The 56,868-nt window shown below is 73.0% G+C and carries 51 protein-coding genes (2 of these 51 running past the window's edge); 30 read left to right on the top strand and 21 right to left on the bottom strand.

Annotation, left to right across the window (positions count from 1 at the left end; all coding sequences use genetic code 11):
* The 5 genes from DMB42_RS28000 to DMB42_RS28020 form a co-directional block, all read left to right on the top strand.
* On the top strand, window positions 1-861 hold the 3' portion of the coding sequence (locus DMB42_RS28000) for a hypothetical protein (RefSeq protein ID WP_221762371.1). It extends 138 nt beyond the left edge of the window; the window shows 861 of its 999 coding nt (coding positions 139-999); its start codon lies off the left edge, out of view; its stop codon occupies window positions 859-861.
* 131 nt (window positions 862-992) lie between these two features.
* A complete protein-coding gene (locus DMB42_RS28005; RefSeq protein ID WP_125638007.1) occupies window positions 993-2,447 on the top strand; it encodes a serine/threonine-protein kinase in 1,455 nt (484 codons plus the stop codon).
* A 72-nt stretch (window positions 2,448-2,519) separates the two neighbouring features.
* Window positions 2,520-3,917, top strand: a complete 1,398-nt coding sequence (locus tag DMB42_RS28010) for an aldehyde dehydrogenase family protein (protein ID WP_221762372.1) — start codon at window positions 2,520-2,522, stop codon at window positions 3,915-3,917.
* Between the two features lie 3 nt (window positions 3,918-3,920).
* The gene (locus tag DMB42_RS28015) at window positions 3,921-4,364 is read left to right on the top strand and encodes a DUF3598 domain-containing protein (RefSeq protein ID WP_125638008.1); all 444 of its coding nucleotides are present in this window, start codon (window positions 3,921-3,923) and stop codon (window positions 4,362-4,364) included.
* 1 nt (window position 4,365) lies between these two features.
* The gene (locus tag DMB42_RS28020) at window positions 4,366-5,358 is read left to right on the top strand and encodes a nitrilase-related carbon-nitrogen hydrolase (RefSeq protein ID WP_125638009.1); all 993 of its coding nucleotides are present in this window, start codon (window positions 4,366-4,368) and stop codon (window positions 5,356-5,358) included.
* Window positions 5,359-5,362: 4 nt separating this feature from the next.
* Here DMB42_RS28020 and DMB42_RS28025 read toward each other — a convergent pair whose 3' ends face one another.
* Genes DMB42_RS28025 through DMB42_RS28035 form a run of 3 tightly spaced genes read right to left on the bottom strand, consistent with a single transcriptional unit; the run spans window position 5,363 to window position 7,889 of the window.
* Window positions 5,363-6,151, bottom strand: a complete 789-nt coding sequence (locus DMB42_RS28025; protein WP_260477998.1) for an ABC transporter permease — start codon at window positions 6,149-6,151, stop codon at window positions 5,363-5,365.
* A complete protein-coding gene (locus DMB42_RS28030) occupies window positions 6,148-6,924 on the bottom strand; it encodes an ABC transporter permease (protein ID WP_125638010.1) in 777 nt (258 codons plus the stop codon). Before DMB42_RS28030 ends, DMB42_RS28025 begins: the two co-directional genes overlap by 4 nt.
* The gene (locus DMB42_RS28035) at window positions 6,921-7,889 is read right to left on the bottom strand and encodes an ABC transporter substrate-binding protein (RefSeq protein WP_185844896.1); all 969 of its coding nucleotides are present in this window, start codon (window positions 7,887-7,889) and stop codon (window positions 6,921-6,923) included. The genes DMB42_RS28030 and DMB42_RS28035 overlap by 4 nt, the downstream gene beginning before the upstream one ends.
* Window positions 7,890-8,235: 346 nt before the next feature.
* Here DMB42_RS28035 and DMB42_RS28040 point away from each other — a divergent pair, with 346 nt between their 5' ends.
* A complete protein-coding gene (locus tag DMB42_RS28040; RefSeq protein WP_125638012.1) occupies window positions 8,236-9,636 on the top strand; it encodes a HAMP domain-containing sensor histidine kinase in 1,401 nt (466 codons plus the stop codon).
* Between the two features lie 51 nt (window positions 9,637-9,687).
* Here DMB42_RS28040 and DMB42_RS28045 read toward each other — a convergent pair whose 3' ends face one another.
* On the bottom strand, window positions 9,688-10,446 hold the full coding sequence (locus DMB42_RS28045; RefSeq protein ID WP_125638013.1) for a glycerophosphodiester phosphodiesterase family protein: 759 nt from the start codon (window positions 10,444-10,446) through the stop codon (window positions 9,688-9,690).
* Window positions 10,447-10,806: 360 nt separating this feature from the next.
* Between DMB42_RS28045 and DMB42_RS28050 the strand changes: the two genes are divergently transcribed.
* A complete protein-coding gene (locus tag DMB42_RS28050; protein WP_125638014.1) occupies window positions 10,807-16,302 on the top strand; it encodes a carboxyl transferase domain-containing protein in 5,496 nt (1,831 codons plus the stop codon).
* A gap of 145 nt (window positions 16,303-16,447) precedes the next feature.
* Window positions 16,448-16,906: a hypothetical protein gene (locus DMB42_RS53435; protein ID WP_185844897.1), complete on the top strand. Its 459-nt coding sequence runs from the start codon at window positions 16,448-16,450 to the stop codon at window positions 16,904-16,906.
* 37 nt (window positions 16,907-16,943) lie between these two features.
* Here the strand turns inward: DMB42_RS53435 and DMB42_RS28060 are convergent, their stop codons facing one another.
* The gene (locus tag DMB42_RS28060) at window positions 16,944-18,404 is read right to left on the bottom strand and encodes a hypothetical protein (protein ID WP_125638015.1); all 1,461 of its coding nucleotides are present in this window, start codon (window positions 18,402-18,404) and stop codon (window positions 16,944-16,946) included.
* 269 nt (window positions 18,405-18,673) lie between these two features.
* On the opposite strand from DMB42_RS28060, the gene DMB42_RS28065 reads away from it, so the two are divergent.
* From DMB42_RS28065 to DMB42_RS28085, 5 genes are all read left to right on the top strand, one after another.
* Window positions 18,674-20,641, top strand: a complete 1,968-nt coding sequence (locus DMB42_RS28065; protein ID WP_125638016.1) for a glycosyl hydrolase family 8 — start codon at window positions 18,674-18,676, stop codon at window positions 20,639-20,641.
* 74 nt (window positions 20,642-20,715) lie between these two features.
* The gene (locus tag DMB42_RS28070) at window positions 20,716-21,768 is read left to right on the top strand and encodes a right-handed parallel beta-helix repeat-containing protein (RefSeq protein WP_125638017.1); all 1,053 of its coding nucleotides are present in this window, start codon (window positions 20,716-20,718) and stop codon (window positions 21,766-21,768) included.
* Between the two features lie 242 nt (window positions 21,769-22,010).
* The gene (locus tag DMB42_RS28075; protein ID WP_125638018.1) at window positions 22,011-23,339 is read left to right on the top strand and encodes a discoidin domain-containing protein; all 1,329 of its coding nucleotides are present in this window, start codon (window positions 22,011-22,013) and stop codon (window positions 23,337-23,339) included.
* On the top strand, window positions 23,340-24,512 hold the full coding sequence (locus DMB42_RS28080; protein ID WP_125638019.1) for an MFS transporter: 1,173 nt from the start codon (window positions 23,340-23,342) through the stop codon (window positions 24,510-24,512).
* A 25-nt stretch (window positions 24,513-24,537) separates the two neighbouring features.
* Window positions 24,538-25,473, top strand: a complete 936-nt coding sequence (locus DMB42_RS28085) for a hypothetical protein (protein WP_125638020.1) — start codon at window positions 24,538-24,540, stop codon at window positions 25,471-25,473.
* A 36-nt stretch (window positions 25,474-25,509) separates the two neighbouring features.
* Here DMB42_RS28085 and DMB42_RS28090 read toward each other — a convergent pair whose 3' ends face one another.
* Both DMB42_RS28090 and DMB42_RS28095 read right to left on the bottom strand, forming a co-directional pair.
* Complete coding sequence (locus DMB42_RS28090) at window positions 25,510-26,133, bottom strand: response regulator transcription factor (RefSeq protein ID WP_125638021.1); 624 nt, start codon at window positions 26,131-26,133, stop codon at window positions 25,510-25,512.
* Window positions 26,130-27,341, bottom strand: coding sequence for a sensor histidine kinase (locus DMB42_RS28095; RefSeq protein ID WP_125638022.1), 1,212 nt, complete (start codon window positions 27,339-27,341; stop codon window positions 26,130-26,132). Before DMB42_RS28095 ends, DMB42_RS28090 begins: the two co-directional genes overlap by 4 nt.
* 200 nt (window positions 27,342-27,541) lie before the next feature.
* On the opposite strand from DMB42_RS28095, the gene DMB42_RS28100 reads away from it, so the two are divergent.
* Window positions 27,542-28,087 carry a heme-binding protein gene (locus DMB42_RS28100; RefSeq protein WP_125638023.1) on the top strand — a complete coding sequence of 182 codons (546 nt, stop codon included), beginning with the start codon at window positions 27,542-27,544 and terminating at the stop codon, window positions 28,085-28,087.
* Between the two features lie 136 nt (window positions 28,088-28,223).
* On the top strand, window positions 28,224-28,817 hold the full coding sequence (locus DMB42_RS28105) for an ankyrin repeat domain-containing protein (protein ID WP_260477999.1): 594 nt from the start codon (window positions 28,224-28,226) through the stop codon (window positions 28,815-28,817).
* 52 nt (window positions 28,818-28,869) lie between these two features.
* On the opposite strand, the gene DMB42_RS28110 is transcribed toward DMB42_RS28105, so the two are convergent.
* Entirely contained in the window at window positions 28,870-29,259 is a 390-nt protein-coding gene (locus DMB42_RS28110; RefSeq protein ID WP_185844898.1) for a TetR/AcrR family transcriptional regulator, read from the bottom strand.
* A 294-nt stretch (window positions 29,260-29,553) separates the two neighbouring features.
* Here DMB42_RS28110 and DMB42_RS28115 point away from each other — a divergent pair, with 294 nt between their 5' ends.
* From DMB42_RS28115 to DMB42_RS28135, 5 genes are all read left to right on the top strand, one after another.
* Window positions 29,554-31,179: an ABC-F family ATP-binding cassette domain-containing protein gene (locus DMB42_RS28115; protein ID WP_125638025.1), complete on the top strand. Its 1,626-nt coding sequence runs from the start codon at window positions 29,554-29,556 to the stop codon at window positions 31,177-31,179.
* Window positions 31,180-31,262: 83 nt separating this feature from the next.
* Entirely contained in the window at window positions 31,263-31,694 is a 432-nt protein-coding gene (locus tag DMB42_RS28120; protein ID WP_125638026.1) for a Fur family transcriptional regulator, read from the top strand.
* 40 nt (window positions 31,695-31,734) lie between these two features.
* Window positions 31,735-33,969, top strand: coding sequence for a catalase/peroxidase HPI (katG, locus tag DMB42_RS28125; RefSeq protein ID WP_125638027.1), 2,235 nt, complete (start codon window positions 31,735-31,737; stop codon window positions 33,967-33,969).
* 188 nt (window positions 33,970-34,157) lie between these two features.
* Window positions 34,158-35,243: an LLM class flavin-dependent oxidoreductase gene (locus DMB42_RS28130; RefSeq protein ID WP_125638028.1), complete on the top strand. Its 1,086-nt coding sequence runs from the start codon at window positions 34,158-34,160 to the stop codon at window positions 35,241-35,243.
* 107 nt (window positions 35,244-35,350) lie between these two features.
* A complete protein-coding gene (locus tag DMB42_RS28135; RefSeq protein WP_125638029.1) occupies window positions 35,351-36,538 on the top strand; it encodes an MFS transporter in 1,188 nt (395 codons plus the stop codon).
* A gap of 19 nt (window positions 36,539-36,557) precedes the next feature.
* On the opposite strand, the gene DMB42_RS28140 is transcribed toward DMB42_RS28135, so the two are convergent.
* From DMB42_RS28140 to DMB42_RS28155, 4 genes are all read right to left on the bottom strand, one after another.
* Window positions 36,558-36,890 carry a helix-turn-helix transcriptional regulator gene (locus tag DMB42_RS28140; RefSeq protein ID WP_125638030.1) on the bottom strand — a complete coding sequence of 111 codons (333 nt, stop codon included), beginning with the start codon at window positions 36,888-36,890 and terminating at the stop codon, window positions 36,558-36,560.
* Window positions 36,877-37,308 carry an SRPBCC domain-containing protein gene (locus DMB42_RS28145; RefSeq protein WP_125638031.1) on the bottom strand — a complete coding sequence of 144 codons (432 nt, stop codon included), beginning with the start codon at window positions 37,306-37,308 and terminating at the stop codon, window positions 36,877-36,879. Before DMB42_RS28145 ends, DMB42_RS28140 begins: the two co-directional genes overlap by 14 nt.
* A 60-nt stretch (window positions 37,309-37,368) precedes the next feature.
* Window positions 37,369-38,748: an MFS transporter gene (locus tag DMB42_RS28150; protein WP_260478000.1), complete on the bottom strand. Its 1,380-nt coding sequence runs from the start codon at window positions 38,746-38,748 to the stop codon at window positions 37,369-37,371.
* A gap of 155 nt (window positions 38,749-38,903) precedes the next feature.
* Window positions 38,904-39,428, bottom strand: a complete 525-nt coding sequence (locus DMB42_RS28155) for a hypothetical protein (RefSeq protein ID WP_125638032.1) — start codon at window positions 39,426-39,428, stop codon at window positions 38,904-38,906.
* 103 nt (window positions 39,429-39,531) lie between these two features.
* Here DMB42_RS28155 and DMB42_RS28160 point away from each other — a divergent pair, with 103 nt between their 5' ends.
* The 6 genes from DMB42_RS28160 (at window position 39,532) to DMB42_RS53440 (ending at window position 47,393) form a co-directional block, all read left to right on the top strand.
* Complete coding sequence (locus DMB42_RS28160; RefSeq protein ID WP_125638033.1) at window positions 39,532-40,224, top strand: TetR/AcrR family transcriptional regulator; 693 nt, start codon at window positions 39,532-39,534, stop codon at window positions 40,222-40,224.
* Between the two features lie 61 nt (window positions 40,225-40,285).
* Window positions 40,286-41,056, top strand: a complete 771-nt coding sequence (locus DMB42_RS28165; RefSeq protein ID WP_125638034.1) for an IclR family transcriptional regulator — start codon at window positions 40,286-40,288, stop codon at window positions 41,054-41,056.
* 24 nt (window positions 41,057-41,080) lie between these two features.
* Window positions 41,081-41,929, top strand: coding sequence for a fumarylacetoacetate hydrolase family protein (locus DMB42_RS28170; RefSeq protein ID WP_125638035.1), 849 nt, complete (start codon window positions 41,081-41,083; stop codon window positions 41,927-41,929).
* The gene (locus DMB42_RS28175; protein ID WP_125638036.1) at window positions 41,929-42,942 is read left to right on the top strand and encodes a zinc-binding dehydrogenase; all 1,014 of its coding nucleotides are present in this window, start codon (window positions 41,929-41,931) and stop codon (window positions 42,940-42,942) included. Before DMB42_RS28170 ends, DMB42_RS28175 begins: the two co-directional genes overlap by 1 nt.
* A gap of 22 nt (window positions 42,943-42,964) precedes the next feature.
* The gene (locus DMB42_RS28180) at window positions 42,965-45,754 is read left to right on the top strand and encodes an FAD-binding and (Fe-S)-binding domain-containing protein (protein ID WP_125638037.1); all 2,790 of its coding nucleotides are present in this window, start codon (window positions 42,965-42,967) and stop codon (window positions 45,752-45,754) included.
* Window positions 45,755-45,824: 70 nt separating this feature from the next.
* Entirely contained in the window at window positions 45,825-47,393 is a 1,569-nt protein-coding gene (locus DMB42_RS53440; RefSeq protein ID WP_185844899.1) for a serine/threonine-protein kinase, read from the top strand.
* A gap of 21 nt (window positions 47,394-47,414) precedes the next feature.
* Here the strand turns inward: DMB42_RS53440 and DMB42_RS28190 are convergent, their stop codons facing one another.
* The 7 genes from DMB42_RS28190 to DMB42_RS55205 all read right to left on the bottom strand — a co-directional run bounded on the left by DMB42_RS28190 (window position 47,415) and on the right by DMB42_RS55205 (window position 52,922).
* Complete coding sequence (locus tag DMB42_RS28190; RefSeq protein ID WP_185844900.1) at window positions 47,415-47,948, bottom strand: DUF2690 domain-containing protein; 534 nt, start codon at window positions 47,946-47,948, stop codon at window positions 47,415-47,417.
* Window positions 47,949-48,046: 98 nt separating this feature from the next.
* Complete coding sequence (locus tag DMB42_RS28195; protein WP_125638039.1) at window positions 48,047-49,249, bottom strand: sensor histidine kinase; 1,203 nt, start codon at window positions 49,247-49,249, stop codon at window positions 48,047-48,049.
* Complete coding sequence (locus DMB42_RS28200; RefSeq protein ID WP_125638040.1) at window positions 49,246-49,935, bottom strand: response regulator transcription factor; 690 nt, start codon at window positions 49,933-49,935, stop codon at window positions 49,246-49,248. Before DMB42_RS28200 ends, DMB42_RS28195 begins: the two co-directional genes overlap by 4 nt.
* A gap of 71 nt (window positions 49,936-50,006) precedes the next feature.
* Window positions 50,007-50,984, bottom strand: coding sequence for a prolyl aminopeptidase (pip, locus tag DMB42_RS28205; protein WP_125638041.1), 978 nt, complete (start codon window positions 50,982-50,984; stop codon window positions 50,007-50,009).
* A 42-nt stretch (window positions 50,985-51,026) separates the two neighbouring features.
* Complete coding sequence (locus DMB42_RS28210; RefSeq protein WP_125638042.1) at window positions 51,027-52,034, bottom strand: xanthine dehydrogenase family protein subunit M; 1,008 nt, start codon at window positions 52,032-52,034, stop codon at window positions 51,027-51,029.
* Complete coding sequence (locus DMB42_RS28215) at window positions 52,031-52,546, bottom strand: 2Fe-2S iron-sulfur cluster-binding protein (RefSeq protein WP_125638043.1); 516 nt, start codon at window positions 52,544-52,546, stop codon at window positions 52,031-52,033. Before DMB42_RS28215 ends, DMB42_RS28210 begins: the two co-directional genes overlap by 4 nt.
* 163 nt (window positions 52,547-52,709) lie before the next feature.
* Window positions 52,710-52,922, bottom strand: a complete 213-nt coding sequence (locus DMB42_RS55205; RefSeq protein WP_260478007.1) for a hypothetical protein — start codon at window positions 52,920-52,922, stop codon at window positions 52,710-52,712.
* Between the two features lie 3 nt (window positions 52,923-52,925).
* Between DMB42_RS55205 and DMB42_RS28220 the strand changes: the two genes are divergently transcribed.
* On the top strand, window positions 52,926-53,366 hold the full coding sequence (locus DMB42_RS28220; RefSeq protein WP_229824498.1) for a DUF4396 domain-containing protein: 441 nt from the start codon (window positions 52,926-52,928) through the stop codon (window positions 53,364-53,366).
* Window positions 53,367-53,386: 20 nt separating this feature from the next.
* Here the strand turns inward: DMB42_RS28220 and DMB42_RS28225 are convergent, their stop codons facing one another.
* On the bottom strand, window positions 53,387-53,659 hold the full coding sequence (locus DMB42_RS28225; protein ID WP_125638045.1) for a hypothetical protein: 273 nt from the start codon (window positions 53,657-53,659) through the stop codon (window positions 53,387-53,389).
* A 283-nt stretch (window positions 53,660-53,942) separates the two neighbouring features.
* Between DMB42_RS28225 and DMB42_RS28230 the strand changes: the two genes are divergently transcribed.
* The 3 genes from DMB42_RS28230 to atpB are packed head-to-tail and all read left to right on the top strand — an operon-like array spanning window position 53,943 to window position 56,504.
* Complete coding sequence (locus DMB42_RS28230; protein ID WP_125638046.1) at window positions 53,943-55,097, top strand: sensor histidine kinase; 1,155 nt, start codon at window positions 53,943-53,945, stop codon at window positions 55,095-55,097.
* Entirely contained in the window at window positions 55,094-55,687 is a 594-nt protein-coding gene (locus DMB42_RS28235; RefSeq protein WP_125638047.1) for a response regulator transcription factor, read from the top strand. The genes DMB42_RS28230 and DMB42_RS28235 overlap by 4 nt, the downstream gene beginning before the upstream one ends.
* A 40-nt stretch (window positions 55,688-55,727) precedes the next feature.
* Window positions 55,728-56,504, top strand: a complete 777-nt coding sequence (gene atpB / locus DMB42_RS28240) for a F0F1 ATP synthase subunit A (protein WP_125638048.1) — start codon at window positions 55,728-55,730, stop codon at window positions 56,502-56,504.
* Window positions 56,505-56,508: 4 nt separating this feature from the next.
* On the opposite strand, the gene DMB42_RS55210 is transcribed toward atpB, so the two are convergent.
* Window positions 56,509-56,868, bottom strand: the 3' end of a protein-coding gene (locus tag DMB42_RS55210) for a diacylglycerol kinase family protein (RefSeq protein WP_125638049.1). It continues 516 nt past the right edge of the window; only the last 360 of its 876 coding nucleotides appear in the window; its start codon lies beyond the right edge, outside the window — the gene reads right to left on this strand; it ends in the stop codon at window positions 56,509-56,511.

Genomic DNA, 56,868 nt, shown 5'->3' on the forward strand with positions numbered 1-56,868 from the left:
CCCGCGCTGGCCCGCCTGGCCGAGGCCGGGCTGCTGCGCCGCACCGCGCCCGGCCGGTACGAGGCCGTGCCGCCGGAGGTGGCGATCGAATGGCTGGTGGACCGCCGCCGCCTGGAGGCCGAGGCCCGGCTCGCCGCGGTCAGGACGGTCGTGTCGGACTTCGCCCAGCTCTACCACTCCGGCCGGATGGGGTCCGGGCCCGCGGGCGTTGTGGAGGTCCTGGCCGGGGAGGAGGCCGTCAAGCGGGTGATCACCGAACTCCAGCGGACGGTCAGCGTGGAACTGCTCGGCTTCGACCGCCCGCCGTACGTGGGCCGCCCCGACGACTCCCAGGACACCAACGAGTCGGAGCTGGCCGGCACCAGGCAGCTGCTGGCACGCGGCGTGGACATCCGCGTGGTCTACTGCGCCGAGTCCCTGGACCGGCCCGGCCGCCTGGAGACCCTGATCCGGCTGGCCGAGGAGGGCGAGCGGTCCAGGTTCGTCGGCCGCCTGCCGTTCAAGCTGCGCATCGCCGACCGCCGGATCGGCCTGTTCCCGCTGGTGGACGGCGTCTACGACAACATCGCGCTGCTGCACCCCTCCCGCCTGCTGGACGCGCTGGTGGAGCTGTTCGACGTCTACTGGGAACGCGGCCGGCCGCTGGCGGGGCTGCCCAGGGCGGCCCAGGAACGCCCGGCAGAGGCGGACCTGCTCGTCCTGCGCCTGCTCAACGCCGGTCTCAAGGACGAGGCCATCGGCCGGCACCTGGGCGTCAGCGCCAGGACGGCCACCCGCAAGATCGCCGCCGTGGTGGAGAGCCTCGGCGTGACCTCCCGCTTCCAGGCGGGCGCGGAGGCCGCCGCCCGCGGCTGGCTCTAGAACCCCGGCCCGGCGCACATCGGCCGATCTTCGCTTACTGTGCAAATCGGGGGTTGCGCTGCGGGAGAATGTCCTCGCCGGGGCGCACCGGTGCACGGCGTACGGGGGAATCACGGAGGATGACGTCGAGGATGAGTGCTCAGACGCAGGAGCATCTCGGCCCTTATCGGGTGATCAGGAAGATCGGCGAGGGCGGCATGGGAGTCGCCCATCTCGGTGTCGACGGGGCGGGGCGCCAGGTCGCGATCAAGGTGCTGCATCCGCACGTCGCCGCCGATCTCAAGGCGCGCGACCGGCTCGTCCGCGAGGTGGAGACCATGCGCCGGGTGCGCAGCCGGTACGTCGCCGAGGTCATCGACGCCGAACTGGTGGCCGACCGCCCGTACGTCGTGACCCGCTTCGCCGACGGCCGCACGCTGGAGCAGACCGTCCTGACCGACGGCCCGCTGCCGGCCCATGAGGTCGTCAGGCTCGCGCGGGGCCTGTGCCAGGCGCTGGTCGACATCCACGCGGCGGGCGTGATCCACCGCGACCTCAAGCCGGCCAACGTCATGATGGTCGGCGGCGAGCCGCTGGTCATCGACTTCGGCATCGCCCACGTGATCGACGCGGCCCGGCTGACGCAGTCGGGCATGTTCGTCGGCACGCCGGGCTACCTGGCCCCGGAGATCATCCGGGCCTCGCAGATCACCCCGGCGGCCGACGTGCACGCGCTGGCCTCCACCGTGTTCTTCGCCGCCACGGGGACGCCGCCGTTCGGCACGGGGTCGTTCGAGGCCGTCTGCTTCAACACCATGGAGGGCCGGGCGCGGATCGACGAGGCGCCCGTCTGGCTGCGCGACTGGCTGAGCCGGGCGCTGCGGGTCGATCCCGCGGCCCGCCCCGTCGCGCGGGAGCTGCTGCGGCTGGCCATGGCGCTCGACCCCGGCGGCCGCCTCCCGGCCTCCGAGCACCCCGCCGCCAGCACGCTGACCATGGACGTCGTCTCCGACCTGCTCCCGCCGGTCCAGTACGCGCCGCGCGGCCTCCAGGAGCACCAGCCGTCCCCCGGGCCCACGGTGTACGCCGGTCACCCGGAGGAGCGGCCGCGGCCTGCGGCCGAGCCCGTGGAGCCCGCCGAGCCGTTCGACCTGCGGCGGTTCGTGACCAGCAGCGGATTCGTCGGGGTGCTGGCGCTGGTCACGCTGTCGGCCACGACCGTCGTCACGCCGGTCGTCGGCGGCCTGCTGGCGGTGGTGATCTCCCTGGCCCTGCGCGCCGGCGAGTACTTCCTCGCCGAGGACCGGCCGGAGATCTCCCGCACTGCGCTCGTCACCGTGGGCAACCTGCTCCTGGCACTGGCGTGCGGCCTGGGCGCCGCCGGTCTGCTGGAGGCCGCCGGCCTGCGTACCAGCCACGCGGAGTCGCTGGCCGCGGGCGTGTTCACGCTGGGGCTGTTCGTGTTGCCGGGCTCGGGGCCGGTGCGGCGCAGGGCCTCGCGGTTGCTGGCCCGCCTGCTGCCCGGCCGCAGCGCGACCGTGGTGACGGTGGCCGTCATGGGGCCGATCGCGCTGCTGGCCACGATCGCGGCCCTCCTCCAGGGCTGACCGCCCGGCCCCGGCGCGGGGCCGGGTCGCGGACTGGACACCCTGCCGGTCGACGTGACCACAATGGGCCTCGTGATCCCTTCGACCGGGCACGTCGTCAGGAATCCGCTCAATGGGCGGATCGAGCGGCCGCTCGCGCCCGTCGGTCCCGACCGGCTGACGGAGCTCGCGGCCGGACTGCGCGCGATGGCCCCCGCCTGGCGGGCCGCCGACCGGGGAAAGGCGCTGGCCGCGTTCGGCGGGGCGCTGGCCGCCGACGACGAGCTGCTGGCCGCGCTGGTGGCCGACACCGGCCGCGAGGCCGAGTCCAGGCTTGAGCGGCAGCTCACCGCCGCGCTCGTCGACCGATGGGTACGCCAGGCCCCCGCGCTGCTCGCGCCCCCGCCCGAACGCCCGGCCGCGCTGCCGGGGATCGCGGTGGGCGGCGACGCGGTGCCGTACGAGCTGGCCGGGGTGATCAGCCCGTGGAACTTCCCCCTGCTGCTCGGCCTGATCGACGCGGTGCCCGCGCTGGCGGCCGGCTGCGCGGTGCTGGTCAAGCCGAGCGAGGTGACGCCGCGCTTCATCGAGCCGCTGATGCGGCTGGTCCCCGACGAGCTGCCGCTGCGGCTGGTCGAGGGCGCGGCGGAGACCGGGGAACGGCTCGTGGGCCTGGTCGACACCGTCGTGTTCACCGGCAGCGTCCCGACCGGCCGCCGGGTGGCCGAGGCGGCGGCGCGCGCGTTCGTCCCCGCCCATCTGGAGCTGGGCGGCAAGGACCCGGCGATCGTCCTCGCGGGCGCCGACCTGGAACGCGCGGCCGAGGCCGTCCTGTGGGGCGGCACCGCCAACGCCGGGCAGTCCTGCCAGTCCGTCGAACGCGTCTACGTCGAGCACGGCGCGTACGACGCCTTCCTCGGCCTGCTGGCCGACCGGGCCGGAGGCACCCGGCTGACCTGCGAGGGCGGCCCGATCGGGCCGATCATCGACGCCGCGCAGGCCGACGTGATCGCCGCCCACCTGGCCGACGCCGCCGCCAAGGGCGCGCTGACCCACACGGGCGGGTCGATCGAGCGGCACGGCGGCGGGCTCTGGTGCCGTCCCACGGTGTTGTCGCGGGTGGGGCACGACATGCTGGTCATGACGGAGGAGACGTTCGGGCCGGTGTTGCCGGTCATGGCCGTCTCCGGCGCGGAGGAGGCGGTCGCGCTGGCCAACGACAGCGCGTACGGGTTGTCGGCCGCCGTGTTCGCCGCCACCGAGCGGCAGGCGCTGGACGTCGCCGCCCGGCTGCGCGCCGGCGCGGTCAGCGTCAACGACGCCGCGCTGACCGCGCTCGTCCACGAGGGCGAGAAGAACTCCTTCGGCCTGTCGGGGCTGGGCGGCTCACGCATGGGAGCCGCCTCGATCGGCCGTTTCCTGCGCCGCAGGGCGTTCCTGATCAACCGGTCCGGGGCCGCCGACCCGTGGTGGCACCCGAAGGAGGGATAGAGCATGGGACTGCGCGCCGAGATGCCGCTGCTGGCCCGCCACGAGGGCGAATGGGCCGGCCGGTACGTGCACGTCGACAAGGACGGCGCGGTGATCGACCGCCACCACGTCGAGATGACCTGCGCGATCCTCGACGACGCGGTCTACCACCAGACCAACCGCTACCGCTGGGACGACGGCCGGACCGAGGTGCACGAGTTCCCCGGCACGTACCTGGGCGGCGGCCGGTGCGGATTCGACACCGAGCGGCTGACCGGCCAGTTCTGGGAGCTCGACGCCGACACCATCTACCTGACCTGGCGCTTCAAGGCCGAGGGCGACGACCTGCGGCTGTTCGAGCTGATCGTGCTGAGCAAGGACGGTGGCTCGCGCAGCCGTACCTGGCAGTGGATCAGGAACGGCGAGTGCGTCCGGCGCACCCTGATCGACGAGCGCCGGACGGCCTGACATGACCGCCTACACCGCCCTGGCCCTCCAGATCGAGGCCAGGGCCGTCACGGACCGGGCCGACCTGGCCGCGGCCGTCGGCCGCGTCGGCGCGCGCGTCGGCGGCAGCAAGGCGTGGCTCGGCCCCGCCCTGCGGCTGGTGGTGCTGCCGGAGTACGTCCTGACCGGCTTCCCCGCCCGCGAGAGCCCCGCCGAGTGGCGCGAGAAGGCCGCCCTCGACGTGGACGGGCCCGAGTACCGGGAGCTGGGCGAGATCGCCGCGGCGAACGACGTGTTCCTGTGCGTGAACGCCTACGAGCGCGACGAGCACTTCCCCGGCCTGTACTTCCAGGCGTGCGTGATCCTCTCCCCGGCGGGCGGGGCGGTGCTGCGCTACCGGCGGCTGCACTCGATGTTCACGCCCACGCCGTACGACGTGTGGGAACGCTACCTCGACCGCTACGGTCTCGACGGCGTCCTGCCGGTCGCGCGGACCGAGATCGGCAACCTGGCGGTCCTCGCCTCGGAGGAGATCCTGGTGCCCGAACTGGCCAGGGCGCTGGCCCTGCGGGGCGCGGAGGTGTTGTGCAACCCGACCTCCGAGGCGTACTCGCCGGCCCTGACCCCCAAGGCGGTCGCCCGGCGCGCCCGCGCCCTGGAGAACCTGGCCTTCGTCGTCTCGGCCAACACCGCGGGGCTGTCCGGCATCGCGATCCCGGGCGACTCGGTCAACGGCGGCTCGGAGCTGATCGACCACGAGGGCCGCGCGCTGGCCCAGGCGGGGCCGGGGGAGTCGCTGGTCGCCGCGGCCGAGCTGGACCTGGCCGCCCTGCGCCGCGCCCGCCGCAGGCCCGGCATGGCGAACCTGCCCAGCCGGGTCAAGACGCGACTATGGGCGCAGGTCTACGCCGGCCACGACGTCGAACGGCCCGGCGCGCTCACCGAGGCCCCGGACCGCGCCTTCTACACCGCCCGGCAACACGAGATCATCGAACGCCTGCACGATCAGGGCTGAGCCGTCAGGCGCGCGCGACGGCGTGCCGGCGCAGCAGCCCCCGCTCGGCCGCCAGGAAGATCGAGTTGAGCGCCACGCCCAGCACGCCCAGCAGCACGATGCCCGCCCACATGGCCGGGATGTCGAACTCGCTCTGCGCCTCCAGCAGGCGGTGGCCGATGCCCTCGCTGCTGCCGTAGAGCTCGGAGATGACCATCATGATCAGCGCCAGCGAGACGCTGAGCCGCAGGCCCGCCAGGATCTTCGGCGCGGCGGCGGGCAGGATGACGTGGAACAGGCGGGTGGGCGCGGACAGCCGGAAGACCCGGCCGGTGTCGAGGTAGCCGCGGTCGACGTGACGGCCGCCGTCCATGGAGTTGATCAGTACGGGCCACACCACCCCGTACACGATGGAGGCGAGCTGCATCGGGGTGCCGATCTTGAACAGCAGCAGGAACACCGGCAGCAGCGCGGAGGGCGGGACCGAGCGGCCGAAGTGCAGCAGCGGCTCGGCCAGCGCCGCCAGCCACTCCAGGCGGCCCAGGGCCAGGCCGAGCGCGACCCCGGCCAGCGCCGCCAGTGCCCAGCCCGCCATCAGCCGCCCCAGGCTGGGCAGCAGGTCGGCGACCGCCTCGTCGGTGAGGAACAGCCGGCCGGGCGGCCCGGAGAACCACATCTCGCGCAGCCGGACCAGGATCGTGCTGGGCGGCGGGAAGTAGACGGCCCCCGCCTGCCGGGCGGCCAGCTCCCACACCACGGCCACCACGGGCAGCAGCCAGTGGCGCCACAGCCGGCCCGTCCTGGACGCGGTCACACCGCCACCTCCGTACGGGCGTGGTGCCAGCGGAACAGGCGCCGCTCGGCCGAGGTGACCAGCATGTTCGCGGCCAGCCCGAGCAGGCCCGCCCACAGTGTGCCGGCCAGCACCCGGTCGACGCGGTTGGCGCCGCCCGCCTGGAGCAGGAACGTGCCGATGCCGTGGCCGCCCGCGATGAGCTCCACGCTGACGGCGACGATGAGCGTGACCCCGACCGAGATGCGCACGCCGGTCGCGACGAACGGCGCGGCGCTCGGCAGGCTGACCCGCAGCACGACCGCCAGCGGGCCGAAGCCGAAGCTGCGCAGCGTCTCCTTGGCCAGCGGATCGACCTCGGTCAGGCCGTACATGGTGTTGATGAGCAGCGGCCAGCAGCAGGTGTAGACGATCAGTGAGGTCTTGGCGTCGGCGCTGTCCGGGAACAGGAACATGGCCAGCGGGATCAGCGACACCGACGGGATCGGCCGCAGGAACTCCACCACCGGCCGCACCGAGCGTTCCACCACCGGCACCGTGCCGAGCAGCAGCCCGGCCGGCACCGCCATCGCGATCGCGATCAGCAGGCCGGCCGCGCACGCGCCGAGCGTGGCCAGCACCTGCGCCTGGAACCCGCCGTCGGCCGCCAGCCCGGCCGCGGCGGCCAGGACGGCCGAGGTGTACGGCAACACGCCCGGGTCGATGAGCCCGGCCCGCCCCGCCGCCTCGGCCGCGAGGAGCACCCCGGCGACCCCCGCCGCCCCGAGGAGCAGCCGCCCGCCCCGCGTGATCATCCCAGTCCGGTCGCGATCTGCTGCTCGACGACCGGCTTGCTCTTGAGGTAGCCGTAGCCGACGAGCAGGTCGGCCAGCTTCTGGAAGCCCTGCCTGGGCGGCTCCATCGAGAAGACGCCCAGCTTCATGGCGGCCGCGCCCGCCGCGTCGATCTGCGTGTACGTGGGGATGACCTCGTTGATCGCGCCACGGTCGGTGGCGGCGACCGCCAGCGCCGCGGCCAGGGCGCGGTGGAAGGCGGCGGCGGTGCGCGGGTTCTTGGCCAGCCAGTCCTCCGACACGCCCCAGCCGTCGATCGGGATGCCCGCGGTCGGGCCCGACATGGTGTCGATCACCTCGGTGCCGCCCGCCCTCTTGGCCGCGGTCAGGAACGGCTCGACCAGCCAGGCGGCGTCGACCTTGCCCGAGGACAACGCGCCGACCTGCTCGTTGAACGGCATCGCCACGTACTTGACGTCGCCGGGCGCGAGGCCGGCCTGCTGGAGGTGGGAGTTGGTGACCGTCTGGCCCAGCGCCTTGAGCACGTTGACCGCGACCGTCCTGCCCTTGAGGTCGGCGGCCGTCTTGACCGGCGATCCCTTGGGGACGACGACGCCCGCGATGCCGGGGGCCGCCTCCTGGCTGTGCTGGAACAACTTGAGCTTGGCCGCGCCGGAATCGTTGATGGACAACAATGAGACATATGAGGTGAGGAAGACGTCCATGCTGCCGTTGAGGATTTTCGGCATGACCGCCTGAGGGGCCTGAATGATCTCGGTCTTGACCGTCAGGCCCTCGGCCTTGAGGAATCCGCGTTTCTGCGCGATGAACAGCGGCGCCGCCGAGGGCACCGGCACCACGCCGACCAGCAGCTCGGTCTTCTCCAGGCCGCCGGAGCCGCCCGTTGCGGTGGGGGCCGCGCCGCCGCCGCAGGCCGCGAGCCCCGTGACGAGGGCGAGCGCGGCGGCGGCGGGTGCGATCTTCACGATGCTCTCTCCTGACTGCCGGCGCATTTCCTGACCGGACAATGGGGAGAATCGCGGCGCGCTCCGGAAACGAGGCCCGAATTGCACGAGCCCTCCGAAGCATTCGGCACCACCGGAACCCCCGCTGCCACGAACGGCGATCTTACAACAGGGAATGCGACCGCCGCCATGAAGCAAACAAGGCATTTCTCTGAATACCCTTTACGGTCAGTATATGTCTCCGTAAATCGGTGATATGTGCATATTTATGGCCATCGCGGGATCGATGGCCGGAGCGTGGCGCCCGGGACCTCCACGGAGTCATTGCCGGTCCTTGGACGTCCGATGAGACCCCGGTTGAGAGCATGTGGGCGGGAAGGACCCGGGCGAGACCGGTGAGGGGGTGGGGTCCCTGCGGCCGCTTCCGCTCTCGGTCCAGGCGCGGCTCACCCTGGCCACCGCCGTGTTGTCGCTCATCGTCTGCACGGCGATCGGCATCGCCCTCGACCTGCTGATCCGCGACAGGCTGCGGCAGAACGTCTTCGCGGACACGCAGCGGGCCACCACCGAATGGATCGGCTCGATGACCGCGACCCCGAGCCCCCCGGTGACCACCTCGGAGGTCGACCTCCTCCAGCTCGTGGACGCCCGCGGCCACGTGGTCGTGGCCAGCCGCGCCGCGTCCGGGCGGCCGCCCATCAGCACGCTCCGGCCCGCCTCCGACGACCGCATCCAGCATGGCGTCGCCTGCGCGGACGGCGAGTGCGTGATGTTCACCGCCACCAGGCCCTCCCCGCAGGAGGAACGGTTGTTGTGGGGCGGCGCGGCCCACGTCGTCTACGCCGGGCTGGTGGAGCCGCCCCTCCTCGGCACCCGCCGCCTGGAGCTGCTGCTCGCCTCCGGGGTGCTGGCCGTCAGCGCGTTGCTGACCTGGATCGCCGCGTTCCTGATCGGGCGTACGCTGCGGCCGGTCGAGGCGATGCGGGCCAGGATGGCCGAGATCACGGTCACCGACCTGAGCAAGCGGGTGCCGGAGCCGCCCGGCGACGACGCGGTCGCGCAGCTCGCCCGTACCGCCAACAAGACCCTGGGCCGCCTGGAGGAGGCCGTCGAGCAGCAGCGCAACTTCTCCTCCATGGTCTCCCACGAGCTGCGTACGCCGCTGACCGGCCTGCGGGTCCGGCTGGAGGAGGCGCTGACCTACCCCGACGCCGACCCCCACGCCGCCCTGCGCGACGCGCTGTCCACCGCCGACCGGTTCCAGGCGATCATCGAGGAGATGTTGTCGCTGGCCCGCGTCCGTACGGCCGCCCCGGGCCACCGGGAACCGGTGCGGCTGGGCACGCTGGTCCGCGAGGAGGTCGCGAGCCGCCGGGCCGGGCCGCTGATCCGCGTGGACGCCGAGGAGGATGTCGAGGTGCTCGGCAACCGCGTCCAGGTCGGGGAGGTGCTGACGAACCTGCTGGTCAACGCGCAGCGGCACGCCCGTACCCTCGTCGAGGTGCGGGTGGAGCGGCGCGACGGCCAGGCGGTGGTCTCGGTCCGCGACGACGGTGCCGGCGTCGCGCCCGCGGACCGCGAGCGGGTGTTCGAGCCGTTCGTACGCCTGACCGAGGGACGGCGGCGCGACCCCGAGGGCAGCGGACTCGGCCTGGCCATCTCCCGTGCCATCGCCCGCGCCCACCAGGGGGACCTGGGCATCGAGGACTCCCCGCAGGGCCCCCGCTTCGTGCTCCGCCTCCCCCTGCCACCCGGCCCGCCCACCTGACCGGCCCGCCGGGACGGGCGGCCGGGGGGCGCACGCGTCGTCAGGAGGCGGCTACTGGCACTTGCCCTTCAGCCAGGCGCTGAACTCCGGCGTGTAGTCGCTGGCCACCCGCTTGGCGCCGCTCTGGAGCGCCGACTTCCACGCGTTCTCGTTCAGCCGCCAGGAGGGCGGCGGTTCCTCCCACTTGGTCACCTCCGGCCAGATGGGCCCGCCGCTCAGCACCTGCGTCAGGCCCGCGGCGGTCACCCGCTGCTTCAGCTCGGCGGCGATCGCGCTGTCGTGGGAGTACAGGATGATCTCCTGCGACCGGATGCTCTCCTTGACCGGGTCGAGCACCTCGCGCCACCCCTGGGCCTTGACGGTGGCGTTGGAGCTGAGCAGCGACTGCCGGGCCTCGGGCTTGATCTCGACCAGCCCGACCATGCCGGCGGACCTCATCGCGCCCAGCCACTCGCGGAAGGTGTAGACGGTCTCACCCTTGAACAGGCCGCGGTTGATGGTCCGGCCCTTGAGCGCGGTGTCGCCCGCCGCCCACCAGATCTCGGTGATGTTCTTCTTCGTGCCCGTGAGACCCCAGGTCGAGGTGTTGTGCCACATGACGGCCTTGGTGCCGTCCTTGGTGAGCTGGAGGTCGGCCTCGACGCCGGAGGCGCCCCAGCCCTTGTAGCGGTTCACGGCCGTGGGGTTGTTGGGCTGGCGCACCTGGTCCCGTTCCCAGGCGTTCGCCCCGGTGGGATAGCCGCCGTGCCCGAAGATCTGCGGGCAGGCCGGCAGCGCGGCGGACGGAGAGGTGAGTAATGAGGTCAGCATCAACGCGGCGACGGAGACTGCCAAGACACGCACCTTTCGATCTTGTGGTTCATGGCACTTTGCCACATCCGGGGGACTTCCGTGCGGGCCGCGTGGGTGGAAGGACTACCGGGAGGACGGAAGGAACGCAGGTCGCCGGTACAGTGACGGCTTGTGGCAGGGTGCCACGGGAACCGGCGCTCGAACCCTGTGGCGGGGGCACTTTTTGTGGGAATCGCACAAAGCAGGGGCCCCGGCATGCACTAGACCGACATTGGTGCATCAGGCGTTGATCGAGCACGGTAGAGACAGTGACGTGCGAGGCTCCGGGAACCGTCCCGGACTTCGCCTTCTGTACGGGGTACGTGGGAGGCTCAACCGGTGTTCAATCGTGTCGCCATCGTCAACCGCGGAGAGGCCGCGATGCGGCTCATCCACGCCGTCCGGGATCTCTCGGCGGAGACCGGCAAGCGGATCGAGACGATCGCGCTCTACACCGACGCCGACCGCGAGGCGACCTTCGTCCGCGAGGCCGACGTCGCCTACCCGCTGGGCCCCGCGTCGGCCCGGCCCTACCTCGACCACGCCGTGCTGGAGCGGGCGCTGATCGAGACCGGGGCCGACGCCGCGTGGGTCGGGTGGGGCTTCGTCGCCGAAGACCCGTCCTTCGCCGAGCTGTGCGAGAAGATCGGCGTCACCTTCGTCGGGCCGAGCGCGGAGGCGATGCGCCGGCTCGGCGACAAGATCGGCGCCAAGCTCATCGCCGAGGAGGTCGGCGTCCCGGTCGCGCCGTGGAGCCGCGGCGAGGTGGCCACGCTGGAGGACGCGCTGCGCGCCGGCGGCGAGATCGGCTACCCCCTGATGCTCAAGGCCACCGCGGGCGGCGGCGGGCGCGGCATCCGCATGGTCGCCTCGGCCGAGGATCTGACCGACGCCTACGAGCGCACCAGCCAGGAGGCCGAGCGCGCGTTCGGCTCGGGCGTGGTCTTCCTGGAGCGCCTGGTCACCGGCGCCCGCCACGTCGAGGTGCAGGTCATCGCCGACGGGCAGGGCACGGCGTGGGCGCTGGGCGTGCGCGACTGCTCGGTGCAGCGGCGCAACCAGAAGATCATCGAGGAGTCCGCCTCCCCGGTCCTGGCCGACGACCAGGCCCAGCAGCTGAAGGCGTCGGCCGAGGCCGCCGCCGTGGCCGTCGGCTACCGCGGCGCCTGCACCGTCGAGTTCCTGTACCACCCCGGCGACAAGATGTTCGCCTTCCTGGAGGTCAACACCCGGCTCCAGGTCGAGCACCCGATCACCGAGCTGACCACCGACACCGACCTGGTCCGGCTCCAGCTCCACGTCGCCGCCGGCGGGCGCCTGGAGGGCCCCCAGCCGCGCGAGAGCGGCCACGCCGTCGAGGCCCGGCTCAACGCCGAGGACCCCGACCGCGACTTCGCGCCCGCGCCCGGCCGCATCGCGCGCCTGGTGCTGCCCGCCGGGCCCGGCATCCGCGTCGACACCGGCGTCAGCGAGGGCGACACCATCCCGGCCGACTTCGACTCGATGATCGCCAAGATCATCGCCTACGGCCGCGACCGCGAGCAGGCCCTTGCCCGGCTGCGCCGCGCGATGGCCGCGACCACCGTGATCGTCGAGGGCGGCGCGACCAACAAGAGTTTCGTGCTCGACCTGCTCGACCAGCCCGAGGTCATCGACGCCAGCGCCGACACCGGCTGGATCGACCGCGTACGCGCCGAAGGCCGCCTGGTCAGCCACCGCCACTCCGCGGTCGCCCTGGCCGCCGCCGCGATCGAGGCGTACCAGGACGAGGAGGAGATCAGCCGCGGCCGGCTGCTGACCACCGCCCACGGCGGGCGTCCGCAGGTGCAGCACGAGAGCGGCCGTCCGCTGACGCTCAAGCTGCGCGGCGCCGCCTACCGGCTGCGGGTGGCCAGGGCCGGGCAGAGGCGCTTCCGCGTCGTCATCTCCGACGGCGAGCGTTCCCAGCCGGTCGACGTCGAGATCGACCGGTTCGACGAGCACAGCGGCCGGATCATGGTGAACGGCCGCCGCTTCCGCCTGATGTCGGCCACCCACGGGCCGATCCACCTGGTCGAGGTCGACGGCGTCACCCACCGCATCAGCCGCGACGAGGGCGGTGTCGTCCGTTCGCCGGCGCCCGCGCTGGTCGTGGCGACGCCCCTGTCGGCCGGTGACGAGGTCGAGGCCGGCGCGCCGCTCCTGGTGCTCGAAAGCATGAAGATGGAGACGGTGCTGCGCGCGCCGTTCCGCGCCCGGGTCCGCGAGTGCGCCGTCTCGGTCGGCAGCCAGGTCGAGGCCGGCGCGCCGCTGATGCGCCTGGAGCCCCTGGCCGGCGCCGAGGCCGAGCAGGCCGCCGCCGCCACAGCCGCCGCCGAGATCGACCTGCCCGCCGCCCCGCCGCGGGCCTCGGCCGCCGAACGGGCCGAGCGCGGCCTGGCGGACCTGCGCGGCGTGCTGCTCGGCTTCGACGCCGACCCCCATGACCGCGCGCGGATGTTGTCGGACTACCTGGCCGCGCGGGCCGAGCTCGACGACCGGGTGATCGAGGGCGAGCTCGACCTGCTCACCGTCTTCGCCGACCTGTCCGAGCTGAGCCGCAACAAGCCCGGCGGCGAGCTCGACGTCGAGCCCGGCAGCCCGGTGCACAGCCCGCGCGAGTACTTCCACAGCTACCTGCAGAGCCTCGACGTCGAACGCGCCGGCCTGCCCGAGGCGTTCCAGGCCAAGCTGACGCGCATGCTGCGCCACTACGGCGTCGACGACCTCGACCGCACCCCCGAGCTGGAGGCGGCGCTCTTCCGGATCTTCCTGGCCCAGCAGCAGATGACCACCGGCGTCTCCGTCACGTCGGAGCTGCTGCGCGCCTGGCTGGCCGGCTCGTCCCCGCGCGAGTCGCTCGGCGAGCGCGCCGGCCTGGCCCTGGAGCACCTGGTCGAGGCCACGCAGGTGCGCTTCCCCGTGGTCTCCGACCTGGCCCGCGGCGTGGTGTTCCGCTGGTTCGCCCAGCCGCTGCTGCGCCGCAACCGCGCCAAGGTCTACGCCGCCGTCCGCGACGAGCTGCGCCACCTCGACCGCGACCCGGACGCGCCGGACCGCGCCGAGCGCATCCAGGCCATGGTGGCCAGCTCCGAGCCGCTCGTCCGGCTGCTCGGCCAGCGCATCGGCCGTCCGGAACGCGACCTCGCGCCGCTGCTGGAGGTCCTGACCCGCCGCTACTACGGCAACCGCGGCCTGTCGCAGGTCACCACCCGCGACGGCGCCGGCTGCCGGTTCGTCACCGCCGAGCACACCGGCCCGCGCGGCGTGACCCGCCTGGTCACCACCGCCGTCGACATCGCCGCCCTGCCCGACGCCCTCGACGCCGTCGGCGCGCTGGCCGAGGGTGTGGGCGAGCGCGGGCTCGTCGCCGACCTCTACCTCACGTGGGACGGCCAGCCCGACGCCGAGGCGATGGCCGTACGGCTCGGAGGGCTGCTGGCCGCCCGCCCGCAGCCCGGCGTACGGCGGATCACCACCACCGTCGTGGGCACCAGCGGCGCGGTGATGCACCACCACTTCACCTTCCGCCCCGACGGCGCGGGCTTCGCCGAGGACCGGCTGATCCGCGGCCTGCACCCGCAGATCGCCCAGCGCCTGCAACTGCACCGGCTCCAGGAGTTCGACCTCACCAGGCTGCCCTCCTCCGACGAGGAGATCTACCTGTTCAGGGCCGTCGCCAAGAGCAACCCGGCCGACGAACGGCTCATCGCCATGGGCCAGGTCCGCGACCTGACGCCGCTGCGCGAGGCCGACGGCCGCCTGGTCGCGCTGCCCGCCGTCGAGGACGCCCTCACCGCCGGCCTCGACGCGATCCGCAACATGCAGGCCCAGCGCCCCCAGAACAAGCGCCTCGACACCAACCGCATCATGATGTACGTCTGGCCCTCGACCGAGCTGACCACCGACGAGCTCAACATGCTGGTCCAGCGCATCCTGCCGACGACCGCGGGCGCCGGGCTGGAGGAGGTCCAGTTCGTGGCCCGCCAGCGCACGCCCTCGGGCGAGCTGAGCGAGGTCGCCGTCCGCATCACCCTCGACTCGGGCCACGGCGCGAGCCTGCACGTCGGCAAGCCGTCCGACGAGCCGGTGCAGCCGCTGGACGACTACCGCCAGAAGGTGCTGCGCGCCGCCCGGCGCGGCAACGCCTACCCGTACGAGCTGACCGGCCTGCTCGCCGGCCCCCGGGGCCGCTTCGTCGAGCACGACCTCGACGGCGACGGCACGCTCGTCCCGGTCGACCGGCCCAAGGGCGGCAACTCCGCGGCGATCGTGGCGGGCGTCGTCACCACGCCGACCGAGCGCCACCCCGAAGGCGTCACCCGGGTGGTCCTGCTCGGCGACCCGACCAAGGCGCTGGGCGCGCTGTCGGAGCCGGAGTGCTCGCGGGTGATCGCGGCGCTCGACCTGGCCGAGCGCATGCGGGTGCCGCTGGAGTGGTTCGCGTTGTCGGCCGGCGCGCGGATCTCGATGACCTCGGGCACCGAGAACATGGACTGGGTGGCCGCCGCGCTCAAGCGCATCGTCACCTTCACCCAGGCCGGCGGCGAGATCAACATCGTGGTCGCCGGGATCACCGTGGGCGCGCAGCCGTACTGGAACGCCGAGGCCACGATGCTCATGCACACCAAGGGCATCCTGGTCATGACGCCCGACTCGGCGATGGTGCTCACCGGCAAGCAGTCGCTCGACTTCTCCGGCGGCGTCTCGGCCGAGGACAACTTCGGCATCGGCGGCTACGACCGCGTCATGGGCCCCAACGGCCAGGCCCAGTACTGGGCGCCCAACCTGCCGGCCGCCCGCGACGTGCTGATGGCCCACTACGACCACACCTACGTCGTGCCCGGCGAGAACGGCCCCCGGCAGGCCCCCACCGTCGACCCGGCCGACCGCGACGTCCGCGACTACCCCCACTCCGTCGCGGGCAGCGACTTCGCCACCGTCGGCGAGATCTTCTCCGCCGGGCACAACCCCGACCGCAAGAAGCCGTTCGACATCCGCACGGTGATGCGCGCCCTGTCCGACCAGGACCACCCGGTGCTGGAACGCTGGGCGGGCATGGCAGACGCCGACACCTCGGCGGTCCAGGACGTGCACATCGGCGGCCGGCCGGTCTGCCTGATCGGCATCGAGTCGCGGCCGGTGCCGCGGCGCGGTTTCCCGCCCGCCGACGGGCCGGACTCGTACACGGCCGGCACGTTGTTCCCGCGTTCGTCGAAGAAGACCGCGCGGGCGATCAACGCGGCCTCCGGCAACCGGCCGCTGGTGGTGCTGGCGAACCTGTCCGGGTTCGACGGCTCGCCGGAGTCGATGCGCAAGCTCCAGCTCGAGTACGGCGCCGAGATCGGCCGGGCCATCGTCAACTTCGACGGGCCGATCGTGTTCTGCGTCATCTCCCGCTACCACGGCGGCGCGTTCGTGGTGTTCTCCAAGGCGCTCAACCCGAACATGACCGTGCTGGCGCTGGAGGGCTCGTTCGCCTCGGTGCTCGGCGGCGCCCCGGCGGCGGCCGTGGTGTTCTCCGGCGAGGTGAACAACCGCACCGCGACCGACCCGCGCGTGAGCGAGCTGCAGACGCGGGTCGCGGCGGCCAGCGGCGCCGAACGCGCGGCGCTGAACGCCCAGCTCGCCGAGGTGCAGTCGGCCGTCCGGGCGGAGAAGCTCGGCGAGGTCGCCGCGGAGTTCGACCGGGTGCACAACATCCAGCGCGCGGTCGAGGTCGGCTCGGTCGACGCGATCATCAGCGCCGCCGAGCTGCGCCCGCGCGTCATCGAGGCCGTCGAACGCGGCGTGGCCAGGCTGACCCAGGGCTCCTGAGCCCGTCCGTCCGTCCCGTCCGGCCCCTCCCGGGGCCGGGCGTGCTTCCGGGCGGCTCGTCGTACGGTCCGGCGTGTCGTCTCCGGCCGCCCGGGGCGACGTGACCACAATGGGAACCGTCTGGTCACGTACGGTGAGGGGAAAGATGCGGTCGATCACTTTGATGGCGGCGGCCACCCTCGCCTCCGCCCCCGCCGACGCGGCCCCCTTCGCGGAGGTGGCCTCCGGCCAGGACGATGACACCTCCTGGCAGAAGCTCACCTCGTTCCGGGTCTCGCCGGACTCGCCGCACCAGAACGACGTCATCCGGATACTCATCCACTGCCCCACCCAGGCCAACCACGCCGTCGTCGGCTCCACCGCGTTCCCCATCAAGGGGTCGTGGCGGATGTTCCGCGAGGTGGGGGTCGGGCTGGGGGGCCTGGGCTTCGGCAAGCGGGGCGTCGTCATCTCCCGCTTCGCGCCTCCGGGGGAGCACGAGGTGCGCATGAAGTGCGTCCAGGTGAGGGCGGACAAGCTGACCGGCCTCAGAACGGTCAAGGTGCTCAGCCGTTCCGCGGTCTCGCTGGTGGTGCGCCCGTTGCGGGTCGGCCAGTTCTTCTGACGGGGTGCCCGCCGGCCTCCCGAGAGCGCGTACGGCCCTATTTCCGCAGCAGGTCGCGGACCTTTCCCGCGACCTCGAACGAGGTCACCGCGCCGGGATCCAGCCACGTCGCGATCTGGACCAGGGTGAAGATGATCGCGCCCAGCAGCAGCAGGCCGTGCGCCTCCGCCGGAACCACGTCCGTGCAGGTGATGACGACCCACGCCGCGGGCACGGGCAGCAGCGTCGTGAGCACCCTCGACAGGGCCGTTCGTACGAGACCGACCCCCGTAGGGGCCTCCGTCGCGGCGGCGTCGCCGAGGATCTGCCGCCATTCCCCCGACACGGCGCAGATCGCCGCCTGGACGAAGAAGTCCCGCATCTCCAGGAGGTTCCTGTCGCCGCCGAGCACGGCCCGGGACCTGTACTGCCGGATCCGGAAGGCCAGCCGAGCCCCGAGCCGCCGGGCCTCGGAGTCGATCGCCCGGACGCCGGTCCGCTGCGACCTGACCCACAGGGTTTCGACGGTCCTGGCCACGGACTCCAGCGCGTCGCCCAGCCCTCTCAGGCGGCTGCGGGGGACGTACGTGCCTTCGTCCGTCGCGTCGTCCAGCAGCTTGGCGACGTGCACCACCTGGTAGATCGACAGCGCCATCGCCGACTCCGCCGGGGTGTAGGTCGGTGACGTCTGCCCGGAGACGAGGTGCCCGAGTCTGCCGAGAAGGGACAACAGGATCGAGAGCAGCAGGACGCCGAAGACGACCCGGAGCGAGCCGGTGATGACCGCCGCCCAATCGATCGCCTGCAATTGCGGCACCTGCGTGCCCAGGCCGAATCCGGCGGAAAGGGCTTTCAGCTGGACGGCTATGCCGGCGGTGAATTCCCTGCCGTATTCCGGCCGTATCTGAATGAGCAGCAGAACCGCGAAGACGCCCAGGCGTACGACCGTCATGAGGCGGCCGCGAAGCAGTCGCCGCGCATTCGTGTGAATCACGTCGTACAAGAAGTAGAGCATCAGGTACGCGGCCATCGTCCACACGTTCGGCGGGGTGAGCGAGCCGAAGAAGGGGATCACCACGAAGATCACGGCGACGATCCCCAGCAGGGTCGCCTGGACGCCGAAGACGACGCGGTTACGCTCGAAGAACGGGTCGTTGAGCGGGTGGACGCGCCATCTCGTGGCGAGCAGGCACCGGGTGCAGTCCTCGATCGCCGCGTACGTCTTCTCCCGCTGGCCGGGGTCGAGGGCCGAGATGGCCGACAGGCGTTCGGCGTATGATTTCGCCCGTTCTTCGTTCTCCGCCTGTTTTCCCGGGGCCAGGCCGACCCATTCCGCTTTGACCGCGCCCGCGCTCTTCTCCACGCGTGCCACTATCTCGGCGGCGCCCGCGCTCATGACCGGGCGGACGTCCTCGGCGAGCCAAATGACGAACAGTTCGAGCGCCGTCCTCGCCGCCTGCCGCAATTGTCCGGTCACCTGTTTTGTTCGAGGTGACCGTTCCTGGCCCTCGGGGTCCATGGCCAACATTGTGCACGGCTTCACGGCGTCCGCCGGGGCACTTGTCGCCATCCGCCCTTCGGGGTCCTCGGCCGGAGGTGCCCATCCTCCGATCTCTCCGTCCCCGCCCCGGGCGGGCGGCGGAGGTTGGTTTGGGGGGAAGGGTTGCGGATGGGGGTGTTCTTGTTTAGCGTCCGCTGTGAGGGTTAGGAAAGTTTCCTAACGCCTGTCAGCGATCACGGTCCACGTGCGGATGGCCCCATGGCACCCCCTATCCGAAGGATCAACGCATGATCAGACATCCTGAGCGGCGCGCCCGGCGCGTGCCGCTTCTCGTCACGACTCTCCTCGCGGCCCTGGTGGCGGCCGCCCCCCTGGCACCCCCGGCCAGTGCCGCGAGCGGTTCGGTCGCCGCCGACACGCTGCTGTCGCGGGGCCGGCCGGCGACCTCGTCCTCGACCGAGGGCAGCGGCTTCGAGGCGGCCAAGGCGGTGGACGGCAGCGCCTCCACCCGCTGGGCCAGCGTCGAAGGCCACGATCCCGAGTGGATCAGGGTCGACCTCGGCGACACGTACACGATCTCCCGCGTCAAGCTGACCTGGGAGGCGGCCTACGGCAAGTCGTACAAGATCCAGACCTCTCCCGACGGCTCCACCTGGGCCGACGTCTACTCCACCACCTCCGGCAACGGCGCGACCGACGACCTGACGGTCAGCGGCAGCGGCCGGTACGTGCGCATGTACGGCACCGCCCGCGGCACCTCGTACGGCTACTCGCTCTACGAGCTGGAGGTCTACGGCAGCGGCGCCGGGGGCACCGACACCACCCCGCCCTCCACCCCGGCCGGCCTGCGCGTCACCGGCACCACCTCCACCAGCGTGTCCCTGGCCTGGGACGCCGCCACCGACGACGTGGGCGTCACCGGCTACCTCGTCTACCGGGGCTCGACCCTGGTGACCACCGCGACGGGCACCACGTACACCGACACCGGCCTGACCCCCGCCACCGCCTACGGCTACACGGTCAGGGCGCGCGACGCCGCGGGCAACCAGTCGCCGGTCAGCGGCGGCGTCACGGCCACCACCCAGCCCGGCGGCGGCGGCGGCGGTCCGGCCGTGCCCTTCGGCAGCCACACCATCCCGTACGCCGTGGGAATGCTCCGCCCGTCCGGCGACCAGGCCACCCTGGACGCGCGGGTGGTCGACTACTACAAGCGGTGGAAGGCCGCCTTCGTCCGGCAGAACTGCGGGAACGGCTGGTACGAGGTCATCTCGCCGGACGCCGACCACCCGTACGTGGCCGAGGCCCAGGGCTACGGCATGGCCATCGTCGCGACCATGGCCGGCGCCGACCCCGACGCCAAGAAGATCTTCGACGGCCTGGTCAAGTGGATGATCGACCACCCGTCCTCGATCAACCCCGACCTGCTGGCCGCCGAGCAGGACACCGCCTGCAAGAGCGTCGACGGCGGTGACGGCGCCACCGACGGCGACATGGACGTCGCCTACGGCCTGCTCCTGGCCCACCGGCAGTGGGGCAGCTCGGGCACGTACAACTACCTCGACCTGGCGATCAAGCACATCAACGCCATCAAGAAGGACGAGATCAACCCGTCCACGAACCTGCTGAAGCTGGGCGACTGGAGCAGCTCGGGCGACCAGTACTACTACATCACCCGTACCTCCGACTGGATGGTCGACCACTTCAGGGCCTTCAGGAAGGCGACCGGCAACAGCGCCTGGGACACGATCAGGACCGCGCACCAGAACCTGATCACCACCCTCCAGGCCAACTACGCCTCCGCCACCGGCCTGCTGCCCGACTTCGTGGTCAACACCAACACCACCGCCAAGCCCGCCCCCGGCCAGGTCCTGGAGGACCCGAACGACGGCCAGTTCTGGTGGAACGCCTGCCGCACCCCGTGGCGCATCGGCGACGACGCCGTGACCAGCGGGGACGCCAAGTCGCTCGCCTCGGCCAGGAAGCTCAACTCCTGGATCAAGAGCAAGACCGGCGGCGACCCCGGCAAGATCGCGATCGGCTACAAGCTGAACGGCACACAGATCTCCAGCGGCAGCGAGGCCGCCTTCTTCGCCCCGTTCGCGGTGGCGGCGATGACGGACTCCGGCAGCCAGGCCTGGCTGGACGCGCTGTGGACCAAGATGCTCGGCACGCCGATCGACGCGACCAGCTACTACTCGGCCAGCATCCAGCTCCAGGTCATGATCACGGTGACCGGCAACCACTGGGTGCCCTGACCGTCCGGCGGAATCCGTGGCCGTGCCCGCGGTTCCCGTCCGCGGGCACGGCCGCCCCGAAGGGAGGACATCTCATGAGACGGGCTCTCGTGGCCGGACTGCTGCCCCTCCTGTTGTCCTGGCCCGCCCCCGCCGGTGCTGCGGCAGCGCCGGTCGAGGTGGACGTCTCCACCGCGGCCGAGCTGGCCGGGGCGCTGGCCGGGGCGGTCCCGGGGCAGACCATCAGGCTCGCGCCCGGCGAGTACCACGGCGCCTTCGTCACTCAGCGCCCGGGCACCGGCGCCGCGCCCGTCACGCTGACCGGGCCGGCGAACGCCGTCCTGGTCAACGACGGGCCCTCCGGCAGCGCGCCGCCCTGTCCCGTGCCCGGCGGCGGGTGGGATCCGGGCTACGGGCTCTGGTTGTACGGGGCGCCGTACTGGCGGCTCACCGGGTTCACCGTCAAGGACTCCAAGAAGGGCATCGTCCTGGACGACTCCGCCCACGTGGTGATCGACGGCGTGTACGTGCACCACGTCGAGGACGAGGGCGTGCACTTCCGGCGCAGCTCGTCCGACGGCGTCATCAGGAACTCCCGCGTCACCCACACCGGCCTCCTCCAGCCCGGGTACGGCGAAGGCGTCTACCTCGGCTCGGCCGGCTCCAACTGGTCCTGCCACGGCAACAGCGGCGGCGTGGACCGGTCGGACCGCGTCCAGGTCGTCGGCAACACGATCGGCCCGTACGTCGCCGCCGAGCACATCGACGTCAAGGAGGGCACGAGCGGCGGCCTGATCCGCGGCAACACCTTCGACGGCACCGGCCTCAGCGGCCAGAACTCGGCCGACTCGTGGGTGGACGTCAAGGGGAGTGGCTACACGATCGACGGCAACACGGGCACGTTCGCCCCGCCCGGCACGTTCGCCAACGGGTACGAGACGCACAATCCGGTCACGAGTCCGTCCTTCCTCAACGGTTGCGGGAACGTCTGGCGCGGCAACCGCTCGGCCCTCGGCGGGGTGGGCGCGTACGCCATCAAGATCACCTCCACCTCGAAGTGCGCGGCCGCCCCGAACGTCGTGTACTCCTCCAACACCGTCACCGGCGCCACCGTCGGCCTGACCAACGTCCCGGTGACGCCGGGCTGAGGGCCCGCACCGGCCCGCCGCCCGCCCCCGGGCGGCGGCCTCGGCGTGCCCGTGTGAACGATCGGTGAGCTGGTTAAGAAAGGTTCCTAACTTTCTTGACAGCCCTCCGCGCCCTGGTCCACGATCCCGGTAAGCGGCTCGGCGCGGCATCCCACGAGGATGTGACGCGCTCAGCGAGAGGTTCTCCTGCCCCGGCCGCTCACCGGACCGTGCTCCGATCTCTCACCCCCAGGAGAATCGCCATGTCCAGAGTCCGCCTGGCCCTCATGGCCTGCACGGCCGTGCTCGGCCTGGTGGCCGGCCTGCTCGTGGCCGCCACCGCCTCGGCCGGCATCGCCGAGACCCTGCTGTCGCAGGGCAAACCCGCCACCTCCTCCTCCAAGGAAGCCTCCTCCTACGCCGCCGCGAAGGCGTTCGACGGCGACCTCGCCGCCACCCGCTGGGCCTCGGCCGAAGGCCACGACCCCGAATGGCTGCGGGTGGACCTCGGCGCCTCCCAGCAGATCTCCCGGGTCAAGCTGACCTGGGAGGACGCCTACGGCAAGTCGTACAAGATCCAGACCTCGGCGGACGGCACGGCCTGGACCGACGTCTACTCCACCGGCTCGGGCGACGGCGGCGTGGACGACCTCGCCGTCACCGCCACCGGCCGGTACGTCCGCATGTACGGGACCACCCGCGGCACCTCCTACGGCTACTCCCTGTGGGAGATGCAGGTCTACGGCGGCGGCACCCAGCCGACCGACCCGCCCACCGACCCGCCGGGTGACACGTTCGTGGTGGCCGCGGCCGGCGACATCGCCGAGCAGTGCACCGCGAGCTCCGCCTCCTGCGTGCACCCGAAGACGGCCGCCCTGGTCGAGTCGATGAACCCCGAGTTCGTCATCACCATGGGCGACAACCAGTACGACGACGCCCTCCTGTCCGACTTCCGCGCCTACTACGACAAGACGTGGGGCAGGTTCAAGGCCAAGACCCGCCCGGTGCCCGGCAACCACGAGACCTACGACCCGGCAGGCTCCGAGGCCGGGTACAAGTCGTACTTCGGCGCGATCGCCTTCCCGCAGGGCAAGAGCTACTACAGCTACGACCGGGGCAACTGGCACTTCGTCGCGCTCGACTCCAACCACTTCGACCAGTCGGCCCAGATCACCTGGCTCAAGAACGACCTCGCCGCCACCACCAAGCCGTGCGTGGCCGCGTACTGGCACCACCCGCTGTTCAGCTCCGGCGAGCACGGCAACGACCCCGTCTCCAAGCCCGTCTGGCAGGCGCTGTACGCGGCCGGCGCCGAACTGGTGCTGAACGGGCACGACCACCACTACGAGCGCTTCGGGCCGCAGAACCCGAGCGCGCAGGCCGACACCGCCAAGGGCATCGTCGAGGTGCTGGGCGGGATGGGCGGCGCGTCGCCGTACCAGATCGAGAACGTGCAGCCCAACAGCCAGAAGCGCCTGACCGACACCTTCGGCGTGCTGAAGCTGACCTTCACCGGCAACACGTTCGGCTGGCAGCTCGTCGGGACCGACGGCTCGGTCAAGGACAGCAGCCCGACCTACTCCTGCCACTAGATGTACATCTCGCTCCTCGGCACCCGGCTGACCAGGGCGGTGCCCGCCAACGTGGTGGCGCTCGGCCTGGTCAGCCTGGTCACGGACATCTCGTCGGAGATGGTCACCGCGGTGCTGCCGCTGTACCTGGTGGGCGCCCTCGGGCTCAGCCTGGTGCAGTTCGGGCTGCTGGACGGCCTGTACTTCGGCGTCACCGCGCTGGTCCGGCTGGCCGGCGGGCACGCCGCCGACCGGTGGGACCGGCGCAAGCTGGTCGCGGGGCTCGGCTACGGCCTGTCGGCCGTGTGCAAGCTGGGCCTGCTCGCGGCCGGCGGATCGGCGGCGGCCCTCGGCCTGGTGCTGGCCGCCGACCGCACCGGCAAGGGGCTGCGCACCGCGCCCCGCGACGCGCTCATCACACTGAGCGCCCCGGCCGAACGGCTGGGCGGCGCGTTCGGGGTGCACCGGGCCATGGACACCGTGGGCGCCTTCCTCGGGCCGCTGGCCGCGTTCGGGGTGCTGACGGCGACGGCGGGCGCCTACGACGCGGTGTTCGTGACGAGCTTCTGCGTGGCCGCGCTGGGCGTGCTGCTGCTGATCCTGTACGTACGGGACCGGCGCGGCCCGCTGACCGCCCGCGTACGGTTGCGGGCGGCGGTCATGAGGGAGGCCGGGTTCCGCCGGGCCTGCCTGGTGGCCGTGGCGCTCGGCCTGGTGACGGTCAGCGACTCGTTCGTCTACCTCGTGCTGCAGCGGCGGTTGTCGATCGCGCCCGAGTTGTTCCCGTTGTTGCCGCTCGGCACCGCCGCGGCCTACCTGGTGCTGGCGGTGCCGCTCGGCAGGCTGGCCGACCGGTTCGGCCGGGCCGCGGTGTTCGTCGCCGGGCACGTGGCGCTGCTGGCGGCCTACCTGGTGCTCATGGGCCCGGCCTGGCTGGTGCCCGTACTGGTGCTGCACGGGCTGTTCTACGCCGCCACCGACGGGGTGCTCATGGCCCTGACCGGCCCGATGTTGCCCGAGGGTGCGCGTACCGGCGGCCTGGCGCTGCTCCAGACCGGTCAGGCCACGGCCCGGATGGTGTCGTCCATCCTGTTCGGCCTGCTGTGGGCGGGGGCGGGGGAGGGGGCGGCGCTCGCGGTGATGGCCGCCGGCCTGGTCATGGCCGCCGCCACCGCCTGGCGAACACTGCGATGACGATGACGATGACAGGGAGGTCTCGTTGAGAAGGTTGCTCGTTCTCGTCGTGGCGGTGGTCGTGCTGGCCGGTGGCGCGACCGCCTACGCCACGTGGGCGTCGTCCTCGCGTCCGTCCGCGCCCGTCGCCGCGGGCTTCGACGCCGCCGAGCCGGGCCGGGTGCTGGTACGCAGCGGCGGACGCGTCGCGTCGGTGCCCGCCGCCGACCCGGGCGCGCCGCCGCGGGTCAGCTCCCGGGCCTGCGACCGCTTCTACACGGCGAACGGCACCACCCTGTGCCTGGTCGTCCGGCCCGGCCCGCTGCCGACGACCCAGGCGCTCGTCCTGGACCGGTCGCTGAGGGAGACCCGCCGGATCAACCTGGCCGGGGTGCCGAGCCGGGCCCGCGTGTCGGCCGGCGGCCGGATGGCCTCCTGGACGGTGTTCGTCACCGGCGACTCCTACAGCAGTGGCGGCTTCTCGACCTGGACCGGCATCCTCGACACCCGGACCGGCTACCTCATCACGAACATGGAGGACATCCCGCTCTACCTAGACGGCCGCCGCTACCACTCCGCCGACGTCAACTACTGGGGGGTCACGTTCGCCGCCGACGACAACCGCTTCTACGCGACCGTCGCGACCAAGGGCAGAACGTACCTGGTGGAGGGCGACTTCGGCGCCTGGCGTGCCCGTACGCTGCGGGAGAACGCCGAGTGCCCGTCCCTGTCGCCGGACGGGACCCGGCTGGTGTTCAAGAAGCGGGTCTCGCCGGGGCCGTGGCGGCTGCACGTACTGGACCTGGCCACCATGCGCGAGAGGCCGCTGGGGGAGCGGGCCAGCATCGACGACCAGGCCGCCTGGCTGGACGACCGCACGGTCATGTACGCCAAGGACGGCGACGTGTGGGCGGCCGGCGTCGACGGCGGCCCGCCGCGCCGGATGATCGCCGACGCGACCTCGCCCGCGCCCGTCCGGTGACGACCGGCGCGGGAACGGCCGTCAGCGGCCGCGGGTTCAGGGCAGGCGGATGAGCCGCCGCTCGACCGCGGCGGTGACGGCCGCCGTACGCGTCTCCACGCCCAGCTTGTCGTAGATGTGCACCAGATGGGTCTTGACGGTCGCCTCGGTGATGTAGAGCCGCCGGGCGATCTCCCGATTGCTCGCGCCACTGGCCAGCAGCTCGAGCAGCTCGACCTCGCGGGCGCTCAGCGCCGGGCCGGGCTCGCGCATCCGCCGCATCATCCGGGTCGCCACCTTGGCCGACAACACGCTCTCGCCCCTGGCCGCGGCCCTGATGCCCTGGAACAGCTCCTCCGGCGGGCACGCCTTGAGCAGGTAGCCGATGGCCCCGGCGTCGACGGCCCGCATGATGTCCGCGTCGCTCTCGTACGTCGTCAGCACCAGCACCTGCGGCGGCGCGGGCAGCTCGCGGACCCGCCGGGTGACCTCCACGCCGTCGATGCCCTCGCCGAGCTGAAGGTCCATCAGCACGACGTCGGGGGAAGCGGCGGCGATGCCGCGCAGCGCCTCGGCGCCGTCGGCGGCCTCACCGACGACCTCCATGTCGGCCTCGCCGCCGAGCAGCGCCACCAGCCCCGCCCGGACCACCGGATGGTCGTCGACCAGGAAGAGTCTCATGCGCCGCCGTCCCCGTTCGGTACGCGCGCAGGCCACGCGGCGGGCACCCGGGCCGCCACCGCCGTGCCCTCGCCGGGCGCGCTCTCGACGACCAGGACGCCGTGCACCTCCGCCAGCCGGTCGCGCATCGCCCGCAGCCCGTAACCACGGCCGGGAGCGGGCGCGGGCTCGGCGAAGCCGGCGCCGTCGTCGAACACGTCGAGAGTGACCTCGCCGTCGAGGTAGGACAGCGTCACCGTGGCCGTCACGGTCGCCGCCGCCGTGCCCGCCGCGCCCGTCGTCGGGCCCGCGTGGTCGCGGACGTTGGCGAGGGCCGCCTGGGCCACCCGCAGCAGCGCCGCCTGCACCTCCGGCGCCAGCGGGTACTCCTCGCCCGCCAGCCGGAAGCGCACCCGCGGCCCGGTGTCGTCGGCGTCCGCGCAGAGCCGGGCCAGCGCCTCGGGCAGCGAGACGTCGACCAGGCCGGGCGGCTGGAGGCCGCGGACGAACCGCCGCGCCTCGTCGAGGTTGTCGGCGGCGGCCGCGCCGGCGCGGCGTACGTGGGCGCGGGCCTGCTCGGGGTCGGTGGCCCACATGCGGTCGGCGGCCTGGAGCAGGATGCCCATGCTGGTCAGCCCTTGGGCGAGCGTGTCGTGGATCTCCCTGGCCAGCCGCTCGCGCTCCTCCAGCACGCCCGTGCGGTGGCGGGAGTCGGCCAGCGTGCCACGGGTGCTGATCAGGTCGTCGATGAGGAGCTGCCGGGCGGCGCTCTCACGCTGCAGCTCCCCGAAGATCACCGCCGTCATGGCCGCGATGCCGACCGGCGCGAGGATCAGGCTGACGTCGAGCTCCTTGGCGATCTCCAGCTGGGCCACGATCACCACCAGGGTCAGCGCCGCGGCGGCCATCGCGAAACCGCGCGCGTTGAGCAGCCGCAGGCACAGGAAGAGCAGGGGGACCGCGCACCAGCTGAACGACGGCGCGAGCATCACCAGCACGAGCCAGACCGCCGCCACGCCGCCCAGCCAGACCAGCCGCCCCCGTTGCCCGAGCCGGTTCCACCACAGGATGCCGGCCGCGTACGCGAGCGCGAGCAGGCCGCAGACGGCCAGCGACGTCACCGTCTGGGCGACCATGCCGTGACGGGACACCAGCCGCAGGGCCGAGGCGGCGAGCAGCAGGTAGAACCCCACGTGCATGGCCCAGTTGAGCCAGGTGCGCTCCCTCATCGCCCTCCCCTCGCCACGCGTTCCGACACTATCCCCTGCCGAAGACTGGGCCCCGGCAGCACGGCGGCGCATCAACCGATCGGTTGACCCGGCGCTCGACCGCCCGGCGCGCGGGGATCGCCCGTGCTCCCGATGGCCCGGGCCGCTTCGGCAGGGAACCTAGAGATGTCCGACTTCGCCTTGCCGAACTGGAGATAACCATGAAGATCCGTACTCGCCTGGCCGCCGGCTCGCTCGCGGGGCTGGCCGTGCTGGCCGGCGCCGTCGCCGCCACCTCGCCCGCCCAGGCCGCCGAGGCGCACGCCGTACGGGCCGCCGTGAGCGAGCCCGTCGTGCAGACCGGGACGCTCTCCGCCGACGCCGCCCTGAAGATCGCCGACGCCGCGCTGAAGGAGGCCGTCAAGCAGAAGCAGCGGGTCTCCGTCGTGATCGTCGACCGGTCCGGCGCGACCCGGCTGGTGCTGAAGGGCGACGGCGCGGGCCCGCAGACCGAGGAGTCGGCCAGGCGCAAGGCGTTCACCGCGGTCTCCTTCGGCCGTACGACCAGCGATCTCGGCAAGGGCATCAACGGCAGCGGGCCGTCCATCGCCGACATCCCGGGCACCCTCTTCCTCGGCGGCGGCGTTCCGGTCGCCTCCGGCGGCGCGCCCATCGCGGGCATCGGCGTCGGCGGCGCCCCGAGCGGCGACATCGACGAGTCCATCGCCCAGGCCGGTCTGAAGGCGGTCGCCGGGCAGCTTCGCTGACCGGCCGTACGGCCCCGGCGCACGGCCGCGGGCGGGATCACGGAAGGATGAGGGGATGAAGCGCCGAGCCGTCCTGACCTCCGGATTCGGGCTGATGCTCGCGGCCTGCGGCGGACGAAAGACGAAAGGAGCGGGAATGATCGACGAGGAACTGCTGGCAGGGGCCGCGCGCGGGGACGTCGTCGCCGTCCGGGACGCGCTCGGGGCCGGTGCCGGCGTCGAGGCGCGCGACGCGCAACGCCGTACGGCCCTGCTGCTGGCCGCCGCGGCCGACCACGTCGAGGTGGCCAAGGTGCTGGTCGCGGCGGGCGCCGACCCCGACGCCCAGGACGTCAAGAACGACACCCCCTGGCTGGTCACGGGCGTCACCGGAAGCGTGGCGATGCTCAAGGCGCTGCTGCCCGCCGGACCCGACCTGACCAGACGCAACCGTTACGGAGGCGTCTCCCTCATCCCCGCCTGCGAACGCGGGCACGTCGAGTACGTCCGCGAGGTGCTGAAGACCGGCATCGACGTCGACCACGTCAACGACCTGGGCTGGACGGGCCTGCTGGAGGCGGTCATCCTCGGCGACGGCGGCGAGCGCCACCAGGAGATCGTCCGCCTGCTCATCGCCGCGGGCGCCGACGTCGACCTCGCCGACCGCGACGGCGTCACCCCCCTCGCGCACGCCGTAGCCAAGGGCCAGCGCCAGGTGGCCGCCCTCCTCCGCGCCGCCGGAGCCCACTGAGCCCCGCAAACCGCTGTCGTCCGGGCTGCCGCGCTCTGAACGCCGCAACCCGTCAGGGTCTCGTCGGGCCGCTGTCACGCAGGTGGGCGATGCCCAGGTGGGAGGTGACCGAGTTGAGCGGGCACAGCCGGCCCTGCCGCCGGTAGCGGTCGACGACCGCGTCGCGCCACGCCTGCCAGGCGGCCCAGGAGGTGAGGGCGCCGAGCTGGGGCCGCTGGTCCTCCAGCACCCGGTCGGCCTCCAGGCGGGCCACGGCCAGCAGCAGCTCCTCGCGCCCGCCGGGGAAGTAGTGGAAGAGCTGGCTCTTGCTCGTCGAGGTGCGGGCCAGGACGTCGTCGAGGGTGGTGGCGGCCACGCCGTGCTCGCGGATGTGGGTGGCCGCGCCCTCCAGGATGCGCCGCCGGGTGGCGGCTCCCTTGCGGGTCAGCGTACGCGCGGTCACCCTCCGGATGTTAGCCGGACGGCCCGCTTCGACGCGCTCGACCACCGGGCGCGCAAGGAGGCGGCGGCCGGACAGCGGGGGGCGCCTGCTACAGTGTGAGACGCTTGTGGCATACCAGCTAGGAGACCAGACATGGCAGGTGACGACGACATCTCCGGGTGATACCGGAGGTTGATCGGCCCCGGCGTGAGCGCATGAGCGCCGCCGGTGTGGCCTGTTCGTCGTTCCCGAATCCCTGTCCCTTTTCCCGGGTGGCTTCGGCGCGCCCGCGTTCTCCGTTGAGGTCTTCTTCGTATGTCCGACGCGTTCATCGTCTGCTCCAACCTGTCCTTCTCCTGGCCTGACGACACCCCTGTCTTCAGCGACCTGTCCTTCAGCGTGCCCGGCGGCCGTACGGGCCTGGTCGCCCCCAACGGCGCCGGCAAGAGCACGCTGCTCAAGCTGATCGCCGGCGAGTACCGGCCGCGGGCCGGCAGCGTGTCGGTCAACGGCGTGCTCGGCTACCTGCCGCAGAGCCTGCCGCTGGCCGGCGACCTGACCGTGGCCGAGGTCCTGGGCATCGCCCCGGTGATCGCCGCGCTCAACGCCATCGAGGCGGGCGACACCGCCGAGGAGCACTTCACCACCATCGGCAACGACTGGGACATCGAGGAACGCACCCGTGCCCAGCTCGACCGGCTCGGCCTCGGCCACCTCGACTTCGCCCGCAGCCTGGGCACGCTGAGCGGCGGCCAGGTCGTCTCGCTCGGCCTGGCCGCGCAGCTGCTCAGGCGGCCCGACGTCCTGCTGCTCGACGAGCCCACGAACAACCTCGACCTCGACGCCCGCAACAGGTTGTACGCCGTGCTGGGCGACTGGAAGGGCTGCCTGCTCGTGGTCAGCCACGACCGTACGCTGCTCGACCGCATGGACCGTATCGCCGAGCTCGAACGGGGCGAGGTGCGCTTCTACGGCGGCGACTTCACCGCGTACGAGGAGGCCGTACGCACCGGGCAGGAGGCCGCCGAGCGCAGCGTGCGCAGCGCCGAGCAGGAGCTCAAGCGCGAGAAGCGGGAGATGCAGCAGGCCCGCGAACGCGCCGAGCGCCGGGCCGGCAACGCCGCCCGCAACCTCAAGAACGCCGGCCTGCCGCGCATCTTCGCCGGGAACATGAAACGCGGCGCCCAGGAGTCGGCCGGCCGGGCGGGCCAGACGCACGCCGCCCGCGTCAGCGACGCCAGGGCCCGGCTCGACGAGGCGGGCCGCGCCCTGCGCGACGACCAGCGCATCTCCCTGCAACTGCCCGGCACCAACGTGCCCGCCGGGCGCACGGTCTTCCACGGCGAGCACCTGACGGCCCGCGGCCTGTTCGCCGAGCCGGGGATCGACCTGATCGTCCGCGGGCCCGAACGGATCGCGCTGACCGGCCCCAACGGCGCCGGCAAGTCCACGCTGCTGCGCCTGATCAGCGGCGACCTGCGACCCGACGGCGGCACCGCCAGGCGCGCCGACGGCCGGGTGGCCTACCTGTCGCAACGGCTCGACCTGCGCCTCGACGAGCTCACCGTCGCCGAGAACCTGGCCGCCTCCGCCCCCGCCATGCCGCCCGCCGACCGGATGAACCTGCTGGCCCGCTTCCTGTTCCGGGGCGCCCGCGCCCACCTGAAGGTCGGCGTGTTGTCGGGCGGCGAACGGCTGCGCGCCACGCTGGCCTGCGTGCTGTGCGCGGAGCCGGCGCCCCAGCTCCTGCTGCTGGACGAGCCGACCAACAACCTCGACCTGGTCAGCGTGGGCCAGCTGGAGAGCGCGCTCGGCGCGTACGAGGGGGCGTTCGTGGTGGTCAGCCACGACGAACGATTCCTTGAGGAGATCCGGGTGGAGCGGCGTCTGGAGTTGTCCGGCGGGCGGCTGCTGGAGGCCGGGGGACCCGCGCTGGGATGACGCGGCGTTGCCCGACACGTTACTGAACTTGGACAATTCGTTCTCTTGTGTCATTCGTGTTTAGGTAGGTAGGTTAAGGACTTATGGCCGCATCGAACACTCCGACGACCGCCGAGGAACTGCGCGGCGCGGGGCTGCGGGTGACCGCCGCCCGGGTAGCGCTGCTGGAGACCGTCCGGCGCGGTGACCACCTCGGCGTCGAGGCGATCGCCTCCGGGGTGCGCGACCGAGTCGGTCACATCTCGCTGCAGGCCGTGTACGAGGCGCTCCACGCGCTGGCCGCCGCCGGGCTCGTCCGCCGCATCGAACCCCCGGGCAGCTCGGCCCTGTACGAGGGCCGGGTCGGGGACAACCACCACCACCTCGTGTGCCGGTCGTGCGGCGCGGTGGCCGACGTGGACTGCGCGGTCGGCCACGCGCCGTGCCTGACCGCCTCCGACGACCACGGCTTCGCCGTCGACGAGGCCGAGGTCATCTATTGGGGTCGCTGCCCGGCCTGTTCCGCCCGGCAGTAGTTCGTGAGCACTGAGATCGTTCTAGTCCGGAAGGATTTCCATGTCTGACAATCATGACGCGATCGTCTCCGACGCCAAGTCGGAGGAGGCGGGCGGCTGTCCGGTCGCGCACGAGCGCGCCCCGCACCCGACGCAGGGCGGCGGCAACCGGCAGTGGTGGCCCGAGCGGCTCAACCTGAAGATCCTCGCCAAGAACCCGGCCGTGGCCAACCCCTTCGGCCATGACTTCGACTACGCGGCGGAGTTCCAGAGCCTCGACCTCGCGGCCGTGAAGCGGGACATCGCCGAGGTGCTGACGACCTCGCAGGACTGGTGGCCGGCCGACTTCGGCCACTACGGCCCGTTCATGATCCGGATGGCGTGGCACAGTGCGGGCACGTACCGGATCAGTGACGGCCGTGGCGGCGCCGGGGCCGGGCAGCAGCGCTTCGCGCCGCTGAACAGCTGGCCGGACAACGGGAACCTCGACAAGGCCCGCCGCCTGCTGTGGCCGGTCAAGAAGAAGTACGGCCGCAAGATCTCCTGGGCCGACCTGCTGGTCCTCACCGGCAACGTGGCCCTGGAGTCGATGGGCTTCACGACCTTCGGCTACGCCGGCGGCCGCGTGGACGCCTGGGAGCCCGACGAGGACGTCTACTGGGGCCCGGAATCCATCTGGCTCGGCGACGAGCGCTACAGCGGCGACCGCGAGCTGGAGAACCCGCTGGCCGCGGTGCAGATGGGCCTCATCTACGTCAACCCGCAGGGCCCCAACGGCAACCCCGACCCGCTGGCCGCGGCCCGCGACATCCGCGAGACGTTCCGCCGCATGGCGATGAACGACGAGGAGACCGCCGCCCTGATCGTGGGCGGCCACACGTTCGGCAAGACCCACGGCGCGGGCCCGGCCGAGAGCGTCGGCCCCGACCCCGAGGCCGCCCCGATCGAGCAGATGGGCCTCGGCTGGAGCAGCACGTTCGGCACCGGCAAGGGCGGCGACGCCATCACCAGCGGCCTTGAGGGCATCTGGACGAACACGCCCACGACCTGGGACAACAGCTTCCTGGAGATCCTCTACGGCTACGAGTGGGAGCTGTTCGACAGCCCCGCCGGCGCCCACCAGTGGCGGCCGAAGGACGGGGCGGGGTCCGACACCGTGCCCGACCCGCACGACCAGGCCAGGCGGCACGCCCCGACGATGCTGACGACCGACCTGTCGCTGCGCGTCGACCCGATCTACGAGCAGATCACCCGCCGCTGGCTGGAGCACCCGGACGAGCTCGCCGAGGCCTTCTCCCGCGCGTGGTTCAAGCTGACCCACCGCGACATGGGCCCGGTCGTGCGCTACCTCGGCCCGGAGGTCCCCGCCGAGACGCTGCTGTGGCAGGACCCCCTGCCCGCGGTCACGCACGAGCTCGTCGGCGCGGAGGACGTCGCCGCGCTCAAGGAGCGCGTCCTCGCCTCCGGGCTGTCGGTGCCGGAGCTGGTGTCCACCGCATGGGCGTCGGCCTCCTCCTTCCGCGGCAGCGACAAGCGCGGCGGCGCCAACGGCGCGCGCATCCGCCTGCAGCCGCAGAGCTCGTGGGAGGTCAACGACCCCGGCCGCCTGGCGACCGTGCTGGGCACCCTGGAGGGCATCCAGAAGGCGTTCAACGGGGAGCAGACCGGCGGCAAGCAGATCTCGCTGGCCGACCTGATCGTGCTGGCCGGGTGCGCGGGCGTCGAGCGGGCCGCCAAGGAGGCCGGTCACGAGGTCCAGGTGCCGTTCACGCCGGGCCGGGCGGACGCCACGCACGAGCAGACGGACGTGGAGTCGTTCGCCGCGCTGGAGCCGGCCGCCGACGGGTTCCGCAACTACCTGGGCAAGGGCAACCGGCTTCCCGCCGAGTTCCTGCTGCTCGACCGGGCCAACCTGCTGACGCTGAGCGCGCCGGAGATGACCGTCCTCGTGGGCGGCCTGCGGGTGCTGGGCGCCAACCACGGGCAGTCGCCGCACGGTGTCCTCACCTCGGCTCCGGGGACGCTGACGAACGACTTCTTCGCCAACCTGCTCGACCTGGGCACGACCTGGCACTCCACGGACGACGCCAACGCCTTCGAGGGCCGCGACGCCGCCACGGGCGAGGTGCGGTGGACCGGAACGCGGGCCGACCTCGTCTTCGGGTCGAACTCCGAGCTGCGCGCGGTCGCGGAGGTCTACGCGAGCGACGACGCGAAGGAGAAGTTCGTACGGGACTTCGTCGCGGCATGGGACAAGGTCATGAACCTCGACCGGTTCGACCTGGCCCGAGCCTGATGTGAGTGAACGCCCGGGGCTGCCCGCCCCGGGCGTTCTCGCGTTGTCCGGGTGGGTTGCGCGGGCGCGTGGACGTCTTTTACGCTATTTCCTACTAAACATGTCGTTTTTTCGTATTAAGAGGGCGGGCGGTCGTACGCGGGACCGTGGCGGCGGCGGGCCGTCTTCGGCGACCACGAGGACTCCTGATGCGTTTTCACTGGTTCCTGCCGACCACCGGCGACGGCCACGACGTGCGCTCGGCCATCACCACGACCGACGCCTTCCGTCCCGCCGCCCGTCCCGCCACGCTCGCCTACCTGGCGCAGGTCGCCAGGGCCGCGGAGGCGGCCGGGTTCGAGGGCGCGCTCACGCCGGTCGGCGCGGGCTGCCCGGATCCGTGGATCGTCTGCGCGGCCCTCGCCCAGCACACCGAACGGCTCAGGACGCTGGTCGCCTTCCGCACCGGGTACGCGCTGCCCACCCTGCTCGCCCAGCAGGCCCAGGCCTTCCAGGAGATCTCCGGCGGCCGGCTGCTGCTCAACGTCGTCACCGGCGGCGACCCTGTCGAGCAGCGCGCGTACGGCGACTTCCTCGACCACGACGCCCGCTACGCCAGGACGGCCGAGTTCCTGCACGTGCTGCGGCGCGCCTGGGACGGCGTGCCGTTCGACCACCACGGCGAGCACTACCACGTCGAGGGCGGCGGGCTGGCCGCGCCGCTGGCCCCCCGGCCGCCGCTCTACTTCGGCGGCGCCTCCCCGGCGGCCGAGCAGGTCGCCGCCCGCCACGCCGACGTCGTCCTGATGTGGGGCGAGCCGCCCCGCGCGATCGCCGAGCGCGTCGCCCGGCTGCGCGCCCTGGCCGCCCCGCTGGGCCGCGAGCCTCGGTACGGCCTGCGCGTGCACGTCATCGCCCGCGACACCTCCGCCGCCGCCTGGGCCGAGGCCGACCGGCTGCTGGCGGGCATGGACCCCGGCCGCGTCGCCGCCGCCCAGAGCCGCTTCGCCCGCTACGACTCCGTCGGCCAGCGCCGCATGGTGGACCTGCACGCCGGCGGCACCCGCGACCTGGAGATCCACCCGGGCCTGTGGGCCGGCGTCGGGCTGGTCCGCGAGGGCGCCGGGACCGCGCTGGTCGGCTCGTACGACGAGGTCACCGCCCTGCTGCGGGAGTACGCCGCCACGGGAGTGAGCGAGTTCGTCCTGTCCGGCTGGCCGCACCTGGAGGAGGCGTACCGGGTCGGCGAGTACGTGCTGCCCCGCCTGGCCCGCGAACCGGCCCTCGCCCCGTGACGCCGCCAGGGTGATGGTGTGGTCTGAAATCGGCCGGTGCCGGGGGCGTGGGGCCTGCTTGGCTGGTTCGCCGTAGATCTTCCCCGACCCCCGTCCGGAACGGAACCATGTCAACCACCACCCTCGCCCCGCCACGCCCGCCGCTGCTGTCCTGGCTCGCGGTCGTCTCGATCACCCTCGGCATCTTCGCCATCGTCACCAGCGAGATCCTGCCCATCGGCCTGCTGACGACCATAGGCGCCGACTTCCGTGTCACCGACGGCACCGCGGGGCTCACCATGACGTTGCCGGGGTTCGTCGCCGCCGTCGCGGCGCCCGTCCTGACCGTGGCCACCGCCCGCCTGGACCGCCGGGTGATGATGTGCGTCCTCATGGTGGTCCTGGCCGCCGCCGACGTGCTGGCGGCGGTGGCCGGCGCCTACTGGGTCGTGCTGGCCTCGCGCGTGCTCGTCGGCCTGACCATCGGCGGTTTCTGGTCGATCGCGGCGGGACTGGCCGCCCGCCTGGTGCCGCCGGCCGCCGTCGGCGCCGCCACGGCACTGATCTTCTCGGCCGTGCCGCTGGGCTCGGTGCTCGGGGTGCCCGCCGGAACCCTCATCGGCCACCTGGCGGGCTGGCGGACGGCGTTCCTGGTCCTGGCCGGGCTGGCCGTCGTCGTACTGGTCGCGCTGCTTGCCCTGCTGCCGCCGCTGCCCGCCCACCAGGTCACCGGCGCCCGCGTCCTGCTGGACCTGCTGCGCCTGCGCGGCACCAGGATCGCCCTGCTGGCCACGTTCCTCATCGTGCTGGCGCACTTCGGGACCTACACCTACGTCACCCCGTTCCTGGAGCACGTCACCCGGCTGTCGCCGGCCGCCGTCAGCGCCGTCCTGCTGGCGTACGGCGTGGCGGGGGTCGCGGGCAACTTCCTGGCGGGCCGGGCGGTGGCCACCCGGCCGCGCGCCGCCTTCGCCGTCTGCGGCCTGCTGGCCGCCGCCGCCACCGGGCTGCTGCCCCTGGCCGGAGGCACCCCGGCCGCCGCCGCCGTGCTGCTGGTGCTCTGGGGGCTGGCCTACGGGGGAGTGCCGGTCTGCTCCCAGGCGTGGTTCCTGCGGGCCTCGCCCGGTACGCCGGAGGCGGCGACCGTCGTGTTCACCTCGTCGTTCCAGGCGACCTTCGCCCTCGGCGCCCTCCTGGGCGGGACGATCGTCGACGCCCTCTCGGTGTCGGCCGTGATGATCGCCGGTGGGCTGACCGCGCTGGTGATGGCCGCGTCCTTCGCCCACCTCACCCGCTCCCGCCCCCGCCCCGCCTGAACGGGACCGGGTCCGGCCGTCAGCCGTCGAGGTGGTGGCGCAGCGCGTCGAGGCGGCCGTCCCAGTCGCTCGCCAGGGCGGCCAGGAACTGCTGGGCCACCCGCATCGGGGCCGAGCGCAGCCGGTAGCGGACGCGGCGGCGCTCGCCCGGCTCGGGCGTCACCAGGCCGGCCTCGGTCAGCAGCGCCAGGTGCTTGGCGATCGCCTGCCGGGTGATCGGCAGGCGGGCGGCCAGATCGGTCGCCGTGGCCGGGCCCCGGGAGGCCAGCTCGGCCAGCACGGAGCGCCGGCTCGGGTCGGCCAGGGCGACGAAGACCTGCTCGGCCACCGCCTCGATGTCAGGCCGCGTCAAGGTGCTCCACCAGCTCGCCCAGCTCGCTCGCCCACCCCTCGGTGTGGGCGTCGTACGCCTTGCGGTGGTGGTCGTCGGGCAGCTGGGAGAAGCCCGTCTCGACGACGGTCAGCCGGGTGCCCGTGCCGGCCGGTTCGAGGGTGAACTCGACGTACGTGCGGCGCGGGTCGTCCTCCGGCATGCCGAAGACCGGCCAGGTGAAGCCGAACACCGACGGCTCCTCCACGCGCTCGACGCGCAGGTCGACCGTGTGCCCGTGTTCCCAGCTCATCCGTCCCGGCCCGCCGGGACGCAGCTCGATCGCCGCCTCCTGGCCGAACCAGGCGGCCAGCCCCTCGGCGGTGGTGAGCGCGGCCCACACCTTGCCGGGCGCGGCGGTCAGCTCGACGGTCCGCTCGACCCGATCGGGGAATCCCATGACGACCTCCATGTGTGCGGCAGGAAAAGGTTGCCACATCTTGTGGCGAAGGGTTGACGATCACTGCTCCGGCCGCGGGTGGTGGCGCAGGCCGTACGAGATGAGGGCGACGGCGGCCAGCGTCACCGCGACGTCCACCAGCAGCGCGAGACGGATGCCGGCCAGACCCGAGCCGCGCGTGGCGGCGACGGCGCCGAGCAGCGGGATGCCGACGGTGATGGCGACCTGCTGGGTCATGGACGTCAGGCCGGTGGCCAGCCCCTGCTCCTCGTCCGGCAGGCCCGAGGTGCCGGTGACGGTGTAGGCGACGATCGCGGTGACGTGCCCGAAGAAGCCGACGAACAGCGCGGGGACGAGCACCGCGAGTGTGCCCCAGCCGGTCCCGAGCAGGACGGCCGGGATCGTCGCGAGGGCCTGGACCGTCATGCCCGCGACCAGCACGAGGCGGCTGCCGAACCGCCCGATGAACCGCCCGGCGATCACACCGGCGACCACCGAGGCCAGCCCGGGGACGCCGAACACCAGGCCCGTGGCCAGCGGCGACAGGCCCAGGACCCGCTGCAGGTACACCGTCACCAGGAAGATCATGGCCGGTTCCATGGTGAAGATCACGAACCCGGCGAAGTTGCCCCACTTCACCGTGGGCCGCCGCAGGATGCGCACCGGCGCGAGCGGCGCCGGCGCACGCAGCTCGATCACCCAGAACGCGCCCAGCAGCGCCGCTCCCACGAGGGCCGCCACCAGGTTCGTCTCGACGGCCGCGTAGATCACGGCCAGCAGGCCGCCGGTCACGGTGACCGCGCCCGGCAGGTCCAGCCGCACCCGCTCGGGCAGGACGCTCTCGCGGATCAGGAACGGCGCCGCCAGCCCGATCAGCACCGCGACCGGCACGTTGAAGAGGAACGCCGCCCGCCAGCTCAGCAGGCTGACCAGGGCGCCGCCGAGCAGTGCGCCGACGGTGAAGCCGCCGGACAGCAGGGCGCCGTTCAGCCCGAGGACGCGGGCGCGCAGCGGGCCGCCCTTGAAAGTGGTGGTGAGCAGCGACAACGCGGCGGGGATCGTCATCGCCGTGGCCAGGCCCTGGAGCACGCGGGCGGTCAGGAGCGTCGCCGGGCCGTCCGCGAGACCGCCGAGGAGGGAGGCCCCGGCCAGGACGACCATGCCGGCGAGGAACAGCTTCCGGCGGCCGAACAGGTCGGCCGTGCGGCCGAACACGAGGGTGAACCCGGCCGCCGGCAGCGCGTACGCCGAGGTGATCCAGGGCCACTGGGCCGGGGCGAGGCCGACGCCCGCGCCGGCCTGGGGAAGGGCGACGTTCAGGATCGAGAAGTCGACGGCCAGCATGAAACCGGCGCCGAGCAGCACCAGGGCGATCAATCGTTGCCGGGTGTCGAGCCGGGGCGGGGAGACGGCCTCGGTGGTCGCGACGGGAACACTCACTGCGGCCTCCAATTAGTAGCAACCGAACGGTTGCCACATTATGGCAACCGTTCGGTTGCGTCAACGAGCCGGGCGGGTGCCGCGAACCGGGCCGGACGCGAGGCGGCTGGGCGTGAACCGGGCTGGGTGTGAGGCGTGTTCCGTGTGGGGTGTTTCTAGGACATCGCGGCCAGCAGGGTGGCCACCCCGCCGGTGGCCAGGCCGACGACGACGATCAGCGGGCTGCCCTTGAGGGCGGCCACCGCATGGAAACGCAGGTCGCGGTACTGGGCCATGCCTTCCGTGCCGGGCAGGACCAGCAGGCGGGGACGCAGGCCGGCGAAGATGATCCAGTCGAGGACGACCAGGTCCCAGACCGCCAGCGTGACGAAGACGAGCGCCGCGCACAGGGCGGCGGGCACGAAGCTGAGGCCGCCGTCCAGGGCGCCGTCGAGTCCCGTCATCGCCGCGGTCATCAGCGGGATCCCGCACCCGGCCCAGACGAAGACGCCGACGGCGATCGCGACCCGGCGGCCCCTGGCGCTTCTCGGCCTGCCGTACCGCTCGCGGATGGCCGGCGGATAGTCGTCCAGCAGGAAGTCCTTGCTGATCGCGGCGCCGGCCAGGATCGCGGAGGTGAACGCCACGCTCAGCGCCAGCCCGTAGGCGAGCCCGTAACCGATGACCGCTGACCACTGCATGCCGACCTCCTGGGGGCGAACGTGTTCATGTAAGGGTCACCTAACCTCGCGCCGCGCTTAAAGTCAACATAGTGTGAAGTTCAGTGATCGCTACGATGGTCCGATGTCCACACCAGACGCGGCGAGCGGCCGGAGGCGGCCCGAGTTCCGCAAGGGCCGGCCCACGCTGACCAGGGACAGGATCGCCCGCGCGGCCTTGGAGATCCTGGCGGAGTCGGGCCCCGGCGAGGTGACGATGCGCGCCGTCGGCGCCCGGCTGCGGGTGTCGCCGCGGGCCCTGTACAACTACGTGTCGGACCGCCGCGACCTGCTCGGCGAGATGGTGGCCGTCTGCCAGGGCGACCGGCCACGTCCCCGGCTCGACGCGGGTCGCTGGCAGGAGAGCCTGCGGGCCTACTGCCGGGAACTGCGGGCGTGGTACCGCGCCCATCCGGGCATGCTGGCCCTCGCGCGGGCCGAGGACCTCACGCCGTTCGCCTCGCCGGAGATGTCGCGGGCCGACGACGAGCTGGTGGGGTTCCTGCTCGGCCTCGGGATGTCGCCACGCGACGCCTATCGCGCGTGGTCCGTCGTCGTGCTCCAGGTGGCCGGGTTCGCCGAGGTCTGGGACGCCTGGCACGACCGGCCGCCGGTGGGCGCCGATCCGGCCGGGTGGACCGGCGTACCGCCCGGCGCGGCGGCCACCACGCTGCCGCACCTGCGGCTCGTGACCGCCGAGTCCGCCCGCGAGTCGCCGGACGAGCTGTTCGAGTCGGTCCTGACGATGCTCATCGCGGGCGTGCGCGACCTCCTGTGACGCGCCCGCCCGCTCTTGGGTGAACTTCCGTTTTTCGGAACGGTGGTCTAATCTTCGGAATATGTCCGACACCGGGGCCGACGCCAAGCTCGTGGGAGCCGACCGGGTCCTCGCCGTGCTGGCCGAGCTGGCCCGCCACCCCGACGGCATCGGCCTGGAGGAGATGGCCCGCGCGGTGTCCAGCCCCAAGCCGACCGCCCACCGCGCCCTGGCCGCCCTGCGCCGCGCCGGGTTCGCCGTCCAGAACGGCCACGGCCGCTACGTGCTCGGCGACGAGTTCCTGCGGATGGCCTTCGCCCACCACGAGGCCCGCCCCGACCACGTCCGCGTCACGCCGATGCTCCAGGCGCTGTGCGACCGCTACGGCGAGACCGTCCACTACGCCGTGCTGGAGGGCACGTCGGTGGTCTACCGGTCCAAGCTCGACCCGCCGTCCGGCGCGGTACGCCTGACCTCGGTCGTCGGCGGGCGCAACCCGGCCCACTGCACCGGCGTCGGCAAGGTGCTGCTGGCCGAGGCGCTGCGGGACGAGGCCGCGGTGCGCGCCTGGGTGGGGGAGCGACGGCTGGAACGGCCGACCGAGCGCTCGATCGCCACCGTGGAGGAGCTGCACGCCGAGCTGGTCCGCGTCCGCGAGCAGGGCTACGCGGCCGACGACCAGGAGAACGAGCCGGGCGTCAACTGCGTGGCGGTCCCGGCGTACCTGACCTCGCCCACCGTGCCGAGCGGCGCGATCAGCGTCAGCGGCCTGGCCTACCGCACCCCGTTGCGGACGCTCGTCGACGACGTGCCGGCCATCCGCGCGCTCGCCGCCGGGCAAGAACTTCCATAACCCCACCGAACCGGAGAGATCCCCTTGTACCTCATGCGTATCGGCGCGCCCGGCGCCGAGAAGCCGGTCGTCCGCGTGGACGACGACCACTACGTCGACGTCTCCGACCTCACCCCCGACTTCGACGAACGCTTCTTCGGCGCGGGCGGCCCGGCCCTGCTCGCCGAGCGGGTCGCCACCGGCCCCCGGCAGGCGTTCGCCGGCGAGCGAATCGGCGCGCCCATCGCCCGGCCGCACCAGATCCTGTGCATCGGCCTGAACTACCGCGACCACGCCGCCGAGACCGGGCAGGCCGTCCCGGCCGAGCCGATCCTGTTCACCAAGTCGCCCAACACGCTGGTCGGCCCGGACGACGACGTACGCATCCCGCGCGGCGCCACCAAGCCCGACTGGGAGGTGGAGCTCGGCATCGTGATCGGCCGCCGCACCTCCTACCTCGACTCGCCCGAGGAGGCCGCGGCCGCGATCGCCGGTTACTGCGTGGTCAACGACGTCAGCGAGCGCGCGTTCCAGATGGAGCGCGGCGGCCAGTGGAGCAAGGGCAAGTCGGCCGAGACGTTCAACCCGGCCGGACCGTGGCTGGTCACCCCCGACGAGATCGCCGACGTCCGGAACCTGGGCATGTGGCTGGACGTCAACGGCGTACGCCGCCAGACCGGCTCCACCAAGACGATGATCTTCGACCCGTACGTCATCGTGCACCACCTGAGCCAGTTCATGGTCCTGGAGCCCGGCGACCTGATCAACACCGGCACGCCGCCCGGCGTCGGCATGGGCCACGACCCGCAGATCTGGTTGCGTCCCGGCGACGTGATGGAGCTCGGCATCGACGGGCTCGGCCGCCAGCGCCAGCGGGTCGTGGAGCCCCGGTAGTGCGGGCACTCGTCCTGACGGGGCCGGGCCGGGCCGAGGTCCAGGAGGTCGAGCCCCCGTCCGCCGGGCCCGGCCAGGTGGTCGTGCACGTCGAGCGGGCCGGGGTGTGCGGCACCGACGTGGAACTGTTCACCGGCGCGATGAGCTACCTGCGCACCGGCCGCTCCCGCTACCCGCTGCGCCCCGGCCACGAGTGGTGCGGGCGGGTCACGGAGCTGGGCGCCGGCGTGGATCCGTCGTGGCTCGGACGGCGCGTCATCGGCGACACCATGCTCGGCTGCGGGAGCTGCGACCGCTGCCGCGCCGGACGCCACCACGTCTGCCCCGGCGTGGCCGAGCTCGGCATCAGCCGCGGCGCCGCCGGAGCGCTGGCCGAACGGCTCGCGGTCCCGGTCACGGCGCTCCATCCGCTGCCCGATACGGTGGACGAGACGTCGGGCGCGCTGGTCGAGCCCGGTGGCAACGCCTTACGCGCCGTCCGCGCGGCGGGGCTGGAGGCGGGGGAGCGGTTGCTGGTTCTGGGCACGGGCACGATCGGTCTGCTGGCGGCGCTGTTCGCGCGCGCCGGCGGCGCCGACGTGCACCTGATGGGCCGGGCCGAGCCCGATCTGCGCCTGGCCACGGATCTCGGCTTCCGGCACACCTGGACGCGGGAGACGCTGCCCGGCCTGCCCTGGCACGCCGTCATCGACGCCACCAACGCCGCCGCCATGCCCGCGCTCGCCCTCGACCTGGCCGAACCCGCCCGCCGCGTCGTCTACATCGGCCTGGCCGGCACGCCGTCCACGCTCGACACCCGCGACCTGGCGCTCAAGGACGTCACCGCGGTCGGCATCCTGGGCGGCTCGGCGGGGCTGGCCGGGGCCATCGACGCCTACGCCGGAGGCTCGGTCGACGCCCGCCCGCTCGTGGCCGCCACGGTCGGGCTGGACGGGACGGCCGACGTCCTGGCCGGACGGAGACCACCCGGCGCCGGGCCGGGGCCCAAGATCCACATCGACCCCCGGCAATGAGATCCTGGAAGAGAGCACCAGCATGACCCACCGTGAACCCCGACGGCTCAACGCGCCGGACGCCGCCGTCCTGGCGGCGGTCGAGACGGCCGTCCCGGGGATCACCCGCGCCCGCGCGAGCGACCGGGTCGGCATGGCGCACGACGCCTCCCACTACCTGCTGACCCCGCAGGCGGTGCTGGTGGCCGAGAGCGCCGACCAGGTCGCCGCGCTGCTGCGCACCGGCCTGCCGCTGACCTTCCGCTCCGGGGGCACCAGCCTGAGCGGTCAGGCGGTCAGCGAGCACCTGCTCGTGGACACCCGCCGGCACTTCCGCTCGATCGAGGTGCTCGACGGCGGCGCCCGGGTACGGGTGCAGCCCGGCGCGGTGCTGCGGCAGGTCAACGCCCGCCTGGCGCCGTACGGGCGCAAGCTCGGCCCCGACCCGGCCAGCGAGTCGGCCTGCACGATCGGCGGCGTGGTGGCCAACAACTCCAGCGGCATGACGTGCGGCACGCACGCCAACACGTACCGGACGCTGGAGTCGATGACGCTGGTGCTGCCGAGCGGCACCGTCGTCGACACCGGCGCCCCCGACGCCGACGAGCGGCTGCGCGCCCTGGAGCCCGAGCTCGCGGAGGGCCTGGAACGGCTGCGCGACCGCGTCCGCGGCAACCCCGCCTCGGTCCGCCGCGTCGAGGCCCAGTTCTCGCTGAAGAACACCATGGGCTACGGCCTGAACAGCTTCCTCGACCACGACGGCCCGGCGCAGATCCTCGCCCACCTGGCCATCGGCAGCGAGGGCACCCTCGGCTTCGTCGCCGAGGCCGTCTTCCGCACCGTACCGGCCCACCGCCTGGCCACCACCGGCCTGCTCGTCTTCCCCTCGCTGCGCGAGGCGATGGCCACGATGCCCGAGCTGGTCGCCGCCGAGCCCGCCGCCGTCGAACTGCTGGACGCCGAGTCCCTGCGCGTCGCCCAGACCGACCCCAAGGCCGACGACACGCTGCGCGCGCTGACCGTCGCCGAGCACGCCGCGCTGCTGATCGAGTGGCAGGAGTCCGACGCCGACCTGCTCGCCGAACGCGAGCACGCGGCCGAGCGGGTCTTCGCCGGCCTGCGTCTGTCCGCCCCCGCCCGGCTGAGCCGGGAGGCCGGCGGCCGGGCCGCGCTGTGGCACATCCGCAAGGGCCTGTACGCCACCGTCGCCGGCGCCCGCCCCAGCGGCACGACCGCCCTGCTGGAGGACGTCGCCGTCCCCGTGCCCGTCCTGGCAGACCTGTGCGACGACCTGACCCGCCTGTTCGCCGAGCACCGCTACGAGCGCAGCGTCGTCTTCGGCCACGCCAAGGACGGCAACCTGCACTTCATGCTCAACGAGCGTTTCCCCGCCGACCTCGAACGCTACGCCGCCTTCACCGAGGACATGGTCGAGGCCGTCCTGGCCAGGGGCGGCACGCTGAAGGCCGAGCACGGCACCGGCCGCGTCATGGCCCCGTTCGTCCGCCGCCAGTACGGCGACGAGCTGTACGACGTGATGTGCGAGGTCAAGCGCCTGTGCGACCCGGCCGGGGCGCTCAACCCGGGCGTCGTCCTCACCGAGGACCCCGAGGCGCACCTGCGCGACCTCAAGACCGTGCCGTCCGTCGAGCCCGAGGTGGACCGCTGCGTCGAGTGCGGCTACTGCGAACCCGTCTGCCCCAGCCGCGACCTGACCACCACCCCGCGCCAGCGCATCGTGCTGCGCCGCGAGCTCGCCGCGGCGCGGGCCGCCGGCGACGAGGCCCTCGCCCGCGAGCTGGAGGACGCCTACGCCTACGACGCCGTGGACACCTGCGCCGTCGACGGCATGTGCGCCACCGCCTGCCCCGTCCTGATCAACACCGGCGACCTGACCAAACGCCTGCGCGCCGAGCGCCACGGCCGCGCCGCCCAGCGGGCCTGGACGAGCGCCGCCCGCCACTGGGACGGCGTCACCCGCGCCATGAACCTGGCCCTCGACACCGCCGCCGCGGTCCCGCCCGCGCTCCCCGAGGCCGCCTCCCGCGCCGCCCGCGCGGTGGCCGGCCAGGACGCCGTCCCCCAGTGGAGCCGCGACCTGCCGCGCGGCGGGACCAGGCGCCGCCCGTCCCCGGTGGAGGGCGCCGACGCCGTCTACCTGCCGTCCTGCCTGAACACCCTGTTCGCCCCCGCGGACGGCGGCCCCGGCGTGATGAGCGCCTTCCAGCGCCTGGCCGCCCGCGCGGGCCTGACGCTGCACGTCCCCGAGAAGATCGCGAGCCTGTGCTGCGGCACGCCGTGGTCGTCCAAGGGGTTCACCGGCGGGCAGGAGAGCATGGCCGAGCGCGTCCGGGACGTCCTTGAGCGCGCCACCGACGGCGGCCGGCTGCCCGTGGTCAGCGACGCCGCCTCCTGCACCGAGGGCTACGCGCACCTGGTGCCCGGCCTTCAGGTGATCGACGCGGTCGCCTACACCGCGGAGCGCGTCCTGCCCCGCCTGCCAGAGGCCCGCCGCCTGCCGTCACTGGCGCTCCACCCGACCTGCTCCTCCACCCGCCTCGGCCTCGACGCCGCCGTCGCCCGCGTCGCCGAGGCGGTCGCCGAACAGGTCGTGATCCCGGACGGATGGCAGTGCTGCGCCTTCGCCGGCGACCGCGGCCTGCTGCACCCCGAGCTGACCGCCTCCGCCACCCGGGCCGAGGCCGCCTCCGTGGCCGAGGCGGGGTGCTCAGCCCACGCCTCGGTCAACCGCACCTGCGAGCTGGGCCTGACCCGGGCCACCGGCCAGTCCTACCGGCATCTCCTGGAGCTCCTCGACGAGGCCACCGCCTGAGGGGGGCGCGCTTTACAGCGACGGTCAATAAGATCGTCGCTGTTGCGTAGATCCGGCGATCGGGAGCACGATGAGCGACCCCGGCGGCTTCGGCCCCCTGGAGATGGACGAACGCCAGCAGATCGGCCCTTACCGGATCGTGGGCCGGATGGGCGCGGGCGGCATGGGCGTGGTCTACGCGGGGGTCGCGTCCGACGGCGCCCGCGTCGCGGTCAAGGTCATCCATCCGGGGCTGGCCGCCGACCCGCACTTCCACGACCGGTTCGTCCGCGAGGTGGAGGTGTTGTCGCGGGTGCGCGGGCGGTGCACGGTCTCGGTGCTCTCGGCCGACACCGCCGCCTCGCCGCCGTGGCTGGCCACCGAGTTCGTGCCCGGCCCGACGCTGACCGATCACGTACGCGACGGCGGGCCGCTGCCGCCGGAGGAACTGGTCGCGTTCGGGACGGACATCGCCGAGGCGTTGTCCGACATCCACCGGGCCGGCATCGTCCACCGCGACCTCAAGCCCGGCAACGTGATCCTGGCCGCGTCCGGCGCGAAGGTGCTCGACTTCGGCATCGCCCGCGCCCTGGACGAGAGCGGGCTGACCGGCACCGGCGCGCTCATCGGCACGCCCGGGTGGATCAGCCCCGAGCAGTACCGGGGCGACCAGGCCGACGCCGCCGCCGACGTGTTCGCCTGGGGCGCGCTGATGGTCTACGCCGCGACCGGGCGGCCGCCGTTCGGCATCGGGGCGCCCGACGTGCTGGCCTACCGCGTGATGAGCGTCGATCCCGACCTGTCGGGGGTGCCCGCGCACGTACGGGACCTCGTCCGGGGCGCGCTCGCCAAGTCCAGGGAGGCGCGTCCGGCGTCGGGCGACCTGCTCGCCCGGATCACCGCGCTCGGCTCGGGCACCCTCCCTGTGCCGCCCCCGCCCCCGCCCGGCGGCGGCACGCTGCCCCTGACACCCCCGCCGCCGCCCGGCGGCACGCTGTCGCTGACGCCGCCGCCCCCCTCCGGCGGCGGCACGTTACCCCCGCCGCCGCCCGGTGGGCGGGCGACGTCGTGGCCGGTGGCCGCCGTGGCCGCCGTGGGGGTCGCGGTGGTCGCGGCCGTGGCGGTCGCCGCGGCGTTCGCCCTCAACGCGGCCGGGACGCCGGAGGCGCTGCCGTCCTTCGACGACCCGCCCTCGACCTCCTCGTACGCCGGCGACACCCCCGAGGACACGCCCACCGAGAGCGACACCCCGGACGAGACCCCCACCGAGACCCCCACCGAGACCGAGACTCCCGAGGAGACCCCCACCGAGACCCCGAGCGAGACCGACACCCCCGAGGAGACCCCCACCCGCAGGACGTCCACCGCGCTGCCGTGCGCGTCCTCGCGCTCGATCCTGCGGCAGGCCGCCGCGCTGAACGGCGGCAGCCTCCCGCAGGACGCCGTGGTCGCCCGCAAGCGGTGCGCCGGCTCCTGGGTCGCCGCCGAGCTCGCCTCCCCGAGCGTCGGCGGCATCGACCTGATCGCCAGGCGGAACGCGACGCGCTTCCTCGACGCCGAGATCGGCAGCAACTTCTGCTCCCAGCAGGACCGCCCCGCGCTGCTGGCGAGCGCCCCGGGCACGATCAAGTCCTTCCTGTGCCCCAACGGGTTCGGCTGACCCCCGGCCGCGCGGGCGGGCTCAGACGGCGCGCGTGCAGACGACGATGGACGGACCCCCGGTCCGGCGGCCCGGCGCCCGCTCGACGCAAGCCCGGGCCGGTACGTCGGGCGCGTAGACCTGGTCGGAGTAGATGATCCCGGTGCCCTCGTCCCCGCCGGAGTACTGGGTGAGCCTCTTGTCCGCGCCGCTGGCGGCCCGGACGCCCTGCCTGCGTTCCACCCACACGTTGTAGGCCGAGCCCTGCCCCGCCTTGCTGAACCTGGCCCAGTTGACCTGGCAGGTCTGCCCGCGACCGGTCGCGCGGCCGGGGCCGTACCGCAGTTCGAGCCAGCCGTCGAAGGCCTGGATCCGGACGGGGGCGTCTTCGTACGTGACGGTGTAGGAGCCGGCGGCGCAGCCGGTGAGCGCGGGGTCCTTGCCGTCGCAGGCCGTGCCGAAACAGCTCGGGGCCGCCTTGGCGTCCGGTGGCTCGGCGGCCGCGTTCGCCCCCGCGTACGGGAACAGGGCCAGAGCCACCACCGCCAGAACGGCCGCCGTCCGGTGCGATCGCATGACTGACACCTCCAGGGTGAGATCGGGTCGTCGGCACGATTGTGAACCCGGCGGCCCGGCCGGATCTGTCATGCGGCCCGTGGTGCGTTGGAGGGACGTCATTCGCCGGACGGCAGCGGGATGCGCACCGACACCAGCGTCCCCTCGCCGGGTGCGGCCTCGACGTCGGCGCTGCCGCCCACCGCGCGGGCGCCGTCCCGGATGGAACGGGCGATGCCGAGCCCGGTCGTGGGCGCGTCCGGGTCGAAGCCGCTGCCGTGGTCGAGCACGCTCAGCGCCAGCGTGCCCGACCGGCACTCGGCCCGGACCACGGCGTGCCCCACGCCCGCGTGCTTGCGCACGTTCGTCAGCGCCTCGCGCAGGATGCCGCTCAGCGCCTCGACGACCTCGGCCGGCATGCCCTGGCGTTCCGGCGCCGAACGCAGCCGGCCCGCGTTGAACTCCACCCGCAGCCCGCTGCCGACGGCCTGCCGGACGACCTCCTCCAGGGCGGCGACGACGTCCTCGGCCGGGTCGCCGTCGTCGGCGCGCAGGAAGGCGCGCAGCCACTGCGACTCCTCCGCCACCCGCGCCCGTACCGAGGGGTCGGCGATCCAGCCGTCGCGGGTCAGCGCCTCCATGGTCTGCAGGATCCGGTCGTGCAGCACGCGGGCCGTCCTGCCGCGCTCGCGCTCCTGCGACAACTGCGCCGAGCGGCGCAGCTCCCCGGCCCTGGCCTGGTCCAGGTCGCGGGCGGTCCTGAACAGGACACGCATGACGTACGCGGCCATCGTGGCGTTCGTCGTCAGCCCGGCGACGTGCGGCAGGGCGGCCCACCAGACCAGGTCCGACTGGACGTAGCCGAGGAGCAGCGCGCCGCCCAGCGCCGCCGTCCAGGCCAGCACGGCGGGGAACGTGCGGAAGGAGATCCCGACCATGATGCCGACGAGCAGCACGTACGGCAGGATCGTGCCCGGCCAGCCGTCGGTGACGCGCGGGCCCGCGTAACGGCCGGCGGCGAGCACCACCACGACCACCAGGGCCAGGTCCGCCCAGAGCAGCGGGCGCGGCGGGAGCGCGGCGCGGGCGGCCGTGACCGCGCACACCAGCAGGCTCGCGCCGGCCATCGCCCCCAGCAGGTACGGCAGCGGCCCCAGCGCCAGCCACCGCCCGTCGCCCAGGACCTCCAGCGACCCGCACAACACCATCGCGCCGACCCGGACGACCACCATCGTGACGGCCCGGCTGCGCTCGATCCCGGCGACCGCCGACCCAGCCGACCCCGGCGTCCCCGGCGTCCCCGGCGGGCGCTGGGGGCTCACGGGCGGTCGCGGCGTTCGAGCCGGTTGAGCGCCGCCCGCGTGAGCTCGGCCTTGTTGCCGACCTGGAGCTTGGCCCTGATCCGCTCGACGTAGGTGTCGACCGTGGCCTTGCTGACGCCCATCCGGCGGCCCACCTGGGCGTGGGTGAAGCCCTGGGCGATGTAGGAGAGGGTCTCCTCCTCCCGGGCCGACAGCTTGGGACGGACCTCGTCGTCGTCGTTCTCGCCGGCGGGCGGGCGGACGGTCTCGTCCAGCTCGCTCTGCAGGATGTCGGCCAGGCCCGCCGACAGGTAGAAGCCGCCCGAGGCCACCGTGCGCACGGCGGCGACGATGAGCTCGGACGGCGCGTCCTTGGTGACGTACCCGTTGGCTCCGCAGCGGATCGCCGCCAGCACGTCGGCGGGCCGTCCCGAGGCCGACACGATCAGGACCCGGGTGACGGCCGACAGCTCCTTGACCGCGGCCACGCACGGCCGGTCGTCGGCCAGGTAGAGGTCGAGGATGAGCACGTCGTACCCGGCGTCGAAGCCGCGCAGGTCCCCGACGGACGAGCCACGCAGCACCACCTTCAGGTCCTCGTGCCGATGAAGGAGGTACTCCAGCCCATGGCGGATCAGCTCGTGGTCGTCGATCACGGCGATCCGGATCACGTCGTGCTCCGCGGCAGGCTGCGAACGTGGTGACATGTCAACAACGGTGAGCAGAAGTGCACGAGACCATCAAGTCCCGAAAAAGCACTACAAAGCCGTATTGTAGATCATGAATCGTGTGGTGCACCGGCCTCCCGGCGGTACGCGTCCGTGGCCGTGACGAGCGCGTGCAGCGTGCCGGGCTCGGCGACCCCGTGGCCGGCGTCCTCGACGATCCGCAGGTCGGCCTCCGGCCAGGCGCGGTGCAGCTCCCAGGCGGCGTCGGGCGGGGTCTTCATGTCGTAGCGGCCGTTCACGATGACGCAGGGGATGTGCCGGATCGCCGCCACGTCGAGCAGTTCGCCCTCCTCCAGGAAGCAGCCCTGGGTGAAGTAATGGGCCTCGATCCGGGCGAATCCCACCAGCTCCCGGTCCTCCAGGGGCGGGGGAGCGACGGGGAGCAGCGTGTTGGCCGACAACTCCCACGCCGCCCACGCCCGCGCCGCCGGCACGTGCACCGCCGGGTCCGGGTCGAACAGCCGGCGGTGGTAGGCGGCGAGCAGGTCGTCCCGTTCGGCCTCCGGGATCGCGTCGCGGAAGGCCGCCCACTCCGCAGGGAACAGCCGGGCCGCGCCGGACCCGGTGAACGCCCACGCCTCGTCGGCCGCGCTCGCCAGGTAGACGCCGCGCAGCACCAGCTCGGTCACCCGTCCGGGGTGCCGGCGCGCGTACGCCAGCGCCAGCGTCGTACCCCACGAGCCGCCGAACACCTGCCAGCGGTCGATCCCGAGCCGCCGCCTGAGCAGCTCCATGTCCTCGACCAGGTGCCAGGTCGTGTTGGCGGCCAGCGACACGCCGGGGTCGCCCGCGTGCGGGCGGCTGCGCCCGCAGTTGCGCTGGTCGAACAGGACGATCCGGTAGGCGTCGGGGTCGAAGAAGCGCCGCTGCACGGGCAGCAGGCCGCCGCCGGGGCCGCCGTGCAGGAAGACGACCGGCTTCCCCTGAGGATTGCCGCAGGTCTCCCAGTAGATCTCGGCGCCGTCGCCGACGTCGAGCAGGCCGCTCTCGTAGGGCTCGACGGGCGGGTAGAACGTCATCTGCGTCATGGCTACCAGACCTACTCGCCGGAGGCCGCGAGCGCGCACGATCTACGACGTGAAGGCGTCGGTGACGAGGACGGTGAGGGTGCGCCGGATCAGGCGTCTGGCCAGCTCCGGTTTGAAGCCGTTGTCCCGCAGCGGGCGGGCCTCGCCGAGCGCGGCCCGCGCGGCCGACTCGAAGGCCGTCGCGCCGGGCGTCGCGCCCGTCAGCAGGTCCTCCGCCTCGCGGGCGCGCCACGGCTTGTGCGCCACCCCGCCGAGCGCGAGGCGCGCGAGCACGATCCGCCCGTCCTCGACGTGCACCAGTACGGCCACGCTCACCAGCGCGAACGCGAACCCCGCCCGGTCCCGCATCTTGGCGTACGCCCCGCGGCCGGGCGGCGCGGGCGGCAGGTCCACGCTCGTGACCAGTTCCCCGTCCCGCAACACGGTCTCCACCTGCGGCGTACGCCCGGGAAGCAGGTGGAAGCCGGTGAACGGCACGCTCCGCCCGCCCTCGGGGCCGGTCACGTTGACGGTGGCGTCGAGGGCGGCCAGGGCCACGCACATGTCCGAGGGGTGGACGGCGACGCAGCTCGGGCTCGCGCCGAGGACGGCGTGCCCGCGGTTGACGCCCTCCAGCGCGTCGCATCCGGCGCCGGGCGTGCGCTTGTTGCAGGCGGCGGCGGTGTCGTAGAAGTAGTGGCAGCGCGTACGCTGCAGCAGGTTGCCGCCCACGGTCGCGCGGTTGCGCAACTGCGGCGAGGCCCCGGACAGGATGGCGCGGGCCAGCACCGGGTAGCGCCGCCGCACCCGCGGGTCGGCCGCGACCTGGGTGTTCCCGGCCAGCGCGCCGAGCCGCAGCCCGCCGCCGGGCAGGTCCTCGACGGCCGACAGCGGCAGGCGCGAGATGTCCACGACCCGCTCGGGGCGTTCGACCTCCTCCCGCATGAGGTCGACGAGGTTCGTCCCACCGGCGAGGTAGCGTGCGGGGGCGCCGCCGTCCGACGCCGTCGTGGAGGCCAGCGCGACGGCCTCCGCCACGGTCGCCGCCCGCAGGTAGACGAACTCCCTCACGTCCCGGCGACCTCCCTGATCGCGGCGGCGATGTGGTGGTAGGCCCCGCACCTGCACAGATTGCCCGCCATGCGCTCGCCGAGCTCGGCGCCGGTGAGCCGGTCCAGGGGCGCGGTCAGGTCCGGCGTCGCGGCGCTCGGGACTCCGTCGCGCCACTCGGCCAGCAGGCCCACGACCGAGCAGATCTGTCCGGGCGTGCAGTATCCGCACTGCATGGCGTCGTACCGGACGAACGCGTCCTGCACCCGCGCGCCCAGCTCGTCCTCGACCAGGTCCTCGACGGTGACGATGTCCATCCCCTCGCACTGGACGGCGAGCAGCAGGCAGGCGTAGACCCGCTGCCCGTCGGCCAGGATCGTGCAGGCGCCGCAGGCGCCCTGGTCGCAGGCGTTCTTGGTGCCGGTCAGGCGGAGGTGGTCGCGCAGGAAGTCGAGCAGGGACACGCGGGGGTCGGCCGGCGGCTCGTACGCCCGGCCGTTGACGCGCAGCTGGCGGAGGACAGGGCCGTCCATGGCGATCACCGTAGCCCGCGCCCGGACCGGAGGGCCGGGGGGACACGGTACGTGACCTCGCATTGGGACAAACGGTACCGAACATTGCCAGGATACAGATGGGGGGTATAGGTTGCGCGGGTTGAGATGTGCCTGATCGACCCAGAAGGTAGCAATGTCGGAATCAAGAAGCCACGGCCGGCGCGACTCCGGTCACGATGACCACGCCGCCCACCCCGACCACCACTCCCACGGCGATCACGGCGATCACGGCGATCACGGCGATCACGCACACCACCAGACCCCGGCCCACACCGGCCACGATCACGCCGCCCACGGCGATCAGGCCGCCCACGGCGATCACGCCGGCCATCAGGACGGCGCCCACCACGGTCACGCGATGCAGGCGACCTGGAAGGTGGCCGCCTCGGCGACGCTGCACTGCCTGACCGGCTGCGCCATCGGCGAGGTGCTCGGCATGGTGATCGCCACCGCCCTGGGTTGGCACAACCTGCCCAGCGTGGTCCTGGCCATCGTCCTGGCGTTCTTCTTCGGCTACGCGCTCACCCTGCGCGGACTGTTCAAGGCGGGGGTCGACTGGCGCAGCGCGCTGCGTCTCGCCCTGGCCGCCGACACGCTGTCCATCCTCGTCATGGAGATCGTCGACAACGGCGTCATGCTGATCATCCCGGGCGCGATGGACGCGGGCCTCGCCTCGATCCTGTTCTGGAGCGCGCTGGCGATCTCACTGGTGGTGGCGTTCCTCGTCACGACCCCGATCAACAAGTGGATCATCGGCCGCGGCAAGGGCCACGCCGTGGTGCACGCCTACCACCACTGACCCGTACGCACGGCGCCGGATCAGCCCATGAGGCTCTCGATCCCGATCCCCGCGGCCGCGAGGAGGGCGGACAGGGACGTGACGGCGACCAGGACGAGAGCGCACCCGCCCGCGGACGGACTTGAGGAGGACTTCGCCGAGTTCATCCTGGCGGCGGTCTGGTGGTAGAGCCGCACGGCGGGGTCGTTCTCGTCGTCGAAGTCCCCGTCGTGGTAGCTGACCATCTTCGCGGCGCACAATGCGCAGAGACTTCCCTCCGACACCTCAGTGCCGCAACCGTTGCATCTCGCCATGTTCTCACCCTCCGCACGGTTTGATCATCGGAGCGTATCGATCCAAGCGGTGCTTCACCCCCGATATGCCTTCACGGACAGGACGGCATCCGCGATCCACGACGCCGGGAAGCCGGAGCGCGACTCGGCGTCGCCGTCCATGACGTATGTCATGTCGTGGTCTCTGACGCCTGGCACTACTCCCGGCGCCACCCCTCCCAGCAGGCTGTTCCCATGATGAAAGTCGAGGACGGCAACTCCGCCCGGTCGCCGCGGCGGCCCCCGGGCGTTACCGTCGGGCCCTGTGACGGGTGAGGCGGCGGTGCGGGCGGCGGGGTGCGGCCGGGGCCGGGCGGCGGCGCGGGCCGGGGCGTGCGCCTGGCTCGTGCTGTCGGTGTGGCCGTTGTGGGCGTTCTTCTCCTCCCGGCCCGGCGCGCTCGCGGTGGTGTGGGCGGTCGCGGCGCTGGCGGTGTTCGCGGCGTGCTGGCTGCGGATCATGTGGCGGATGCTCGGCCCCTGGGGCGCGGCGGGGCTGAGGTGGCCGCTCGTGGGGCTGGTGGCCGCGGGGCTCGCGCTGCTGCCCGTGCTGCGGGACCCGTGGGCGTACGTCGGGTTCGTGTTCGTGGTCAGCGCCCTGACGGCCTGCCTCGGGCGCGTCGTGCACACCGCGGCGGGGGTGGCGGGGACGATCGTCGTGGTGGTGGCCGCGCTGACGACGTACGGGCGGCCGTTCGAGCAGGTCTGGTGGGTGCCGCTGGTGATCGTGGTCGAGGCGGTGACGGTGGGGAGCATCAAGCATCTGGGCGAGCTGGTCGCCCGGCTCGACGCGGCCCGTGCCCACGTGGCCCGGCTCGCCGTGGACAACGAACGCCTGCGCTTCGCCCGCGACCTGCACGACACCCTCGGCCACACGCTCACCTCGATCACCATCAGGAGCCAGCTGGCCGCCCGGCTGGCCCGTACCGACCCGGAACGGGCCGCCCGCGAGATGGCCGACGTGGAACGCGCCGCCCGCCAGGCGCTCGACGAGGTGCGCCACGCGGTCTCCGGTTACCGCGCGCCCTCCCTGTCGGGGGAGTTGCGCACGGCGGCCCACAGCCTCGGGCTGGCCGGGATCGGCCTGGAGGTCTCGCCCGCCGCCGGGCCCGTCCCGGCCGCCGCCGAGACGCTGCTGGCCTGGACCGTACGGGAGGCCGCCACGAACGTCGTGCGCCACAGCCGCGCCCGCCGCTGCCGCATCGACCTCGGCGTCGACGACACCGCCGCCACGGTCGAGATCCGCGACGACGGCCAGGGCCCCGGCCCCCCCAGCGGCACCCCCACCGGCGGCCCCACCGGCGGGAATGGTCTGACCGGGCTGGCCGAGCGGATCGCCGCCGCAGGCGGTCGTCTGGAGGCGGGCCCGCTGCCCGGCGGCGGCTACCGGCTGCACGCCCGAGTGCCCTTGGAGAGCCCGTGATCCGCGTCCTCATCGCCGACGACCAGGACCTCGTACGCGGCGGACTGGCCGCGCTGCTCTCCCTGGAGGACGGCATCGAGGTGGTGGCCGAGGTCGGCCGGGGCGACCTGGTCGAGTCCGCCGTGGCCGAGCACCGCCCCGACGTGGTCCTGCTCGACATCGAGATGCCCGGCATGTCCGGCCTGGAGGTCGCCGAACGTCTGCGCGGCCACCGCGTGGTGATCGTCACCACGTTCGGCAGGCCCGGCTATCTCAGCCGCGCCCTCGACGCGGGCGTGTCCGGGTTCGTGGTCAAGGACGCGCCGGTGGCCGAGCTGACCGCGGCCGTACGCCGGGTGATGGCCGGTGAGACCGTGATCGATCCCAAGCTGGCGGTGTCCGCCCTGACCGTCGGGCCGAGCCCGCTCACCCAGCGCGAGGCCGAGGTGCTGCGGACCGCCGCCGGCGGCGTCACCGTGGCCGACATCGCCAAGGCCCTGTTCCTGACCGAGGGCACGGTACGCAACTACCTGTCCTCCGCCATCGGCAAGACCGGCGCCCGCAACCGCGCCGAGGCCGTCCGCGTGGCCGAGTCGCGCGGCTGGCTCTGACCCTTTTCCTCCCCCTCTCATCCCTCCGAGGAGCTTTGCCATGCCCTCTGATGAATTCCGCCCGCCCGGACCGGAGTTGTTCGACTACCCGCCGCTGTGGGACGGCGCGCCGTTCTGGCTCACCAAGCCGGTGTTGCTGGCCGTCGTCGGCGTGCTCGTCGTGTGCACGCTGGCCTGGGGCGCCTTCTCCCGCCCCAAGCTGGTGCCGCGCGGCCTGCAGAACGCCGGCGAGTACGCCTACGTGTTCGTCCGCGACCAGATCGCCCGCCCCTCGCTGGGCAAGGACGCCGACCGCTGGATGCCGCTGCTGCTCACGTTCTTCCTGCTGATCCTGCTCTGGAACGTGATGGGGGTGATCCCGCTGCTCCAGTTCCCGGTCACCGCCCACGTCGCCTTCCCGTGGGTGCTGGCCGGCGTCGTGTACGTGCTCAAGCTCTACCTGGGTTTCCGGCACCAGGGCCTGGCCGGTTACCTCAGGAACGCGATGTTCCCCGAGGGCCTGCCCAAGGCCCTGGCGATCACCCTGTACGCGCCGCTCGAACTGCTCTACATCTTCGTCACCGCGCCGTTCACCCACGCCGTGCGGCTGTTCGCGAACATGTTCGCCGGGCACACGCTGCTGGCCTTCTTCAGCGCGGTCGGCTACTGGTTCCTGGTGGAGCGGCCGACCGTGGGCGGGGTGGCGGTGGGCGTGCTGGGCGTGTTCATGACGTGCCTGCTGACCGCGTTCGAGATCTTCGTCATGTTCCTCCAGGCGTACCTGTTCACCATGCTCACCGCCATGTACCTCGGCCAGTCCCTGCACCCCGAGCACTGACCGGTCAGGACGCCGCCGGTGCCAGGACGCGCCAGGCCGCCGGCCGTACGATCCAGGTACGGCCCTGCGCCACCTGCTCCAGCTCGCCGTCCACGCTGGCCGGGACGGGACCGCCGGCGATCGTGATCCGCCTGCCCCGGAAGGTCCGTACGTCGGGGCGGGCGGGGTGCCGGCCGCGGCGCAACCCGGCGGCGAAGGCCAGCCGGGCCAGCGGGCCCGTGGCGTAGGACACGACCACCTCGGCGAGGCCGTCGTCGGGCCGGGCCGCCGGGGTCAGGGGCGTGCCGCCGCCGATCGTGGCGCCGTTCCCGACGCCGGCCATGAGGACGCGGCGGCGGCCGGTGCACACCTGGGCGCCGTCCAC

The organism is Nonomuraea sp. WAC 01424, assembly GCF_003947315.1.
Classification (GTDB): Bacteria; Actinomycetota; Actinomycetes; order Streptosporangiales; family Streptosporangiaceae; genus Nonomuraea; species Nonomuraea spiralis.

Bases quoted from the DNA above. Each gene is read 5' to 3' on its own strand.
- DMB42_RS28005 (WP_125638007.1), top strand. From the start codon at position 993: ATGAGTGCTCAGACGCAGGAGCATCTCGGCCCTTATCGGGTGATCAGG.
- DMB42_RS28015 (WP_125638008.1), top strand. From the start codon at position 3,921: ATGGGACTGCGCGCCGAGATGCCGCTGCTGGCCCGCCACGAGGGCGAA.
- DMB42_RS28020 (WP_125638009.1), top strand. From the start codon at position 4,366: ATGACCGCCTACACCGCCCTGGCCCTCCAGATCGAGGCCAGGGCCGTC.
- DMB42_RS28030 (WP_125638010.1), bottom strand. From the start codon at position 6,924: ATGATCACGCGGGGCGGGCGGCTGCTCCTCGGGGCGGCGGGGGTCGCC.
- DMB42_RS28045 (WP_125638013.1), bottom strand. From the start codon at position 10,446: ATGCTGACCTCATTACTCACCTCTCCGTCCGCCGCGCTGCCGGCCTGC.
- DMB42_RS53435 (WP_185844897.1), top strand. From the start codon at position 16,448: ATGCGGTCGATCACTTTGATGGCGGCGGCCACCCTCGCCTCCGCCCCC.
- DMB42_RS28060 (WP_125638015.1), bottom strand. From the start codon at position 18,404: ATGGACCCCGAGGGCCAGGAACGGTCACCTCGAACAAAACAGGTGACC.
- DMB42_RS28065 (WP_125638016.1), top strand. From the start codon at position 18,674: ATGATCAGACATCCTGAGCGGCGCGCCCGGCGCGTGCCGCTTCTCGTC.
- DMB42_RS28070 (WP_125638017.1), top strand. From the start codon at position 20,716: ATGAGACGGGCTCTCGTGGCCGGACTGCTGCCCCTCCTGTTGTCCTGG.
- DMB42_RS28075 (WP_125638018.1), top strand. From the start codon at position 22,011: ATGTCCAGAGTCCGCCTGGCCCTCATGGCCTGCACGGCCGTGCTCGGC.
- DMB42_RS28080 (WP_125638019.1), top strand. From the start codon at position 23,340: ATGTACATCTCGCTCCTCGGCACCCGGCTGACCAGGGCGGTGCCCGCC.
- DMB42_RS28090 (WP_125638021.1), bottom strand. From the start codon at position 26,133: ATGAGACTCTTCCTGGTCGACGACCATCCGGTGGTCCGGGCGGGGCTG.
- DMB42_RS28095 (WP_125638022.1), bottom strand. From the start codon at position 27,341: ATGAGGGAGCGCACCTGGCTCAACTGGGCCATGCACGTGGGGTTCTAC.
- DMB42_RS28100 (WP_125638023.1), top strand. From the start codon at position 27,542: ATGAAGATCCGTACTCGCCTGGCCGCCGGCTCGCTCGCGGGGCTGGCC.
- DMB42_RS28105 (WP_260477999.1), top strand. From the start codon at position 28,224: ATGATCGACGAGGAACTGCTGGCAGGGGCCGCGCGCGGGGACGTCGTC.
- DMB42_RS28115 (WP_125638025.1), top strand. From the start codon at position 29,554: ATGTCCGACGCGTTCATCGTCTGCTCCAACCTGTCCTTCTCCTGGCCT.
- DMB42_RS28120 (WP_125638026.1), top strand. From the start codon at position 31,263: ATGGCCGCATCGAACACTCCGACGACCGCCGAGGAACTGCGCGGCGCG.
- katG (WP_125638027.1), top strand. From the start codon at position 31,735: ATGTCTGACAATCATGACGCGATCGTCTCCGACGCCAAGTCGGAGGAG.
- DMB42_RS28130 (WP_125638028.1), top strand. From the start codon at position 34,158: ATGCGTTTTCACTGGTTCCTGCCGACCACCGGCGACGGCCACGACGTG.
- DMB42_RS28135 (WP_125638029.1), top strand. From the start codon at position 35,351: ATGTCAACCACCACCCTCGCCCCGCCACGCCCGCCGCTGCTGTCCTGG.
- DMB42_RS28145 (WP_125638031.1), bottom strand. From the start codon at position 37,308: ATGGGATTCCCCGATCGGGTCGAGCGGACCGTCGAGCTGACCGCCGCG.
- DMB42_RS28155 (WP_125638032.1), bottom strand. From the start codon at position 39,428: ATGCAGTGGTCAGCGGTCATCGGTTACGGGCTCGCCTACGGGCTGGCG.
- DMB42_RS28160 (WP_125638033.1), top strand. From the start codon at position 39,532: ATGTCCACACCAGACGCGGCGAGCGGCCGGAGGCGGCCCGAGTTCCGC.
- DMB42_RS28165 (WP_125638034.1), top strand. From the start codon at position 40,286: ATGTCCGACACCGGGGCCGACGCCAAGCTCGTGGGAGCCGACCGGGTC.
- DMB42_RS28180 (WP_125638037.1), top strand. From the start codon at position 42,965: ATGACCCACCGTGAACCCCGACGGCTCAACGCGCCGGACGCCGCCGTC.
- DMB42_RS53440 (WP_185844899.1), top strand. From the start codon at position 45,825: ATGAGCGACCCCGGCGGCTTCGGCCCCCTGGAGATGGACGAACGCCAG.
- DMB42_RS28190 (WP_185844900.1), bottom strand. From the start codon at position 47,948: ATGCGATCGCACCGGACGGCGGCCGTTCTGGCGGTGGTGGCTCTGGCC.
- DMB42_RS28200 (WP_125638040.1), bottom strand. From the start codon at position 49,935: ATGTCACCACGTTCGCAGCCTGCCGCGGAGCACGACGTGATCCGGATC.
- pip (WP_125638041.1), bottom strand. From the start codon at position 50,984: ATGACGCAGATGACGTTCTACCCGCCCGTCGAGCCCTACGAGAGCGGC.
- DMB42_RS28215 (WP_125638043.1), bottom strand. From the start codon at position 52,546: ATGGACGGCCCTGTCCTCCGCCAGCTGCGCGTCAACGGCCGGGCGTAC.
- DMB42_RS28220 (WP_229824498.1), top strand. From the start codon at position 52,926: ATGCAGGCGACCTGGAAGGTGGCCGCCTCGGCGACGCTGCACTGCCTG.
- DMB42_RS28225 (WP_125638045.1), bottom strand. From the start codon at position 53,659: ATGGCGAGATGCAACGGTTGCGGCACTGAGGTGTCGGAGGGAAGTCTC.
- atpB (WP_125638048.1), top strand. From the start codon at position 55,728: ATGCCCTCTGATGAATTCCGCCCGCCCGGACCGGAGTTGTTCGACTAC.